Origin of the sequence: Thermanaerothrix daxensis, from assembly GCF_001306145.1 — a bacterium.
In the GTDB taxonomy this organism is placed as follows: Bacteria; Chloroflexota; Anaerolineae; order Anaerolineales; family Anaerolineaceae; genus Thermanaerothrix; species Thermanaerothrix daxensis.
The window spans coordinates 226,810-281,235 of record NZ_LGKO01000006.1 but is presented as its reverse complement, the minus strand read 5'-3'; the positions used below and the strand labels follow the sequence as shown (position 1 = coordinate 281,235).

Genomic DNA, 54,426 nt, shown 5'->3' with positions numbered 1-54,426 from the left:
GGGATGCCACCTCGGCAGCGCTGGCCTGGCGCCTCTCCCTGGGTGACCCCTGGCCGGAAGCGCTCAGGTGGGCCGCTGCCACCGGCGCCGCTACCGTGCTGACCGAAGGTACCGCCGATTGTCACTTCACAGATGTGCAAAACCTTTACCCCCTGGTCCAGATTCGTGAACTTTTGTAGCCCATGTGTTTTTCTAATTGGAGAAGAACAATGTTAACAGAAATTGACTTTCCTATCACTCTTACTCTTGATCCGGAAAATGGCATTTTGGATCCTTGCCCTCAGATTACCCCCCGTTATTTGAGCGATCTCAAAATGATGTTCAAAGATCAGCAGGTAGTGGATGAGATCCTAAAAGAAGAAAATCGGCTAATCTATGAAATTCGTTACTATCCTTTTCGCACGTCCAAATCTGACATGGCCCTAGCGGTTACGCGCATTTTTCCCGGCAGCATCGGTGGTGAATACCACATGACCAAAGGTCACAAACATGAACGCGACGATCAACCCGAGGTATACTATTGCGTAAAGGGTGAGGGTTTCCTCCTTTTAGATACCCTGGAAGGAGAATTTCAGGCCATTCCCTGGCGGGCTGGGACAATCACGCACATCCCCCCCATGTGGGCTCACCGGGTGATCAACACCGGCACCGATTTGCTGGTCTTTATCGGCGTCTTTCATCTAAGCGCTGGTCATGATTATGAAATTGTGGCTCAAAAAGGCTTTTCTTACCGAGTCTATGCAGTGGATGGCAAACCGGCTCTTATCAGGCAGACCTGATGAATGAAGGACCATAAGTTACAGAGACGAAGTTCAGGGAGAAATCCATGACCGTGAGGCCCGCTTATTGTATTGCGATAGATATTGGGGGGACCAAGATGGCGCTAGGGGTGTTTAACAGCGAAGGCCAATTGCAAGGCGATACCCAAATCATCCCGGTCTCCTTTGACGAACATAAAGTAGCCGATGCTCACCAAATGATTTTCGCAATTGCCCCTTATGTAGAAGAAGCGCGTCAACGATATTCTCCACTTATTGGAATTGGACTAAGTATTTGTGGCAACATCAACAAAGAGACAGGAGAGGCTGTCTTAATTCCCAACCTCCATTGGCGACATTTACCCTTTGGTAGCATGGTTAGAAATGCCTTTCAACTTCCAGTCTTTGCCGGAACAGATGTCCGAGCGGCAGCCCTGGCAGAACGTTTATGGGGAGTAGCACGAGAATCGCAATTTTTTGCCTGGTGTACAGTGGGCACAGGTTATGGCGGCTATCTCTTCCTGAATGGTAAGCTCTATGACGGCTACCATGGATTTGCCGGGCCTTTTGGGCACATAACGTGGGACGAAGAGGGTTATCCTTGTGGCTGTGGCCGCCGTGGATGTTTTGAAACCTTTGTCGCCGGACCAGCCATTGCACGTGCTGGTCAGGCCGCAGTTGACGCCGGTCATAGCCCTCTAATGGCAGAGCTAAGCCAGAGTGGAAGAGTTACAACTCAAACCGTGATTCAGGCTTACCAGCAGAATGATCCTGCGGCAGTGTCTATAATCGAGCAAGTGGCTCGCCTAATCGCCATCAATCTATCCGGATTAATTAATACCCTTGACCTGGAAATGATTGTAATGGGAGGTGGCGTGATTCAGGCTTGCCCGCAGCTGATAGAACGTATTAAGCATCACATCAGTAGGTACCTGATGTCTGATGAAGCGCGACGTGACTTGCGTCTGGAGCGAGAAACGTTTACCAATTCCGCACTCTACGGTGCAGCAGCCGATGTATTCCTTCGTAGTGGAGTGATCAAAGAAGCACTAGGGGCGTAAACAGAACCATCTTATGGAGAACAGAAAGGTGTTAGAACATCCTGAGTTGATGGCAACATTGGTTGAAGTGGCTCAGCTTTATTACGAAGAAAATCTTTCGCAACAAGAGATAGCCGATCGCCTTGGCGTTTCTCGTTCTCTAATCGCGCTTTACTTAAAGAAGGCTCGCGAACAAGGAATTGTTCAAATAAGTATCCGTGACCCTCAGAATGTATTTCAACACCTTGCTCTACAACTCCAGGAACGCTATCGTCTACGCTATGCCGAGGTTGTCTCAAGCGCTCATATTTCCACGGTTCTCACTCGACGAGCATTGGGTAATGCAGTCGCACAATATCTAGATCGTGTCCTTCAGGATGGAGACGTTTTAGGACTGGATTGGGGGCGAACGATAATGGAAGTGGTGAATCTTCTTGCGCCGAGTCGCCCTCGCCACATAGAAGTTGTACCGCTTCTTGGAGAAAGCAGTTCAACCGGCAGTTATACCCAACTCAACCAAATCGTTCTGCAGGCTGCTCGGAGTTTCAATGCAACCCCTTATTTCCTTCTAGTTCCCTTGCTCGTAGGAACAAAATCCTTGCGCGATGCACTGATGGCAGATATTACCACTCAGGAAGTTATCTCCCGATGGAACCACCTAACGTACGCGTGTGTGGGGATTGGACCGATTCCACTTATTGAGGGACAGGTGGTTTACATTGGGCAAGAAAATCTCTCAGAACTAATTCGTCAAAAAGCAGTTGGGAATATCTGTGCTCATTATTTCGACCAAAACGGACAAATATTATCGCAGGAATTCAAAGATCGGTTAATAGGCATCAGTGTTGAGCAAATGCGAAATATCAAAAATGTAATAGCCGCTGCTGGTGGTGTAGAAAAACACCAAGCCGTTGCTGCGGCTTTACGAACCGGCTTGATCACCCATCTTTTTGTGGACCAAGCCCTCGCTCAACTGCTGCTGGAGACTTGATAGATAAGTAAGGAGGTCATATGGATTTAGCCAATCGGGTGGCCATCATTACAGGTGCAAGTGGTGGAATCGGTGAATGTATTGCCATGGAATTAGCCAGAGCAGGTGTTCGCACTATGTTGGTTGGGCGATCGGTTCAAAAGCTGGAAAAAGTTGCCAATAAGATTCGAGAACAGGCGGGTGAAACGGCTTGGTATTCGGCCGATATTCGAGAAGCATCGGCCGTAAACCAAATGGTCGAAGCGACATTAACCCGCTTTGGTCGTATTGATATTCTTGTTAACGCTGCTTTTTGGGGCCCTCCTGCCAGCCTCGAGGACACCACAGAGGAATTTTGGGATCAGACCTTAGATACAACCCTAAAAGCACCCTTCCTATGCGCGAGGGCGGTGGTCCCACACTTTAAAAAGCAGGGGGAGGGGCGAATTGTGAACATAGGCTCTCTGGCAGGGAAAGTGGGTGAAGACAACCGAACCGCTTATTGCGCAGCCAAATGGGGGTTAGAGGGATTAACTGCAGCCCTATCTGAGGAACTCCGCCGCTATAACATTCATGTGCATCTCATTTCGCCCGCGGCGACAAATACCCCTTGGTGGCGCGAAGTTCCTGTCACTTTAACTCCCCAGGTCATCGAAAGAATGATACCACCAGAGGTCGTGGCCCAAGCAGTGCGGTGGGTTTTGAGTCTTCCTGACCAGGTACATGTCCCTGATCTACCCATTTACAACTTCCGAAATCCCTTTGAAGGAAAACTCTCGCCTTTTGAGGGTATGTGATCCTAATGAAACGGCGGGTATGTGACACCCGCCGTTTCATTAGGTGAGGGAACACATGTCACCTTGCCCTGACTAAGAACGTACCACCGGACTTTTCGCCCGTCCGGCCAACATATCCACACGAATTCGAGACTTCTGGACCTCTAACAGCAACGCAACCAAAATGATCAGCCCACGTACTCCCGTAATCCAGAAGGGATCTACTTCCATCATATTAAGCCCAGTGTCTACTACAGAGAGCAACAACACACCTGAGAAAGCCCCCATAATGCTCCCCGAGCCCCCCGAGAGAGCCACCCCACCTATGACCGCAGATGCTACAGTTTCCAGGGTCATGCCCTGCCCCAATGTCGGCACTGATACCTCCAAACGCCCGAGGAGCATCCAAGCGGCTAAAGCAGCCATAAAACCCCCGATCATATAAGCCTGGGTTACCGTCTTTTCAGGATTAAAGCCGGAGGCACGTGCCGCATCTCGATTAGCACCTACAGCATAGAGCTCACGACCAAACCGGGCATAACGTACAAAGAACTCAAAGACGAGAAACAGAATAAGGGTGAAAATGACCGAGACCGGAATGGCACCAATCCTACCACCCCCTAACCAATTAAAATCCTTAGGGGTACCCGGCATGATAGCCCCCAGGCTAATCACATAAGCGATTCCGCGCAGAAACAGCTGCATTGCAAGAGTAACGATAAAATTATTCATCCGCAGGCGAGTTATCAGAATACCATTGATCCAGCCTATGAACGTTCCTAAAACAAGCATTAGGGGGATCACAATATACGGTGATAGCTCCCATCCAATACCCCCCGCTTGCGCAAGTGTCATCTCGCGATAGGGTAACATTAACCAGGCCGCCAGGACAGTTAACAGGGAAACAATTCCCTCAGCAGAGAGATCAAAATTACCGCTCAAGAGGCAAATTGTCTGCCCAATGGTTAAGACCCCCAACACACTGGCATGAAGCAACACATTAATTAGTGTAGTTCCACTTAAGAATTTTCCACCAATCCTGATCGTAAAGAATATTACGACCAGGATCAGTATGAGCCAAATCATTCGATCAAGAATAAACTGCAGCCACTTGCCTTTGGTCATGAGCATTGCCTCCTTCAATTGCCAGCAATATGTTTTCAGGGGTAGTTTGAGGCTCACCGGATCGGAATTCAGCGCTGATACGCCCTTTATACATAACCAAGATGCGATCGCATACCCCCAGCAACTCGCGTACTTCCGAAGAGATGATCAAAACCCCAATCCCTTGCGAAGCCAATTCGTCTACAATTCGGTAAATATCCAGCTTAGCACGCACATCAATACCTTGCGTGGGCTCATGCAGGATAAGCACCGAGGGACGAGTCGCGGCTAGTTTCGCAAAAATTACCTTCTGCTGATTTCCACCACTTAACAGACCGACACGCTGTTCTGGCGAGGTACAAACAATTTCCAAAGCCTCGATATACTTTTGCACCACTTCATTCTCTTTGCGAAAACTGACAAAACGCAATGCATTCAGAAGTTGGTGAAGAATCGTATAGGTGATATTTTCGCGTACCGGGCGAATACCTACCAGGCCAAAACGATAACGATCCTGGGGTAAATAGGCCAACCCCTTATCCAGCGCCTCACGCGGACTTTTCGCAGTAAAAGGTTTCCCCTTCAACCAAACCTCACCAACACCGCGTCGCTCAAGCCCAAACAAGGCACGCCCTAATGCTGCTGCACCACTTCCCGCAAGACCTGAGAGACCTACTACTTCCCCTTTACGCACCGTAAAAGACACATCCTCATAATGCCCTCGTCGCGTGAGACCTCTCACTTCAAGAACGACTTCATCCTGGCACGTGGATTGGCGTTCATAGTCACGGATCTCCTCACCCACCATAAGGCGAATCAAATGCGGAATGTCCAGATCCTTAACCTCATAAGTACCCACCTGCTGACCATTTCGCAACACCGTCACGCGATCACAAATTTCAAACACTTCCTCAAGATGATGGGAAATGTAAATAAAGGCCACCCCCATATTCTTAAGGGAACGGATAAACCCGAATAAGCGCTCAATGTCCGCACGGGCTAATGCTGCAGTAGGTTCATCCAGGATGATCAGGCGTGCATTACTGAAAAGGGCCTTGGCAATAGCCAGCATCGTCTGCTCCACAACACCCAGACCCTCAACTCGTTGACGTACGTCTAATTCAAGTCCCAAGCGATGTAAACGCTCCTCAGCATCCTTGAAGGCCGCCTCCCAATCCACCAACCCAAAACGGTTCACTGGCAAATTACCTGCCAAGATATTTTCAGCCACCGTGAGGCTATCCATCATTCGCACCTGCTGAGGCACATAGGCAATCCCTGCTTCAAGGGCCTCACGTGGCGTTACATTAGTAATCAGCCGTCCATTGATTATTAACTCACCACTATCCAAGGAATGTAAACCCATTAGAATGGCCATTAAAGTAGATTTTCCAGCCCCATTTTTTCCAACTAAACCGTGAATTTCCCCCTCGAGGACGGTCAAATCCACATTATTCAGAGCCTGAACCCCCGGAAAGGCCTTTGAAATTCCCTTCATTTCTAGGATGACATTAGAGGATAAAGTTTCCATAGGCTCTACCCTGTCCATTAATTAAGAATCACTCCACCTGGAGAAGTGGATCTTTCAATCCAATCGTAGAAGCAGCCAACACCTTTCGTAACGCCATCCTACGGAGATAGCGAACCTTAAGGGCATCAATGAACATCGCAAAGAGTAGTAGAGCCCCTCGGCTGACTTCAATCCAGAAAGGCGAGACCTTAGCAATATTCAGACCAGTATCAAGAATGCCCCATAATAACACTCCCCCAAAGGCACCGATCAGGTTGCCGCGTCCGCCAAACAGGCTAATACCACCAATCACAGCCGCTGCCTGAACAGGGAAAATCAACCCTGCTCCCGTTCGAGGCGTAGCGCTATCCATGCGTCCTGCGTCTAATAAACCAGCTAATGCGGCACATAAACCACTGATAATGTATACGATTGTAACAATTCGTTTGGAGTCAATCCCGGCCGCCTCAGCAGCCTGACGATTTGATCCGACCGCGTACATATCCCGCCCAAAGCGCGTGTATTTCGTCACAATGTGAGCAACAATAAAAGCTACAATGACAAAGAACATAGAAACAGGTACCGCCAAGAATTTGCCATCGCCGGAAGGAATGCGAAACAAAGCCCCTCCCCCTAACCAATCGAATTCAGGAGGGAGAAAATTAACGCTTTTTCCGGGAGAAATTGCGTAAGTAGCACCTCTCAGGATCATCAGCATGGCTACTGTCATGATGAAATTGTTCATCCCAAATCGGGTAATGAAAATGCCATTAAATGCCCCGATTGCTCCTCCCACCAAAAGCATTATTAGAATCCCTAAAAAGGGGTTGATTTCTAGTCCAAGTCCGCCATTTTTTTGACTAGCCAGCAAGAGTGCTGCCACCATGGCGGTAAAGCCCATCGTGGACTCAGATGAGAGGTCAAAATTGGCAGTGATAAGCGTAAAGGATTGGCCGATTACCAGCAATGCCAGTGGAGCAACGCGCGAAAGAATGTTAACCAGGTTAAAAGGGGTAAAAAAGTTTTTAGAGATTAAAGAGAATACCAAAAGAGCAACGACCACGAAAACCCAAATTAAGTTGTCAACGATAAATAAGAAGATATCATATAACTTATCTTTTTTCATTGACCGAACCTCTTAACAATCGCTAGAAAATAGGGCGCCGGTTTACTCCTTGGGTGCTATGGGCGGCAATAACTGCCGCCCATAGCACAACCATTCTGTAGCCTTATTTGGCCTGGTTTCCCCACAAAGTAGGGTCAGCCGCATTGTCCTTGGTGACGCTTGTGGTTGCCAAATTCATCATGAAGCCAGTGTCAGTCTTCACGATACGTGCAGGGGACCACGGAGCGCCTTCCTTCACCACCTCTCCCTCGGTAATTGGCTCGCCCTTGAGCACCTTTTCAATGTAATCAGCAATGACCACACCAAAATCGGGAAGCGGCTGGCTTGAAGCCTGATCGGCATAACCATCACGAATGGCCTGGAGCATATCAGGGCATGCATCTACGCCGGTCAGGATGATGTGACCCTCCTCACCAGCCTTGAACTTCTTGCCCAGTTGCTCGAGTGCAGACAGTACAACTTTGACGCCTACGCAGTCGGAATGCATGTAGATGCCGTCAATCGCCTCACTTGATACCACATCCAGAGTGGCCTGTGAGAATTTTTCGGCTTTCCATTCAGTGGGTTTAGAGATTACCTTGATGTTCGGATAATTCTTAATCACATCATTAAAGCCAGCCCCACGCAACTGGGCAACATTCTGGCCCAAATCCCCTTGGAGCTCCAACACAGTACCCTTGGGTTCACCATATTTTTCAGTCAGCAATTTGACCATTGCTTCGCCTGACTGCTTGCCAGCCATGTAGTTGTCTGATTGAACAGTCATGTCGATCTCACAACCAATCGGCGCCCGGTCAATGGTGAAAAACGGAATACCCGCGTCTTTAGCTTTTTTGACCGAAGCACAGATAGCCTGACTATCAACAGGGACAACCACAATGGCATCTACCCCTAGCGAAATGAAGTAGTCAATTTGGTTGGCCTGGGCTGATGCGTCGAAGTTAGCATTCGTGGTCACAACTGCCCAATTTTTCATCTGGGCTCCTGTGACCATCCCATTCATGATTACGCCTTGGCCTCCGCTCAATTCAGGCGCCCCATAGCCAATTGTGATTTTCTTCTCCGCGGTCTCCTTGACCACTACCGTTTTCTCAACCACTACGGTTTTTTCCATAATCTGAGGCTCGCCAGGGGCCTGGGTGGCTGCCGGTGCACAGGCTGCCAACACCAGTGTCAGGAGTACAAGGAGTGACACAAAAGACATTAACTTTTTCATGATTCTCTTCTCCTACTTTCTAGAATGGGTTAATTGGAGATTCTGCAAGTGGGTTTAGAAATCTGAGATATCAAATTCTTATCAGGCAAATAACCTCACCTCCTTTCGATGCCCACTCTGGTTTTCTCTCATAAAACGCCAAATGCAAAGACGGGGAGTGATCGGCCACATACCAATCCGATAAGCCTTGCGGTAACCCCCTATTATTTCTAACAATGCTAAACAAGTACTGCCATTTGCCAATAACATAGTCTAATCCATCTAAAATTGCCACAAATCGGGTACACTAACCCCGTCACAAGATGCTTTGGGCCTAAACGATGGCCATGGCGATTGAAAGGAGGGAATTTCTACTCCATTTTCGGAAAGTAGAACCAGCTCCTCTACTTTTGCCCCTGTCACAGTGATGAACCAATCGTAGGCCTGATTGATCTGCGTCTGGGTAGAGGTCATACACCGCAAAGCATCTACCACCAAATACCCCGTTGGCCCTCCTTGAAAGTGGTTTTTCCATTCCTCTGGAAAACCCAACTCTGCATATTTTTGTTTCTGCCATTCAAATATTTCGCCAAACGACAACCCCGGCTTGAGTTGACTCAGCAAACAAGCCTCAAGAGTTGCAACTGCTTCATAAGCGCGCCGAATGTCTTCAGATGGGGTGCCAAAATACAGGCTTCGACTGATATTGGCATGTAACCCCCACCGCCGTGCAGCCGGATGCAGTAACACGTATCGGTCTATTCTTTTGGTTGTGGGCAAGGGATGGCGGTATCGAAAGACTCGCTCGTCGCTCCCCACAATCAAAACATCTAACTCAATACCAAGCTTCAGGCATTCCACCTGAAGACGGTATGCTACTTCCTCCTCACTTTCGCCAGGGCGAATTGATTGCGCAACATGGATCAGAATTTTTCCTACCTGTTCTCCCAGCCAACGGCAACGGGCCATCTCAAGGTCAGTTAAAGGATAGTGTAAAAGGCTTAAGGATTGATGGGCATCAAAGGCTGCTCCATCAAGAGGAGTATCGGATGCCCATCTCCCCCCAATCAGATCACGTGCAGCAACGCGAGGATCTCCTTGAAACCAGTAAAGACTTACCAATTCATACTCCTGCCCAGGTACTTGCTCTTCAAACAGTCGCAGGGCATCCATAGAGTGCGCCAATAAATAATGCCGGGTGGGTGTGATAACCACATGCCCAACGCCCATTTCACTGATGTTTAAGACACGGTTATCTCCTCCAGAGGTTATCCAGGCAAACTGATCTCGGCGAGAGATGATCACACCATCCAACCCATGCTCCTCTAGCCACATTCGAACTCGCTCCCGCTTAAGTGCGGCATCGGTTCTTACTCGCGCATCATCTTGAGAAAAAACCACTTCCCTCACGGGTTTCCTCCAGAGATTCGACTTAGCAAGGGAATCAGCGTAGGATAGAGCTCTTTATACAAAGCATAATGGCGAGCATGAGCAACATGTTGTTCGGGATTCGGTTCATAGCGGTTGGTAAACTCAAGGGTGGCTTCGGCCGCTTGCGTCAAATCTGTAAAGACGCCAGCCCCTTTTCCAGCCAATAAGGCAGCACCCCACGACGCAGCCTCCGTTACTTTCGGAACCAAAACCGGAATACCAGTGACGTTAGCCTTTAACTCAAGCCAGCGCTTTGAACGTGCTCCACCACCTATAGCTCGCAGTTCCTTGATAATCACACCCCCCTCACGCAGCAATTCCAAATTTAGGTTCAATTCATATGTCAACCCTTCCAGAATAGCCAGAGCAACATCTGCGCGAGTGGTCGAAAATGTGAGTCCCAGGATGGCCCCCTTCGAAGTGGTATCCATCCACGGTGTCCCGCTACCTGAGAAGTGAGGCAGCAACAAAAGTGGAGAGGGAGAATCCGGCAAATTGCCGAAAATCAGATCATATGCGTCTTCTCCACGCGCGATGGCTTCCGCCTTGATATCGGCACAAAACGCATCCCGAAACCAGCGAAGTAGCAAACCACCACTATGATTAAGTGTCATGGCCAAATATAAACCTGGTATGGGATGCACATAACAGGAGATGTTTGCTTTTTCTAGCACTTCCCCTAATGCTGGCTTCTCTAATGCCACTTCAACCACTTCGGCTGTGCCACTAGAGACCATAGATAAACCGGGCCTCACCAGGCCTACCCCAAGGGCTCCACAAGCCTGATCGTGCCCTCCCGTCACCACCAGAGGTTGGTTAGACAAACCCCACGCAGTTGCTAACTCCGAGCGTAGCGTGCTCACAGCAGTGCCAGAGTCATATAGGGGGGAGAGACGGACAGGTTCTAATTCAATCGCCGAAAGAATCTCCTCGGACCATTCGCCTTCTTGCAAATCGTAGAGCTGGGTACGAGAAGCAAGGCAGCGACTAAGCCCCCACCGTCCTGTCATTTTTTGAATGAGAAAATCCTCATAAAGGACAAACCGGTATGCCTGCTGCCAAGTTTGAGGCTCGTGAGTTTTCAACCACACCAACTTGGGCAGGGTATTAATGGTGTGAATTGGCATACCGGTGCGGGAGTATAACTCATGGCGCCCGAAACGCTCCTCAAGCCAGCGATTTTGCTCATTTGTACGGGTATCCATACCCAGAATGGCATTGCGAAGCGCATTCCCATTTACATCCACCGGTATAACTGCTTCGCCTTGCACTGATAGTCCTATAGCCGTTATTTCTCGGTATGCTTTAGATGTGTGGATCACCTCCACAATGCATTCTTGTGCAAGCCTCCAAACATTTTCAGCATCCTGTTCAGCCCAGCCGGGCGCCGGAAACAAAATCTCATACTCCCGACGGGAAACAGCCACAAGCTCGCCATTCTCGCGAAACAGGCTCGCCTTACAACCTGTAGTGCCTATGTCTAATCCCATCAAATACATACCGCGTTAACCCTGATGGTGATATACATCCCAGCCAAAATAGGTTTCAAACGCTTCGACAAGAACCGCGGCTACATGAGAACCATTCATGGCAACGTGATGCTCAAACCCATTCTTGCAAATGTATTGAAGCAGTTTTTGAAGGTTCGAGACATGCACTACTGCACGGCTTCCGAATGTGTCGAGAGGATCATCCGTTAACTCACCCTCACCCACATATGCACGGATCAACCCATTGAAGTCATCGGTTGTGATCCGGGCAAAGGTAACCGGACCTGCGGGAACTCGTCCCGCTACAGCACCATAGGTGTTCTCCTCTCCCAAAGTAGTTCCCAGTATTTCAGCAGTTTTTACAGCAATATCAGGCAAGAAAGATTTTGCCCAGTTTCCGCAGTGGAAGAAGACGCAGCGGTCAGGATCATCGCCGTAATTGTTATTCCAATCCACCAAGGCGCTTGGACGGCCTGATGCCAATTGCAAAGCATACATTGAAAGAACGCCCGTTATGTCAGCCTCACAAGCACTTGGCATTAGCTTCTCACTCATCATGCTCATCAATGTACATACATTGACGCCAAAGTTCCTTTGCACCGAATTCCAACACTGAATGGCCGTTGCCTGAAGATCGTTTTCACGCATCCAATCCGATATCACAATCCCAAGTTTTGCCATTCGAACAAGCGAACCCCCGGGCACTCCTTCGGTCTTCGCATAAGCATGAATTTCGTCAAGTTTGGCCAGAACCATAGGATCGTCATTTGCTAATTTGTTGGCTGCTGCAAAGATCTCTGAGAGATCAATAGTGGAGACGCTTATCCCAAACGCTTGGAGTAACTTCTCGCTAAAACGCACCGTGTTAAAAGCATTGGGCCGCGCCCCTATCATTCCCAGACGTGCATTGCGCAGACCTTTTACCACCCGGCAAACTCCAACAAAACGAAGCAAGTCTTCTTTGAAACTCTCACTTAGCGGATTAACAGTATGGAGGCGAGTTAAGGAAAACGGGAAACCATATTGACGTAGGTTGTTACAAACCGAAATCTTCCCGCAAAAAGCATCACGCCGCCGTTCCAGCGTAAACTGGGACAAATCGTCTGGGTATGCTTGAACAAGGATGGGCACCTCAAGTCCAGAGAGCTTAATCGTGTCAGCCACCCCTTTTTCATCACCAAAATTAGGTAAGGTAACCAACACCCCATCAATCCGATCACGGTGCTTGCGGAACAAGTCAGCGCATGCTTTCGCATGAGCGTATGTTTCCACTGAGCCAAATTTAGTCTCATTCTCATCTAAAATGACGGGTTCAATGTCTAGCTCATTGAACAAGGCCAGAATATCTCGGCGCGCTTCTGTAACAAGCCTATCGGGAAAGAAATCACGATTACCAACAATGACCGCAAGGGTTGCCTGACTCATTTTTTCCTCCTCCTGGGTTATTCAATCGGTTCACTAGCAAGTTGATCAACAGCCAGCAAAAGATCACCCTCAGAAATACGTTTCTCAAACCAGGCATCTTGCAATTGACGCAACTGGTAAATCATTGAGGGTTTTATTTCAACATCATGGCAAGAAATCGGTTGACCTTTGGCGATAGGACGAAGAACGCGAGCTCCTTTTGCCAATCCGATAGGCAACATGCACTCTGCCTTGGCCTGTTCATAGGTGTCAATAAGACTATAAAAGCTAGTCCCACCAATTCCATCCAGTACATCACCGGGAAAGAGATCACGTTTAGCGACTGCAAAAACTTCAGAAACCAGACGATCCATGGGCATCATGTTGGATTGACGTCGGATGGCAAGCAATGCGCAAGTTAGTGGAACCTCAATGCTACACAAGTGGTAAGGCCGGAACAGGGTGTAGTAAGGACCGGTTCCCATATCTCGTAAGATTAAAGCCTCACGTAAACGAGGGTGATCCGTGCGCACAATCACAAATACACCGGGGGCAATAGGGCCAATACCATAATCCACCACACCCATCTTATTGAGGACCCCACCATCTTCCTTCAAGGTAAAGACGCGGTTGAGAGTGTCTCGCGTTGCGTGGGGACCGTGCATTCCACGAACATCCGGTACCAAGCCGGTGGCGTTAGAGACCGCAGCCATCTCGATCATGGTCTTACTGCCATCTATGAATTCTATCAGCATATTAGGGCTCAACCCGCGTCGCGATGCTTCTTGAATAATTGCGGGATCGGTGGGAGTGGCGTAACGATCTAATGGATTATTCTTTCCCTTTCCTGCTGCCACAATGGTGAACCCCAACGCCCTGGCAAAATCATAAAGTTCCTTACACGCAGCCGGTTCATCGCCAGCAGCCAAGGCGTACAATACCCCTTTCTGAGAAGCGTACCAATTCAAAATTGGACCTACCGTGATATCGGTCTCCACATTCATCATCGCCAAGTCGTGCCCTTTGCGTGCTGCCCGCAACGCTGCAGAAGCGCCTACTTCGGGCACGCCTGTGGCTTCCAACACCACATCCACACTCTGCATGTCAGTAACCACACGATAATCACGGGTTACCACAAACTTACCTGCCTGAACTGCGGCATCTGCCTCTGCTGGAGTGCGGGCTTCAACCACTTCACCAATCACCTGTCCAATACGATAAGCCTCTTTGGCTCGCTGGAGGTCAATATCTGCTGCAATTACAACTTCAATTCCTTTCATCATGGTGGTTTGGGCTACCACATCCGTGCCCATCTGACCGGCGCCAATCAAACCAACTCGCACACTTTTACCTGCCTTGGCAATGTCTTCAAGATCTTTGTAGAGTCCAATCATGATGCTGCTCCAGTTTCAAAAGTAATGATCACCTTTAGTGCATCTCCACCAGCTGCTGTTTGAAAGGCTTCATTTATCTGGTCAAGTGAGAAAGTGTGGGTAATGAGTTTATCGGAAGGGATTACTCCTTGCTTAATCAGATCTAAAGCCCTCTGGTGAAAAATCGGGTGGTAAGAGAACGAACCCACAACTTGAATTTCGCCATAATGGATCAAGTTGGCGTTAAGTACCGTCATGGGATGATCCTTAGGCAAACCACCGAACAAAACAACCCGTCCCCTTTTACGTACCACCTCAACCGCTTGTGTTTGAGTTTCGGCAATTGGGTTAGCACAAATCACAATGTCCACACCACGCCCATCCGTCATCTCTCGGACCTGAGCCACCACATCTTGCTGCGAAGGATCTATGATTCCATCGGGCCCAAACACCTCACCTCGTTGTCGACGCCCAGCATGGGGTTCTGATAACAATACCCGTGCCCCTCTAGCCTTAGCAACTATGACGTGCAAGCACCCAATCGGGCCAGCCCCCATTACCAGCACAGTATCACCGAGGCTTGTACCAACACGCTCATGGGCTGCCAGTACTGAGCTGGCGGGTTCTGCGAGTGCTGCTTGCAGGTCGGAAAGCCCAGGCGGAACACGATGCACTATGCCATTTCTGAGAATCTCGCCAGTCAGTACCATGTACTCCGTAAATCCCCCATCATACCCTGGAGTTATGCCGATCAAACGCAGATTATCACATAGGTTATAAAGCCCTTGTTCACAGTAATAACAATTACCGCAATGTATATCGGGGGCCACAGCCAAGCGTTCGCCAATCGTATAGTCGGTGATGTTTTTTCCAATAGCAATCACTTCACCGGCTATCTCATGGCCTGGGATCGGAGGGATACTGCTTAGCATGGGGCCTTCACGCCAACGACGCAAATCCGAACCACAGACACCACAGGCTTTAACTTTCAAGATAATCCCGTCTTCGGGACAATCTGGTAAGGGAATATCCCGAATCTCGAACCGCATCACACTCGTAAGAAACGCTGCTTTCATAAGCTCATCTGCCCGTTATAGAATGCCTTGCTCGCTAAGTTTTTTACCGACGGCACCACCAGGGTGGGTTTTACCAAATTCCTCTTTGGTGTAACCTCGGAGGTTAAGAAGTACAGCACACAAAGCATCTCCCCAAGCCGCATTGACCAACGAACTCCCGGTGGCAATCATTCCATAAGGATCAACATCAGGGGGAGCACTTACACGCACGACATAATCGCTGAGTTGCGCCAAAGTTGAACCCAGATTCTCTGTGATTGCAACAACCGTTGCTCCGCGTTGTCGAGCAATATGTGCCAAATTGTTGATCTCTTGGGTTTCACCTCCTTTTGAAATTAGAAGGAGAACGTCCCGAGCCGTAACAGCCCCTCCTCCACCATGTTGGGCATCGCCCGGGTGAATAAAGAGAGCCGGTGTTCCACAGCACGAAAGCAGGTGCGCCAAACGATAAGCAACAGCATGTGAAGTACCAGCCCCAGCCACCAGTACATGCCCTTCACAGGCCAGAATTACCCGAACAACCTCTACGTAACTTTGGTCAAACTGAGAGGTCAATGAAGCCACTGCTTCTGCTTCACGCTGGATGACCTCTTTAGCTAAAGCAATAATTGTGTCTGGCGACAAAGTTTGCGCATCTGTCATTGAAACGCTACCTCACCAACTGATATGCAGTCACATGATCAGTGATTAGCACATTTATCAAACCACCCCGGAGAGCACCCCGGAGTACCTCAACCTTTTTCGGACCTCCAGCCACTCCGACGACGCGTTTTATTTGACGCAACTCCTCTAAAGAAATGCCAATAACCCGCTCGTCCAACTCAGACAAAACCGGGCGACCGAAGGCATCAAAAAAACGCAAAGCAATATCGCCAACTGCTCCTTTTTGTAGAAGAGCGTCCAACTCTTCTTGAGTAATAATCGAGCCGTCGCGCATTATGACTGAATCAGGGGTCGGGGCGCCTACACCGACATAGGCCACAGTAATGCGGGAAAAGAGTTCAAAACAATGACGAACATGGCTATCCGAGAGGATAATTTCCTTGACCTCTCCATGATCCACAATACCTGGGGCTGGTAGGAGCGTGAGCCGACATTGGAGAAGTTGAGCCAGCCGCCGGCACAAATCAGTGGCATGAACCTCAGACTCAGAAGGACCAAGACCGCCAATAATCTGCACCACATGGACTCCATTTGCTGGACGGGGTTCCAAGGCCGCCACCATATGACTAAGTGTCGTGCCCCAGGAAACACCAATTACGTCATTATCTTGTAATGTCCGTATAAGATAGTTGGCTGCCGCTATTCCCAGTTCACGAGAAACCAGAGGTTGAGATTGAGGATCACGGACCTCGACTACAACGGCTTCTTTTAGGTGGTACCGTTCTTCCAATTCCGCCTCAAGATCAGGGAAAAGACCCGGTGGGGGCACAACAGTGATCTTGACAATTCCCCTATCTCTCGCACGCTTAAGCAATCGCGAAACCTTAGAGCGCGAGAGCTGTAGCCGAGTCATGATTTCGTCTTGATTCAAGCCCTCTTCATAGTAGAGCTTGCTAACTTTTGTAAGCAGTCGCGGGTCTTCTTCTTGTTTAGGTCGCGCCATAGGGAACAAATTATTGAAAATTATTTCATTAATGAGAGAATTTTCACTATCGATTAATATTATAGCAAAAGAATTCCCAAAGTCAAGTATTAATTCTGAAGTTCAGGCATGAAATCGGACAAACGAAGAAGCCCCCATTGCTGGATAATAGGTTTGACAAAATAATCCCAGCAAAGGAGGTTTCCCATGCAGCTTGCAGCAGAGCAAGCCGCAAAGCCTGTTACGGTGGCTATTTCAGCCCGACGCCGAGTTTGTAATCGGGGATGCCACCGAAACGCCCATCCTCAGGCCGGGAAGATGGGCTACGTCGGCCCTTAAGCAAGTTCTGCCATTTCCTCGGTATTGTAGATCGGCTTCCAAATACTCACCTGTGCTTTCCATGGCGACGTATGTGATGCCATAACTCATTAGCCAATCCGACAACACCAGCAGATCATCTGTCATTTTTCTATTTGCATGCTTTCGGCAACATTGTTTTTTCCCCAGAGCAGATTGCTAAGAGACATGCAAGAGAATTCAAAGTACTAAAGGTATCCGATCAAAGAGAAATAAATTATTATTTCTTGAATTCGCTTGAGGAGGTATATCTTTTTGCTAAAAAATGGCTGGTATAAATGTCTATTTTTTGTAATATGAGGGAGTCTGTCGAGACCGTAGCAGCTGAACTTACCAGGTTGTGGCATCCCTATCCTGTTTTATCCCATCATGGCAATCTTTCTCGCAAGGCTCGAGAAGAAGTCGAAATGATCATGAAGGAAGCAGATGTGGCTGTTTGTGTCGCCACATCAACACTAGAGGTAGGAATTGATATTGAGGACATTGATCTAATCGTCCTCTATGAACTTCCTTGGAGTATTTCATCACTCCTTCAGCGCATTGATCGAGGAAATTGTAGACAAGGTGTCGTAAATGTAGTGGCCATTACAAAATCACAAGAAAAAATATGATGCGCCTTATGTTCAATGCTGCAATTTCTGGTGAATTGCCCAACGAAAATTATGAACCTGATATATCTGTAGTAGTGCAACAGATTTTTTCATTCCTGTATCAAAACCCCAATGGGGTAGATGAAGAATCGATCTTGGAACTTCTTTCTCTGTTGTGCTCTGAGAAATCTTCAAAACTTATCCTCTCCGAGCTGAAGAATAAAGGATGGATCGAATATCAGCATACTCAATTCTTTGCCTCTACAAAATTATCGGATTTAGGCCAAAAAGGACGTATCCATTCAAATATTCCGGACCCTCAAAGTTATAGGGTAATTGACATTGCTTCGGGTATAGGAATTGGGAAAATTTCTGGAACTCCCGATGAAGTATTTATGCTTGGGGGTAGAGTTTGGCATGTCATCATTGTTGAAAAGAATGTAATTAAGGCACAACTCATCAGAGGTAAGATTGCATCACCGAGCTTTCAAAGACATAAAGGTCAAGGTGCATGTCACTGATTGCTACCAATGGCATTAAGAGCAAGTTGAGGATAGGTTCAGGGTCTCCATACCGGAGAGCAACCTTTCGTTGCTAAAACCAAAATTGAAGATGAAAGAGCCCCTCAATGGACAGATTCCTCGAGTTGTTTTACAATGTCGATGACTTTTGCAAGAAATTTTTACCGATTTGGGAACGCCAGCAACTTGCCAGCGGTCAGAAGCGGCGTCGGCAAGTCCATTCTCTAAGAACTTCGGCCAGGTTGTGATTCGGGCACGATGAAATGATTTTCTTGAATTCATCCTAGCAAAAAATTATTCATCACGCAAATCAACGAAATCCGAACGAACTTGGCAAGATGAGTGGTCGGCATCTAAAAAAACCCATCCTGATGTTATTCGGATTTCTTGGGATTGCGGTGTCTTGCTGCCTGTTTTCCCTGGCGACAAGTTACCTTATACCCGACCCCACCCCGACCGTAACCCACACCGCAAAACCGACCTTCACCATTACATCAACACCATCACAGACCACCACACCAACGATTACTTTATCACCGACAATTACCGCCACCTTTACGGAAACCACAACCCCAACGATAACCTTCACATCCACGATCACGCCAAAACCTACCGTTACACCCACCCCCACGGTGACCTTACCACCGGTATCTTGTGTTCCAAAAAACACCAAACGCGAAGTCGGAACCGTCACTCGAATTATCGATGGGGACACGATTGACGTTCGCATTGGTAATCAAACTTTTCGTGTTCGCTATATCGGCGTAGATACGCCGGAGCGGGGTGATTATTTCTACTATCAGGCTACCGAAGCCAATCGGCGTTTGGTCGAGGGTAAAAAAGTTACCCTGGTCAAGGATGTGTCCGAAGTCGATCGTTACGATCGCTTGTTGAGGTATGTGTTTGTCGGTGATGTATTTGTCAACTATGAATTGGTCCGGCAAGGATATGCCTACGCTTACACCTATCCACCCGATGTCGCCTGTTCCGAGGTTTTTGTTTCTGCGCAGCAATCCGCACAGATTTCTGGAGCAGGTCTTTGGAGACCCACGCCGACTTACGCCCCTCTCCCATTGCTGCCTGCACCGGGCAGCGGTAGCGGCAATGGAAATTGTCACCCATCCTATCCGGATGTTTGTATTCCACCTCCACCCCCTGATTTAGATTGCCCAGATATTCCCTATCGTCGATTCCGGGTCTTACCACCCGACCCGCACCGGTTTGACGGTGATGGAGACGGTATCGGATGCGAGAGAAATTAGCCGTCATGTGAGCTTGAAACTTGTTGAGAAATAGATATACTTAATCGAGACAAACTCAGCCCCGCCGGTGGTTGTGGCGAGGCTGAGATGGCTACGCGGTGACGGCGCGTAGCGGCAAATATTATCGTAGTAAATTTTGTCGCCCGCGCAAATGACCGTTACCGCGGGCGAATTGTGTTGAAGATTTCTACCAATGGGCCTAATGGATGATTTTCAGGTGGGAGACGGTTGATTTGCGGCAAGCATAAAATTTCTGATATCTCTGCAGGAGGAGAAAATGCCGCTCTATCGCATCCTATCTGACGGAAGTGTCCGGCAAATCCCAACGGGGGTATTTGACAGAGAACGCCAATTGCAAAAATTGGTTGAGCAGAATAGTGAAACTCTGCTCGGTGTACGCTTTCTTGCCTCCGAGTTTGCAACCGGCGACCGCCAGCGCGGACGGATTGACACACTTGGCCTTGATGAAAACGGCACTCCCACCATCATTGAGTTCAAAAAGACCGGCAGGGAAAACATCATCAATCAAGGTTTGTTCTACCTGGATTGGTTGGTGGACCACAAAGGGGATTTCACGCTCAAAGCGCAGGAAATGTTGGGGACAGCGATCGAGATTGACTGGAGCAACCCACGCCTGATCCTGATCGCTGAGAATTTCAGCGAGTACGACAAATACGCGGTCAATCGCATCGGCGCAAACATCGAGTTATGGATTTATCGTCTGTATGGGCAAGACTTGCTGTATCTGGAACAAATCTATGCGGCTATTTCCCCGACGCCGCGCCGTCGAGAGGCGGCCGCGCCTGCTGATGAGGAAGAAGAACTGCTGGTGGAATATCACGTCGAGGACCATTTGCGCGATAAACCGCCTGAAATAGTTGCCCTGTTTGAACAGTTACGCGAACGGATTCTAGCCTTGGACGAAGAAGTGGCCGAAAAGGCTGTCAAACACTATGTCGTTTACAAGCATGGCAGGAATTTCTGCGAAGTGTGGGTACAATCCAGACAACTAAAAATCTGGTTGGACATTGCGCCGGAATCGTTGCAAGACCCCTTTCACCTGGCACGTGATGTGCGTCAGGTTGGGCATTGGGGCACCGGCGATGTTGAGGTGATGTTGAAATCCCCCGACCAACTGGAAGCCGTCTTTGCACTCATCACTCAGTCTTATCAACAAACCCTCTAACCGGAGATGCTATGACCCAAACCTATTCCAACGGTGCAACGCTGGGCTTTGAACGCAACTTGTGGGCCGCCGCCGATGCGCTGCGCGGCAGCATGGACGCTGCCGAGTATAAACACGTGGTGCTAGGGTTGATTTTCCTCAAGTACATCTCGGACGCCTTCGAGGAGTACCGCGCCCAGTTGGAGGCCGAGCGCGCCGAAGGTGCCGACCCCGAAGATCCGGATGAGTACCGCGCTCAAAACATCTTCTGGGTGCCGCCCGAAGCGCGCTGGTCGGCGATTCAGGCCATGGCGCGGCAGCCAGGAATCGGGCAGGTGATTGACGAGGCCATGACCGCCATCGAACGAGATAACCCGGCCCTCAAAGGCGTCCTGCCCAAAGAGTACGCCCGCCCGGCTCTCGACAAGCAGCGCCTGGGACAACTGGTTGACCTCATTACCAATATCCGCATCGGCAATCAGACCGCTCAGGAGAAGGACATTCTGGGGCGCGTTTATGAGTACTTCCTTTCGCAGTTTGCCAGCGCCGAGGGCAAGAAGGGCGGCGAGTTCTACACCCCGCAGTGCGTCGTCAAACTACTGGTCGAGATGATCGAACCCTACCGCGGGCGCGTCTATGACCCGTGCTGTGGCTCCGGCGGGATGTTCGTCCAGTCCATCAATTTCATCCGTGCCCACGCCACCGGCAACGGCAACGGCGGGCGCGCCCGGGCCGACATTTCCATCTACGGCCAGGAATCGAATTACAACACCTGGCGCCTGTGCAAGATGAACCTGGCAATTCGCGGCATTGATGGCCAGATTGCGCACGGCGATTCGTTCCACGACGACCGCTTCCCCGATCTGCGCGCCGACTACATCCTCGCCAATCCGCCCTTCAACGTCTCGGATTGGGGCGGCGAACGCCTGCGCGAGGACAAGCGCTGGAAGTACGGCATTCCCCCGGCGAGCAACGCCAACTTTGCCTGGGTGCAGCACATGATTTACCACCTGGCGCCGGGCGGCGTGGCGGGCTTTGTGCTGGCCAACGGTTCGATGTCCTCCAACCAGTCCAACGAAGGCGCAATCCGCCGTGCCATCCTCGAAGACGACCTGGTAGATTGCATGGTGGCGCTGCCGGACAAACTCTTCTATTCGACACAAATTCCGGCCTGCCTGTGGTTTCTGCGGCGGGGAAAGCCTGAGCAGCGCCGTGGTCAGGTACTGTTCATTGACGCACGCCAGATGGGCCGCATGGTGGACCGCACCCACCGCGAACTGACCGACGAGGAGATCCGCAAAATTGCCGATACGTATCATGCGTGGCGCGGCGAACCATGTAGGGGCGGGTTTCAACCCCGTCCTTACAAGGACATCCCCGGCTTTTGCAAATCCGCCACGCTGGAGGAGATTCGCAAGCACAATTACGTCCTCACGCCGGGGCGTTACGTGGGTGTGGCCGTGAAAGAAGAAGACGACGAACCCTTCGACCAGAAGATGCGCCGCCTGAGCGCCGAATGGCGCGCCCTGCAGGCCGAAGCCCGGCGCCTGGACGCGGCCATTGAAGCCAATTTGCGGGAGTTGGGGTATGGGGAGTGAGTGGAAACAAGTCCCAATATCCAACCTGGCTGATGTCGTTATTGGGGGTACACCCAGCAGGAATGTCCCAGAGTATTGGAATGGCACTATTCCCTGGGCTACGGCTCGTGATATTGCAACAACAAACGGTCGCTACCTATACTGTACCCAGGAATTTATTACAGAGAAAGGACTGCACGAAAGCGCTGCGAAATTATTTCCCAAGGGCACTATAGTCATCACAGCTCGCGGCACTGTCGGTAAGTTGGCCCAACTTGGTCAAGACATGGCTTTTAATCAAACTTGTTATGCCATCGTTCCAAAGGATGAACGGCTTGACCGCGATTTTCTATTCTATGCCCTAAGGGAAAGCATTGATTGGATGCGGTCACTAACGTACGGAACTGTTTTTGACACTATAACAACCCGGACTTTTGAGCAATGGACAATCCCGGTGCCTCCCCTCCCCGAACAACGCGCGATTGCGCACATCCTCGGCACGCTGGACGACAAAATCGAGTTGAACCGGCGCATGAGCGAGACGCTGGAGGCCATGGCGCGGGCACTCTTCAAAGCCTGGTTCGTGGACTTCGAGCCGGTGCGCGCCAAAATGGAAGGGCGATGGGTGCGTGGCCAGTCCCTGCCCGGCTTGCCCGGTACGGGCGGGTTCGGTACGGGCGGATTCGGTACGGGCGGGTTCGCAACCCGCCCCTACGCCGACCTCTTCCCCGACCGCCTCGTCCCCTCCGAACTCGGCGAGATCCCGGAGGGGTGGGAGGTGGTGACATTGGGCGAACTGTGCTACAAGCCAGAATATGGTTTCACTGCCTCTGCAAAGGATCAGCCTGTTGGTCCAAAATTTTTGCGCATAACTGATATAAACAAATTGCCTTGGATTGAGTGGGAATCTGTACCATATTGTGAAATATCAGATTCAGAGCTGCAACAATATAAATTGCATTTCGGTGATATCCTGATTGCAAGAATGGCTGATCCTGGTCACGGCATAATGGTTGAGGAAGAAGTAGATGCTGTGTTTGCATCTTATCTCATTCGATTTAGGCCTCGAAAATCATATTACTCTCGTTATATTCAGTATTGGTTACGATCAGACTTATATTGGGAAATGGTAACGGCCAGACAAGCGGGGACAACAAGAGCCAGTCTCAATGCTCAAGAAATGAGTCGCCTTTCTATTATACTTCCCCAAGAGCCTATACTTGAAATTTTTAGCCATTACATTGCTGGTTTCCGGGATAAGATAATTGCTACTGTTAGGGATTCAAGCGCACTTGCCGCCCTGCGCGATGCGCTGCTGCCCAAACTCATCCGTGGCGAGATACGGGTCAAGGACGCCGAACGGTTTTTGAAGGAACGCGGGCTATGAGATACGACCCGACCAAACACCATCGCCGTAGCATCCGCCTGAAGGGATACGATTATTCGCAGGCCGGGGCCTATTTCATCACCATTGTCACCCAGGACCGGGCGTGTTTGTTCGGTGAGGTCGTGGATGGGGCAATGCGGTTGAACGAATACGGCCGGATCGTCGAATTCACATGGCATGATTTGGTCAATCATGTGACGGGAATTGTATTGGATACGTTTGTCGTCATGCCAAACCACGTGCACGGCATCGTGATTATCACCGATGCCCCGGACGACGTGACCGTAGGGGCGGGTTCAGAACCCGCCCCTACCGCCACGAACCCCGCCCCTACCGCCACAAAACCCGCCCCTACCACCACGAACCTCGCCCCTACCATCACAAAACCCGCCCCTACCACCATGGAACCTGCCCCTACCGCCACAAAACCCGCCCCTGCCACCATGGAACCTGCCCCTACCACCACGGAACCCGCCCCCACCACCACGGACCGCGCCCCTACCATCACGACCACGGCGAAACCGAAACGACACGCATTGCCCGAAATCATTCGTCAATTCAAAACGTTTTCGGCGCGACGGATTAATCAATGCCGCCAAACCGCCAACGTTGCGGTCTGGCAACGCAACTACTACGAGCACATCGTCCGTGACGAACATGCGCTCAACCGCATTCGCCGCTACATCCTCGACAATCCTGCCCGCTGGGCCTTCGACCGCGAAAACCCGACGGCCACCACACCGGAGCCGGAGGACGCATGGGCACAATGACCGAATCCGAAGTCGAATCCGCCGCCCTGGCCTGGCTGGAAGCCCTCGGCTGGCAAATCCGGCACGGGGACGAAATCGCCCCCGATGGCCCCGCCGCCGAACGCCCCGATTTCTCCACCGTCGTCCTCGAATTCCGCCTGCGCGATGCCCTGGCGCGCCTCAATCCGCACCTGCCCGCCGAGGCCCTGCACGATGCCCGGCGCCGCCTCACCCACCCCGAAGGCGCCGACCTGCTCACGCGCAACCGCGCCTTCCACAAAATGCTGGTCGAGGGGGTGAACGTCGAATACCGCGCCGCCGAGGGCGGCATTCGCGGCGCTCAGGCGCGGGTGATCGACTTCGACAACCCGCACCAAAACGATTATCTGGCGGTCAATCAATTGGCCGTTCTCGAAAACTGCCATTCGCGCCGCCCCGATATCGTCCTGTTTGTCAACGGCCTGCCACTGGCGATCATCGAACTCAAGAACCCCACCGATGCGCAGGCTACCATCTGGACCGCCTGGCAGCAACTCCAGACCTACCGCGCCGAACTGCCCACCCTGTTCACCTTCAACGAACTGCTGGTGATTTCCGATGGGCTGGAAGCGCGCCTGGGCGTGCTGGATGCCGGGCGGGAATGGTTCAAACCCTGGCGCACCATCACCGGCCAAGACTTCTACCCGCCGGTCGGCGACCCCGCCGCCGGGCCGCGCGTGCCGGAACTACAGGTCTTGCTGGAGGGCGTCTTCGCGCCGGAACGGCTGCTCTCTCTGCTGCGCGATTTCATCGTCTTTGAGAGTGACCGCTCGCGCCTGGTCAAGAAGGTGGCGGGCTACCACCAATTCCACGCCGTGCAGGTTGCCGTTGCCGAGACGCTGCGCGCTGCCAACCTGCAACGCGCCGTTCAGGAAGACCGGCCGGGCTACCTGACGCGCTCCCAACCCGGCGGACAGCCCGGCGACAAACGCGTGGGCGTCGTCTGGCACACCCAGGGCAGCGGCAAGAGCCTGACCATGGTCTTCTACGCCGGGCGGGTCATTCGTGAACCGGCCATGCAAAACCCCACCATCGTGGTCCTGACCGACCGCAACGACCTGGATGACCAGCTGTTCGGCACGTTTACTCGCTGTCAGGACCTGCTGCGTCAGGCGCCGGTGCAAGCCGAGAGCCGCGCCCACTTACGGCAATTGCTCGGCGTCCAATCGGGCGGCGTGGTCTTCACCACCATCCAGAAGTTCCTGCCCGAAGAAGCAGGCGACCGCAACCCCGTCCTCTCCGAACGCCGCAACATCATCGTCATTGCCGATGAAGCCCACCGCAGCCAGTACGACTTCATAGACGGCTACGCCCGGCACATGCGCGATGCCCTGCCCAACGCCTCCTTCATCGCCTTCACCGGCACCCCGCTCGAACTCAACGACCGCAACACCCGCGCCGTCTTTGGCGATTACATCAGCATCTACGACATCCAGCGCGCCGTCGAAGACCGGGCCACCGTGCCGATTTACTACGAAAGTCGCCTGGCGAAACTTGCCCTGCCCGAAGAACTCAAGCCGAAAATTGACGAGCAGTTCGAGGAAGTTACCGAAGGCGAGGAGGTTGAACGCAAGGAGTACCTCAAGACCAAATGGGCGCAGTTGGAAGCGATTGTCGGCGCGCCGCGCCGCCTCGAACTCCTGGCCAAGGACATCGTCGAACACTTCGAGCAGCGCCTGGCTGCCCTGGAAGGCAAGGGCATGATCGTCTGCATGAGCCGCCGCATTGCCGTCGAACTCTACCGCGAGATCGTGCGCCTGCGTCCGGAGTGGGAAGACCCCAACGATGAACTCGGTCAGATCAAGGTGGTGATGACCGGTTCGGCCGCCGACCCCGCCGACTGGCAGCCGCACATCCGCGACAAGCGCCGCCGCGAAGCCCTCGCCAACCGCTTCCGCGACCCGAATGATCCCTTCAAACTGGTTATCGTGCGCGACATGTGGCTGACCGGCTTCGACGCCCCCAGCCTGCACACCCTGTACCTGGATAAGCCCATGCGCGGCCATGCCCTGATGCAAGCCATCGCCCGCGTCAACCGCGTCTTCCGCGACAAACCCGGCGGCCTGGTGGTGGACTACCTCGGCCTGGCGCAGGAACTCAAGGAAGCCCTGGCGGTCTATACCGAGAGCGGCGGCCAGGGACAAACCGCCCTGCCGCAAGAAGAAGCCGTGCGCCTGATGCTGGAGAAATACGAGATCTGCCGCGACTTGTTCCACGGCTTCGACTACACCCCCTGGCTGACCGGCACGCCTCAGGAACGTCTGAACTTGCTCCCTTCTGCCCTGGAACACATCCTCGCCCAGGAAAACGGCAAAGAGCGTCTGATTCAGGCCGCCCGTGACCTTTCCAAAGCCTTTGCCCTGGCCGTGCCCCATGACGAAGCGCTGCGCATCCGCGATGAAGTCGCCTTCTTCCAGAGCGTGCAAGCCGCCCTTTCCAAGCGCACGCCGCCCGAAGGCCGCCCATCCGAAGAACTGGATATCGCCGTGCGCCAGATTCTAGCCCAGGCGATTGCCCCCCAGGGCGTGCTGGATATCTTCGCCGCCGCGGGCCTGAGCAAACCCGACATCTCCCTCCTCTCCGAAGACTTTCTGGCCGAACTGCGCGGTCTGCCGCAGAAAAACCTGGCCGTGGAACTGCTCCAGCGGTTACTGCAAGGTGAAATCAGCCGCCTGCGCCGCAAGAACCTGGTCCAGAGCCGCACCTTCTCCGAAATGCTCGAACAAACCCTGCGCCGCTACCAGAACCGCGCCATCGAGGCCGCTCAGGTCATCGAAGAGATGATCGCTCTGGCAAAGGAAATGCGCGCTGCCAACGCCCGCGGTGAACAACTCGGCTTGAGCGAAGAAGAACTGGCCTTTTATGACGCCCTAGAGACCAACGACAGCGCCGTCAAAGTCCTGGGTGACGAGACCCTGCGTGCCATTGCGCGCGAACTGGTGCGTACGGTGCGCAACAATGTCAGCATCGATTGGACCCTGCGCGAGAACGTCCGCGCCCAGTTGCGCGTCCGCATCAAACGCATCCTGCGCAAGCACAATTACCCGCCCGACAAGCAAGAAAAAGCCACCCAAACCGTCCTGGAACAAGCCGCCCTCCTCACCGAGGAATGGGTGATGGCGTAAATTCGTCCTTTTTATGAGACTGGTGTTCACCCCCAACCCCGCCTGACTCTTTGCTTGCTCCTGTTCAGCAATGCCTGAACAAAGACGCGCTTAAACCGCCCAAAAGGGCCTCCGGCAAAGAAAGACTCCGATAAATTTCAGCACAGTAAGCCACATCAGCTTCATCAATCAACAAACGCTTAGCTTCTCTCCCAAGGGTATTAATTATCCCAGCCCGTAACCACTTTATGATTGTAGGATGCGGAATTTGGTAATCCCGGGCTGCTTTTGCGATCCAAATAGGTCTCCCCTTTAGATGGGCACGCTTCTAATACTTCGGCAAATCCTCTTTGCGGAGACCTTTTTGTTCGATGGCTTCAACCCTAACTTCATCTTCGCTTACGACCATTTCACCTGCTACCACTCCAGCCCTAATTTTACCCCGCTCGATCAGTCGGCGCAAATGCGCCTCATCCAACCCGTACTTGCGGGCGGCTTCGGAAACCGGAAGAAATGTGGGAAGTGCAGCCACACCCGTCCTCTCAAAACCGCACAACGCACCCAGGAATCCATCGGGTGCGTTGCCGTTCTACAGGGATGGCATCCCTGTTTAAGGGAAGCCGGGGGCTGGTAAGGTGCTTCACGAGGAGGCGACGGCGGGATTCGAACCCGCGGTCAGGGTTTTGCAGACCCTTGCCTTGCCACTTGGCCACGTCGCCTTGCGGATGACATTTTAGCAAACAAAAGGATTATGGTCAAGGCTGCATGTTGATAAAAAACACCCCGGCCATCTGACCGGGGTGTCCCTCTTCATACCCATCAGGCGCGCCAGTAGCCCCGCCGCACCGGGCGTATCTCCTCGGCCGTCACAAAAGCCTCGGGGTCGGCTTCCAGCACCAGCGTCTCCACCTCACTGAGGTTTTTACGCATCACCCCAACGTGTAAAATGGTGACCGTGCCGCTCAATCCCCGCCCAGCCACCTCGGTGACGGCATACCCATGCGAGCGCAACAACTCGGCAATGGCTGCTCCCCGTAACGGGCTGATGATGGTCAGTTGCAAATGCCCAATCGCCAGGCGCTCTTCAATCGTCATGCCCACCACGTTTCCGGTCGCAAAACCGGCCGCATACCCCACGATGTTAAGCGGATTGTCCAGGTTGGCCAGCACCGAACTGATGGCAATAACGAAGATTAGGGACTGCATGAAGCCCAGTGCCCAGGCCAACCCCTTGCGCCCGCGTACGACGAAGAGCACCCGGATGGTATCAAGCGACATATCGCACACACGCAGGGCAAAAATGCCCAGCGCCACCAGCAAACTTTGCCAGGTCAGCGTCAGGTGCATGGCTCAACTCGCTTTCGTCGAAGTCACCGAAGCCGCGGTCTCGCTCTCGGAGGCGAGCCCCTCCTCCGCCTCCAGGCAGGGAAGGTACATCTCGCTCAGGTATTCCTTGAGCATGCGGCGGGTGCTGAACTGCGGCGCCAGGGTGCGAATGGATTCCTTGATCCGCGCAATCCACCCGGAGGGGATGTTATCTGCCGAGCGATTCTGGTAGTAAAGCGGGATGATCTCCTTCTCCAGCGTGTCGTAAAGGCTGAGAGCATCCAGTTCATCCTGATGCGCCGGGTCTACCGGGTCGGCATCCTCGCCAATTGCCCAGCCGTTGGCGCCGTTGTAGGCCTCGCGCCACCAGCCATCCAGCACCGAGAAGTTGAGCACACCGTTTAGGGCCGCTTTCATGCCCGAAGTACCCGAGGCCTCATTCGGGCGACGCGGATTGTTCAGCCACACATCCACTCCCTGCACCAACAGACGCGCCAGGTTAATATCGTAATCTTCCAGGAACACCAACCGCCCCGCCGCCCGCGGATCTTTGACCGCCCGATATACCTGCTGAATGAGCAACTTGCCCGGCTCATCCGCCGGATGGGCCTTGCCGGCAAATATGATCTGCACCGGCATATCCGCATTGGTGATGATGCGCAGCAGGCGCTCGTAATCGCGCAGGATGAGGGTGGCACGCTTGTAGGTGGCAAAGCGCCGCGCAAAACCAATGGTCAGCGAATAAGGCTCCAGGAAAACCCCGCTGGCGAGAACCTGCGAGGGGTGCACGTTGCCGCGCATCCACAACTGGCGCGCCCTTTCATTGACATAAAGCGCCAGTTTTCGCTTGAGGTGCTGACGCACCGCCCACAATTCATGATCCGGGATGCTGGCAATGCGATCCCACAATTCAGGTTCATCCAGATGTTCCAGCCAATCCGGCCCCAGATAACGTTCGTACAGCAGGCGCAGCCGCCGCGCCAGCCATGAGGGCGTGTGGACCCCGTTGGTCACGTGAATGATCGGCACATCCTCCGGACGACGGTCAGGCCACAAGAAGTTCCACATGCGCCGCGAGACTTCTCCATGCAGTTCGGAGACCGCATTTGCATGGTCTGATAGGCGCAATGCCAGCACCGGCATGCAGAACGACTCCCCCCATGGCGTGGTCTGATGCCCCAACGCAATCAGTTCTTCGCGCGTCAGGCCCAGTTGCGGCCACAGCGCCGAGAGGTACTTATCCACCAGCCACAGCGGGAATTGATCCACCCCCGCCGGCACGGGCGTGTGGGTGGTGAAGACATTGCCCTTACGCACCTGAGCCGCCGCCTGCTCAAAGGTCAGGCCGCTCTGCACCAGTTCGCGCGCCCGTTCCAGCACCAGGAAAGCCGAATGGCCTTCGTTCATGTGCCACACCTTGGGGTAAATTCCCAGGCGGCGCAAGGCACGCACCCCACCAATCCCCAGCAGGATCTCCTGCGAGATGCGCACCTCAGGATCACTGCTGTAAAGCCGTGCCGTGAGCTGGCGGTCGTTCTCCTGATTCTGCTCCAGGTTGGTATCCAGAAGGTAAAGCGCCACCCGCCCCACTTGCACCTGCCACAGGCGCGCATACACCAACCGCCCCGGAAGTTCCACGCTGATCAGCACCGGCTGACCCTGGGCATCGCTCAGCGGGATGAGGGGCACTTCGTCATAGTCCAGGTAGTACGTACTGGTCTCCTGCCAGCCATCCTCCGTGATGCGCTGCACAAAGTACCCCTGGTTGTAAATGAACCCCACCCCCACCACCGGCATACCCAGGTCGCTGGCTTCTTTGAGGTGATCGCCGGCCAGAATACCCAGCCCGCCTGCGTAAACCGGTAGGCACTCGTGCAGGCCGAACTCAAACGAGAAGTAGGCAATCACCTCGTTCACGTGCTGGGGATAGGTGCGTGCAAACCAGGTATCGGCATCCTGCAGATAGGCATCAAAGCGCTGTATGGTGCGGTCATACAGGTCCAGGTAGTGGCGGTCATTGGTCACCGCATTTAACTGACTGCGCTCCACCCTTTTCAGGAAGGTCACCGGGTTGTGGTTGACCTGATCCCACAAGCGCTGGCTGATCAGGCGGTAGAGCATTTGAGCATCGGGATTCCAGGTCCACCACAGGTTGTAAGCCAGTTGTCCCAGGCGATTGATGCGCCGGGGCAGGCTGAAGTGGTTAGGAATGACCCGCTTAATGGTCTCGTCCATCGGAATCATCTAGGCATCAACCTCTTTCTTCTAAGATTAAACACAAAGACGGTCAGGCCGTTTTAGGCAGTAGGCTGGCCAGAACCGGGTGATGAAAAATCTCTGGACACCACATCCAGATTGTATGATCACCGTGATTTATTATACCATTCTCCCCACCTGGCGCATTCACGCGGGGGGTTGTGCCACCCGGCGCAGTAACGCCACCAGCACCGCGACGGCTTTTTCCATGGAGGGAATGGGAATGTACTCATAGCGCCCGTGATAATTATGACCGCCGGTGAAGAGGTTGGGGGTCGGCAGGCCCATGTGCGAAAGGCGCGCCCCATCTGTGCCACCCCGCACGGGCACAATCCTGGGAGTCACCCCACACGCGCGCATGGCCTCCTCGGCCAGTTCGACAATGTGCCACACCGGCTCAATCTTCTCACGCATGTTGTAGTACGAATCGCGCACCTCCACCTGCACCAGCGGCTGCCCGTAACGGGCCGCAATGAAATCCGCCGCACGCTGTAGCCAGGCCTTGCGCGCCTCGAAGCGGGCACGGTCGTGGTCGCGGAGGATGTAATGCAGGCGCGCCTCTTCCACCGTCCCCTGCAGGTGAGTGAGATGATAGAACCCCTCGCGCTCTGCGGTATACTGCGGGCGCTCTGCCTCCGGAAGTAAGGCGTGGAACTGCATGCCCACTTCAAGCGCATTGATCATCTTGCCTTTGGCCGCACCCGGATGCACACTGCGCCCGCGCACCGTTACCGTGGCACTGGCAGCATTGAAAGTCTCGTACGAAAGTTCCCCCAATTCGCCGCCATCCACCGTGTAGGCAAAATCCGCCCCAAACCGCGCCACATCAAAGCGATCCGCCCCACGCCCAATCTCTTCATCGGGGGTGAAGGCCACCCGAATCCGCCCATGCGGGATCTCCGGATGAGATATCAAATGGGCCAGCGCCGTAATAATCTCCGCAATGCCCGCCTTGTCGTCCGCGCCCAGCAGCGTACGCCCATCGGTGGTGATAAGCCACTGCCCGACATACCGGCTTAGTTCGGGGAACTCGCGCGGTGAGAGCACAATTCCCTGCTCCGGGTCAAGTACCAGGTCACCCCCCTGGTAGAAGCGAACCTGAGGGTTGACGTTGGTACCGGTGAAGTCAGGGCTGGTGTCCATGTGGGCAATCAGCCCCACCGTCGGCACGGAGTGACTCACATTGGAGGGCAAGGTAGCCATCACATAACCGTTCTCATCCAGCGTGATCTCCTGCAACCCCAGCGCTTCCAGTTCCTGCACCAGCAAGCGCGCCAGGTCAAGTTGTTTGGCGGTACTGGGGCAAGTGTTCGAATGCGGATCGGATTGCGTATCTATGCGTGCATAGCGAATGAAACGGGACGCCACTTCGGGCAGCGAAAACTCGCTCATGAATCAAACGCCTCCTCAATGAAATCAGGCACAGAATGCGCCCGTCTCCGGGCGCGCGCCACCCTCGACCTGCAAACCCACAGAGTCCTTGACGAAGGATGACCCTTCCGATTATACTCTGAAGCAGCGGGGTGTGGCGCAGATGGAAGCGCACCGCGTTTGGGACGCGGGGGTCGGCGGTTCAAGTCCGCCCACCCCGACTGGGACGCTTACCGCCGAGGATGCTCGGCGGTTGTTCCTGCAAGCGGGCAGCGCAAGCCGGGTACAAACTTCAAAGGGTGATGGTCACCGATGGCACTACCCATTTTGAAAAAGAAATCGAATGCTGTATCGCTCCCCAAAAAATTTGATGGGGTGGTCGAGGCCGTGCGCTACGATGCGGATGGGCGGCTGGCACTGGCACGTGTGCACGAGCGCCGTGGGCTGGTCTTTTCGGATCATGTGTTGCTCACACGAGACGAATTGATCCGTCGCCTCAAAGCGGGCCAGGTCTTCGTCACCGGCCGCCGCAAGCCCTACCTGGGCAACGCCTTCGAGGTGTATGAGGTGGTCCGCCTGGCAGGTGCACCGGGGCAAGAAGTGGTGATCAGCGGGCAGGCCGACGGCAGCGAGCGCGATCACCTCAACGTTCCGCTTTTCTAGACCTTCACGCGCCGCGGTACCCCTCGTGGGCAGGTGACCTTTGACCGAACCCCTGCTTTCCATCATCATCCCCGCTTACAACGAAGAGCACCGCCTGCCGAGCACTCTGCAGGCCATCCATGATTTTCTGGCCGGCCAGCCTTACACTGCCGAAGTACTGGTGATAGAAAATGGTTCAACCGACGCCACCCTGGCCGTGGCACAGGGGTTTGCGGCGCGTCTGCCTTACCTGCGTGTCTTTCACGAGGATGTGCGCGGCAAGGGCTGGGCTGTGCGGCGCGGCATGCTGGCCGCGGTGGGCGCATACCGCTTCATTTGCGATGCCGATCTCTCCATGCCCATCACCGAGGTCAATCGCTTCCTCCCGCCCCAGTTACCCGGCGACGTAGATATTGCCATTGCCTCGCGCGAAGCCCCCGGCGCCCGTCGCTACGGCGAGCCGGAATTCCGCCATCTGGCTGGCCGCGCCTTCAACCTGCTGGTACGCCTGCTGGCCCTGCCGGGCCTGCAAGATACCCAGTGCGGTTTCAAAATGTTCCGCGCCGCAGTTGCTGAGGACCTCTTCCGCCACCAAACCATTTACGGTTGGACCTTTGATGTGGAAATCCTCTTCATCGCCCGACGGCAGGGCTACAAGATTGTCGAAATTCCCATTCCCTGGTACTTCAACCCCGAGAGTAAAGTGCGCATGTGGCGCGATGCGCGCCAGATGTTCCTGGATGTGCTGAAAATCCGCCGCAACGCGCGGCGAGGGCTGTACGATGCGCCGCCTCGCCCCCTTTGAAGTCCCCGCTTCTCCCAACCTGACCTTTGAACGGCGCCTGTGGGCACAGGGCGCCCGCCTTGTAGCCGGTCTGGATGAAGCCGGGCGTGGCGCCTGGGCGGGACCGGTAGCGGCGGGCTGCGTGATTCTGCCCCCCGAGGAGAAGGTCCTGGCTCATCTGAGCGGCCTGCGCGATTCCAAGCAACACACCCCCGCGCAGCGTGAACGCTGGGCCGAACGCATCCGCGGCATTGCGCTGGCCTGGGGGGTGGGAATGGCCTCGGTGGAAGAGATTGACCGTCTGGGCATCCTGCCCGCCACACGCCTGGCCATGATGCGGGCACTGGAGGCGGCCGCTTGGCGCGCCGATTATCTCCTGATTGACGCCCTGCGCCTGCCCGAGCTCGACTTACCCCAACTGGCACTGATCAAAGGCGACCAGCGCGCCCTGAGCATTGCCGCCGCCGCCGTGCTGGCCAAAACGGCGCGCGACGCACGAATGCGTGAGTACGACGCACAGTACCCCGGCTACGGGTTCGCTCACCACAAGGGCTACGGCGTACCCGCCCATCGGGCCGCCCTGGCGCGCCTGGGCCCCTGCCCCTTGCATCGGCACAGTTTTGCACCGGTGCGTCAGGCGCTGGCGGCTACCCCACCGCCGTGAAGGTGACCGGCGTGATCTCCGCCAGGCCACACAGGCGCAGGCTGATCTCCCACAGGCGCTGAGCCGCCGCCCGATCATACGAAACCGGCGATGAAGGCACAGCGCGGCAGTTGACGAAGTAGCGCCCGCTGACGCCGGCCACCTCCTCCGCCGTAGCCAGGTAGATGGACGTTTGCGCCCCCTGCTCCGGGGAGATGGCAAAAAAGCGCTGCAGCAGGCGGAAGCCCCATGCAATCGGGTCGTGATTATTGTGGGCAAAGCGCGAAGCCACAAAACCGGGGTGCAGCGCATTGACCGTCACCCCCGATCCTTCCAGCCGCCGCGCCAGTTCGTAGGTGAAGTACAAATTGGCCAACTTCGATTGCGAATAAGCCCGCCAGCCGTTGTAACGGCGCTCGTTTTGCAGATCCTCAAAGTTCAGTCGCGCACCCGCATGCGCCATGGATGAGACGTTAATGATCCGAGCCGGCGCACTGGCCTTGAGCACCTGCAGGAGCAGCAGGGTGGTCAGGAAGTAGCCCAGATGATTGAGGGCAAAGGTCATCTCCAGGCCCTCAGGGCTGAGCTGGCGGCGGGTAAAGTAGGCCCCCGCGTTGTTAATCAACACATGCAGATGCGCATAGCGCTGGCGAAAAGCGGCCACCATCTGATGAATGGCCGCCTGTGAGGCCAGATCGGCAATCAGAAAATCCACCTGGGGATTGCGGGTCTCTTCACGCAGCGCCTCGGCCACCTGGGCCGTCTTTTCGGGGTTGCGGCCCACAATGACCACCTGCGCGCCCTGTTTTGCCAGTTCGCGCGCCGTGACCCTACCAATGCCATCCGTCGCCACGGTAATCAAGACCGTTTTACCCTTAATCCACGTCATTCCGCTCTACCTCATAAGTTTCCCAAAAGATCGTCCCCAATTTTACCCCGCCCGCAGGCGGGGCGAGAGCAGAATGGAGCCCTTAAAGGCTATACAAAACGTGACTTCTCAGGCCGGCAACAGCACGGCCCCGCTCAGCGGGCCCAGACTGAGGCCGTGCAGATGGCCCTGTGTGACCTGGGCCGTCCCTGCCCCCAGCGCATCGCGCCAGCGCGAGGCTTCCGGCAGGCCTGCTCCCACCTCTACATCCAGGTGCAGGGTCTGCGACGAGCGATTCAGGATGATCACAGCCGCATCTGCCCCTGACTGACGTGCGTAGATGAGCACATCTCCCTGAGCGTGGAGCACCGTAAACGTCCCGGTGCGCAGAGCCGGGTGCGCCCGGCGCAGGCCGATGCAGGTACGATACCAGGCGCGCAGATCCTGATCCCAGCGCCGCTCGTCCCAGGGGAAAGCCCGCCGGCAATCGGGGTCTTGCCCTCCTTCCAGCCCAATCTCATCCCCGTAGTAAACGCAGGGTGCGCCGGGGTAGGTCATCAGGAAAAGCACGGCCAAGCGCAGTCGAGCACGCTCCCCACCCACCAGCGAAAGGAAGCGAGCCGTATCATGGCTATCCAGTAAATTCAACTGCGCCAGCACTGCCGGGCGCGGGTAGCGCTCCAGCAGATGGGTGATCTTCTCCGCAAAACCGGCTGCGTCATTCACAAAGAACTCCGGGCCGTGCTGGTACCAGTGTCCAACCAGGTCGCGCCGCAGATGTTCTCCGCCGAAAAAGCCCCAGCAGGCGTAAGTCAGCAGGTAATTCATCACCCCGTCGAATTGATCCCCCTGCAGCCAGGGATCGGCAGCCTCCGGGATTTCGCCCGTGATATAGGCCTCCGGGTTGGCAGCCTTGACCACCTCGCGAAACCGTGCCCAGAAGCCCGGCTCTGTAACGCAGAAAGGCACATCCAGCCGCCAGCCATCAATCCCCTGCTCCAGCCAGTAGCGTGCCACATCAAAAATAAAGCGCTGTACCTGGGGGTTGGCATGGTTGAATTCGGGCAGGGCGGGCAAATTCCACCAACACTTGTAATTGGGCGTGCCCTCGTAGGCATTGAGGGGGAACCCCTTGATCACAAACCAATCCAGATAGGGAGATTGTGCCCCCACCTCCAGAATGTGGTGGAACTGGAAGAAGCCCCGACTGGCATGATTGAAGACGCCATCCAGGATGATGCGCATGCCCCGGCGGTGCGCCTCGTCCAGCAAACGGCGAAAGGCCGCATCCCCGCCGAGCAGCGGATCCACGCGAAAGTAATCGTGGGTGTGATAGCGGTGATTGGAAGCCGATTGGAAAATGGGGTTGAGGTAAATGGCAGTAATGCCCAGATCCTGGAGGTAATCCAGGTGCTCCACAATTCCCAGCAAGTCCCCCCCTTTGAAGCCATAGGGGGTAGGAGCGGCTTCCCAGGCTTCCAAATTACCCGGCTTCTCCACCGCCGGACTGCTGGCGAAACGATCGGGGAAAATCTGATAAAAGACCGCCTCATGCACCCAGGCAGGAGTTTGAAAATCCATTCCCATAGCGTTCTCCCATCTAAAGATCACATTTTAAAAAAACCGGCTCAATTGTACCCGTATTTCCGCCCCTGGTGCACCTCCGGATAAAAAACAGCCTGAGGAAGGCTTCTCACCTCCCTCAGGCTCGTTTTCCTCAGCGATAGCGTGTGTTTAGCGCGGCAGGCGGTAGCCGTAGTCAGCCAGCACGGCCTTGGGGAACTCGAAGCGCATTGTCTTGAGCGGGTCCACCACCTGGCACACTTTCAGTTCGCCCACCAGGCTCATCAGCAGCCCCGCGTCGTTGATGCTCAGCCCCACCTTATCGGTGAGGAATTTGGCCATAGCCTCGATGGCGCCTTGGGCGGCCTCATCCAGGGTGGGAGCCGAGTACAGGGTTGCCACCCGGTCAGCGGTCTCCACGAACGGGGTGGACAGACCCACGAGGTCTGGAACGGGCTGGAGTTTAAGGCGCACCTCGCCCGGCGTTTCGGCGCCGCAGATCACGATCTCGCCATCCCCCATGGCGGCGTGGAAGTCGCCACACCCGAAGAGCGCGCCATCCACCTGAGCGGTGAAGTACACGCTGGCTCCCTCGCCGATGAGGGTACAATCCAGGTTGCCCCCATGGGGACCGGGGGTTCCGCAGGGGACACTGCCCTCACGCGGGGCTACACCGATCACACCGATCATCGGGCGCACCGGCACGCGCACACGGTTGCGGAAAACCACGGTATTGCCTTCGCGCGGCAGCAGGACCGTTTCCACGTGGGTGAGGTGCTGGCCCAGCGCACCCTCCCCGGGGACCGTGACCATGGTTGAACGCTCGCCGATCTTCAGTTCGAGGATGTCCACGCGCACCACCTGCCCGGCAGAGACCCCCTGGATGTACAGTGGGCCGGTCGCCGGATTGACGTGGCTCCAATCCAGGCTATCAATCAAATCGTTCTCACTCTTCAGTTGCCCCTCAAAGCAATCGTGGGTCTCCAGCCAGACTTCCTCACCCGGCTGAACTTCCAATGCCGGCTTCAGATCGGGTGCAAATGCAAAGAACACATGATCCCGAGTCAACCGTTTCATCATCCACCTCCTAAAATGACATTATACCTATACCTGCAAGGCCGGCGGCACTTTGCGGAAGCCGCGCGAGACGATCAGCAACAGCACAAACCCAATCCCCAGCCAGATGAAGCCCAGGGTCTTCGCATGGACGTTGAGGTTGGCCCACACAAAGCCAATAATCAGCAACCCGATCAGGGGCAGGATGAGGTAATTCAAGATACCCTGGGGCGAACGCTCCTTCTTCTGGAAGAAGTAGTAGCCGATCACCGTGATATGCAGAACCATGAAAGCGGTCAGTGCGCCGAAGTTGACCAGCGAAGAGAGGACTTCCAGGTCAAGCAAAGTGGCAATGGGCAGGGTGATCAGCGCGACCAAGAAGATGGCGATCCAGGGGGTCTTGTACTTGGGGTGCACCCACGCCAGGGCCTTGGGCAGTTGCTCATCGCGGGCCATGCCGTAGAGGACGCGTGAGACGGCAGCCTGCGCGGCAATACCATCCCCGATCCCCCAGGCCAGCACCGTGCCGATCAGGGCCAGCAGACGCACCACCGTACCGCCCGCCTCCTGGGCAATGTAGAAGAACGCCACGTCGGTATTGGGGAAAGTGGTGTAATCCGGCCAGACCAGCGCCGCCAGCCAGGTCTGGGTCATAAAGAAGAAAGCCAGCATGGCTAGGGCAACGATCATCGAGCGGCCAATCATCACACGAGGATTGCGGGTTTCTTCGGCCAGGGTGCTAATGGCATCAAACCCCAGATACGAAAGCACCGAGACCGAGGTGGCTGTAAGCACAAATTGCCAGTTGAACTTTTCAGGATCGAAGAACGGCGCCAGGCTGAACGCACCCACGCCGCCGCCCTTGGCAACATAAATGATCGCGGCCACCACAAAGGCAAAGAACGCCAGCAGTTCGATCCCCAGCATCACCCACATACTGCGTGCCATCACATCAATGCCCAGCAGGTTGAGCACACTGTTGAGCACCAGGAACATCAGAATCCAGCCCCAAACCGGGATGGTGGGGATTTCCGCCGCGAGCCACAACCCGGCCACCAGGTACACCAGTGCCGGCACTGGGATGTAGTCAACCAAAATGGCCCACCCGGCCATAAAGCCCACGTGCGGACTGAGGCCACGCTGGGCGTAAGAATACACCGACCCCGCAATGGGGAAGGCCTGCGCCATGCGCCAGTACATAACATAAACTCATCGTAATGACATATCAACTGGGCGGGATTTTTTCCTGGAAACTGCCCGGGGAAATCTTTCTCAAACCAACAAAACGCCCCCCGGCGCGGGCTACTGCATAAGCGTCGCCAACACGGCCACACCGACCAGACAGGCCGTCATCAACGCCACGGTCAGAAAGATAATGCCAACAATCAGCGTTGCCCGGCTGGGAACCCCAGGCTCTAAGAGGGCTTCAGCCGGGTTCTGAGGGTTGTAGTACACACGCACCTCACCCCCCACTGGGTAGCGCGCCAGTTCCTGCTCCACCTTGCGCCGGCTGCTGACAAAGGTTTGCGCGCCCACCCGGATGCGCTCACCGTGGTAGGATACCCCGTCCACTGCGTAGGTGTACACCACACGAGGCGTGTAAACCTTACCCTGGATCATCGAGTCTTCGGGGTCGGTGGAAACCTGCGTGCTCTCCGCCACCGCAGCCTCCACCACACTGCCCACCACCGAAGGCCAGGCTTGGGCCTCAGCGGTTTTCTTGCGCTCCCGCGCATAACGGTAGAACATGTAGATGCCCAAACCCGTAAAGACCAGTAAAAACAGCCCAAAGCACATAAATCCCAGGATACCGACGCCCATCGTGCCCTCCTCCCTCGAAAATCATTACCTTCCAGTATAGCCCTGGACAAAGGCAATCACAAGCGCCGGAGGCCCCCCATATGCGCTTGCCCGTGCGCACCTCCTATGGTTTGCGCCGTGCCTGCCATCGCTTCCAGAACGCCACCCCCAGCCCCAGCACCCATATCACCACCAGCGACTGCATGGGCACCAAAAAACGCGGGTTATCACCGTGATCGGGCAGGGTCTGCACCACCGAAGTGACCCACACTGTGGCCGCCAGCAGGGCCTGGTAGGGGTGCAGGGGCAACCCCCGCCGTACCCGTGGCAGCAGGAACCACCCCGCCGATCCGACAAGAAAGAGCAGGTTGGTGGCAAATAATATGCCGCGCTCCACCCAGATCAGTCCCGTCACCCAGGGCAACAGCGCCGGCAGCCTGAAGTTTTCCGCCACCCAGACGATGGGCGCGCGCCAGAAAAGCCACCACCCCTTCAAGACGTAATGCAGGTAAAGCGTGGGGGGCTCGCGAATGAGTTGCCATGAGAGCCGGGCCAGAGTGCGCGAGAGATCGTAGAAGCCCAGGCCCGAGGCCTGCATCATCTCCGGAATGGCCTGCCAGATAGCATTGGTCTGGGTGCCGTATTGCGCCATTCGGGCATCACGGTAACGTAAGTACACATCGCGCAGGGCTGCATACTCATCCGGCACATACTCGAAGTAATATCCGGTATGCTGAATCAGGTTGTAGCCGGTCATGGTGGTTACGTTCCACATGCCGAAGCGGGCATGAATGAAGGCCATCCAGGCACCGATGAGCACGGCCGCCGGAAGCACGACTGCCAACAGGGTGCGCCATTCCAGGGAGCACAAGCGCTGTCGCAGCCCGCCATGGGCACTTAGCACCGGCATCAGCGCCAGCGCCAGCCCCAGCCAGAAAGGGAGAAAGACGAACAGCGGGCGCGTCAGCCCGGCCAGCGCCGCGCTGATCCCCACCCCCAGGCCCAGCCAGGGTCGCCAGCGCGGAGCCACCTCAAACCAAGCCCAGGCCAATCCCAAACTGACCACCACCCAAAAGGTGGCCAGAGTCTCGCTGAGCAAATGCGCCTCGAAGAAGAGCTGCCCCAAGTTAAGGGTATGCGCCAGCGCTGCGGCCAGCCCCAGGACCGGGGAGCGCCACAACCGCCAGCCCAGGAAAAAGAAAATCAGAGTGATGGTCACCCCCAGACCTAACTGCGCCAGGTACACCCGTGCATCCCCGCCCCACAGGGCCAGGAAGGCCGGATACCCCGGCGTGCGCACACCATCATAGTGGCTCCAACCGCTGGCAATACTTTGCGCCGCGCGACGATAGGCCCCCGTATCGCTGAAAGCACGCACCGGGTACAGCCACGCCAGAGCCAGCCGTTCCACCAAAGCCACCCCCACAATCATGGCCAGAGCAGGTTGCCAGGAGCGCGCCGGATGAGAGGGGAGAATCAAAGCACCATCCCGAAACCCGAGGTAAAGACTTCTTGATTCTATCCCAAGTTGGGGCTGTGAGCCGTTGCGCTTTCTACCAGGCATTAAAAAATCCTGCCCGCCAGGGGGCAGGCAGGGCTGGTTTTACAGGGTTAATTCGAGCAATGCTTCCAGGCGATCAAAGTGCTCCGACACGGGATTCTCCACCTTCGGGTCAAGGACCTTCAGGCTGCGCGCCATAATCAGCAGCAGCGCACCTGCCAGGTCGGGCAGCATGGCTTCCACCTCCGCTGAGAGGGTGCGGTCCAGAGGCGGGTAGGTGGCCATGCGTTCGAGCACAGGGCGCAGTTCAATCTCCTCATTGAGATCGCGAAAGGCCTGCAAACTGCGCTGAAAGCCCGCCGTGAGCGGTAAATCGGCTTCGGTAATCACATCGCGCCCGTTAGCGGCGGCAGCACGTTCGGCCATGATCAGCAAATCATGCAGTTTGTCGCTGATGAGGTCCGAAATGCGTTTCAGATCGCTTTTGTCCACGTTAATGCCGGCAGTACGGCGAAACAGATGCTGCATGCGGCTGGCTCCAATGATCATGGGATTCCTCCTGAAAGAATTTAACGGGGGTGGCGTGCCACCCCCGCTTCGGCTCTTGCTCAGGCCGTCTTGATCGGAATGACCTTGCGCGCCCGCTGGGCTTCGGGGGTCTTGGGCAAGGTAATGGTCAGCACGCCCTTCTTGAAGGTGGCTTCAGCCTTCTCCACTTCCACCTCGCAGGGCAACGGGATGACACGGCGGAACGAGCCGTAGCGGCGCTCCATGCGGTAGTAATCCTCACCCTGCTCTTCTTCCTCCTGACGCTTCTCGCCGCTGAGGATCAAGGAGTCGCCGACCACCGAGATTTCAATGTCCTTCTCATCCATGCCGGGCAGTTCGGCGGTGATGACCACGTCTTTGGCCCGCTCCTTCACATCTACGCGCGGCGTGAAGGTCTCCCAGGTCTCCTCCAACCACTCCCACGGCGCCAGCGACCAGGGACGCTCAAAGAAGGACTCAAACCAGCGATCGAAGTCGCGCATGAGCGCCAGTGGCGAGCGTTCTGCCTCGCGACGAACGGCCAGCGAGCGCTTTGGACGCCAGGGAATCAAATCGGTGATGGGCATACGCGCTCACCTCCTTTCTTCTCATCTTGGGGTGTTTACACCGCCTTCACCGGAATGCGACGCACGCGCGCCGGACCGGCTTTAGGCAAGCGCAAATGCAAGACACCCTGCTTCATCGTGGCTTCGATTTTCTCCCGGTCAATGTCCTCGGTCAGCGTAAAGGTGCGCTCATAATCCCCACCCTCATATTCCGCGTAATCCAGGGTGTAACCTTCCAGCGTGGGGCCCTGGACGCGGCCGCGGATGGTGAGAACATTCTTCTCCAGCGTTACCTCCACGTTGTCCTGATTGACACCGGGCATATCGGCGAGCACCCAGATATCCTCATGGGTTTCCACAATATCCACAGCCGGCGCAAAAACTCGACGCGCTCGTTCGACATGGGCCGGCCGGGTCTCTTCACGCACTTGTAGGGCACGGGTTTCCTCGGCCATGGCTCTTCCCTCCTTTCTGGCTGAGATCCGGGCGTGCCTCAGGCCGCCTGCACGGTGATGCGCTTGGGCTTATCGGCCTCGGCACGCGGCAGCGTAATGGTCAGAATGCCGTTTTCGTACTGGGCTTCGACGCGCTCAGCATCAATGGTAAAGGGCAATTGCAGAGAGCGGGCAAATTCACCCTGGAAGCGCTCACGACGCTGGTAGCGTGCCCCTTCGGGCAGATCATCGGCAAGGCGCTTCCCGCGCAGAGTCAAAGTATCCCCAACCACGGCGATTTCCAGTTGCTCCGGATTCACACCCGGCACTTCAACCGTGACCACAGCGCCCTCTTCATTTGTCCACACGTTCATGGGCGGGAATTCCACCTCCATGAAGCGACGACGGCGCGGGAAGAACGATTCGAAGAGGCGATCCATTTCGCGCTCCATGCGCTCCATTTCGCGTTCCATGCGCCGAATTTCACGCCAGGGCACGAAGGGCTCGATCATAGGCTCATCCCTCCTTTCCCTTGGGATTGAATGACCATGGGGCTATCCATATGCGCCCCGATGCATTTTTATAATTAGCCCCCTAACATATGAAAAACATTAGAGATTTGCAAGAGGCAGATAAACGCCTCTTTCTGCATGCCCCTCCCCTGAACGCAACAGCCTGCTTTTGGCTAGACCGCTGGCACGATTTTTAGAAAGGCGGCCTTGATTCGCGCGTCCTCCTTGATCAGCCCGCAGATGCGCTCCGCCATCTCAAACGGGTGAGTTGGCCCCAGCGTCAGGAAGCCGGATTGAAATTCCCGATCAACAGGCCGAAACAGGGACGCTCATGATACAAAGATGGGCCCCATTTTCACGGGAGTGATCGGCCCTGAGAGCCCCCTGAAGGCGCATTAAATCCACCGATGCCCCACGCACTTTCCACCGGCCCCCGGGGTTGGTCCCCGGCGCCGGGAGCCTGGAGCCGTGCCGGTGCAATCCCCTGAAACCCAAGCAGCGCCAGGTTTTTCGCCCCGGCTCAGGTGGCAATCAGGCGGCGGATGTGGGCGCAGTGGTCGCGCTCGTGCCAGAGGGCGCGGCGCAGGAGTTTGCGCGGGCTCCACCATTCGCCGCGTTTGCCCACCACCCGCTCCACTCCTTCGAGTTGGGGCAGCACCGCTTCCAAGCGCTGGCGCACCACTGCCAGACGCGCCAAAGGGTCCTCCGGTAGGGCCGCCCGCGGCATCCCGGCCAGTTCAAGCCGATCCAGGTACCACCATTCGGTCCCGGCTACGTGCTCCAAAATGCCGCGAATGCTCCAGCGTTCACCGGGGTAGGTGCGCTCCAACGCAACCGCATCCAGCCCCTGAATGCACTCAAGCAGGTCGGCGCGGCTCCAGGCCAGCAGTTGCAGCCCCCGGCGCACCTCCAGGCGCGTCAGGGGCTTCCAATCGTGCTGGAACCAGGCGTTGACTTCATACCCTCCATCGGCCACCCGCTCGTACTGCTCATCCAGGTGGTAAACTTCCCAGACTTCCACCAGGCGCACGTCCACATCCCCCCGTTCGGGGAGCCAGCCGGGTTGCCCGCGGCGGTTGACCCAGGCCGCATAGGCCACAAAAACCGGCACAATGGCCACCAGCGCCTCAGTGGCATCGCACCCGTAGGCAAAGCACCCCGGATGCTCCAGCGCCCAGGCCAGCGAACGCCCTTCTATGCCGTTTTCTAAACCCACGTAGAGGATCATCGGCGCTTCTCCCGTTTAAGGCCGTTCCAGGCGGTAAAGCGTGCCACTGCGGTGGTCCAGCAGGTAAAGTTCACCCTGGCGATCTTGCCCAAAGGCACTAATATTTGCGCTTGTGCGTGCCAGTTCGAGGGCCTGCCAGGTGCCCGCAGGCGTGCGCCACAGCCCCCACACCACCCCACTGCAATAATCACCGAAAAGATAGACCCCCTGCAATTCCGGGAGCGCCTGCCCGCGATACACAAATCCGCCCGTAATCGAGCACCCGCCCTGATTATGCCCGTACTCCCAAACCGGGTCAATCAGCACCAGGTCGGTGGGCGGAGTGCCCTTGTAGGGGTGTGCGCCTTCGCGGTAATTCCAGCCAAAGTTGGCCCCGCCCGGCGACCCGGCAGGCAGGTAATCCACTTCTTCCCAACGGTTTTGCCCCACATCGGCAATGTACAGATCGCCGGTGACGGGATCAAAGGCGTAGCGCCAGGGATTGCGCAGGCCCAGCGCCCAAATTTCCTGCCGTCCACCCTGCCCATCGGCAAACGGGTTATCGGCAGGGATGGCATAAGGCCGGGCGCCGTGCACATCCAGACGCAGCATTTTTCCCAACAGCGTGTTGGGGTCTTGAGCGCGCCCCTGGGGATCGCCTGCCGAGCCCCCATCCCCCAGGCCAATGTAGAGATAACCATCCGGGCCAAACACCAGCCCCCCGCCGTTGTGGTTGGCGTAGGGCTGCTCCACGTAGAGCAGGCGTTCCTCCGAGCCGGGATCGCCAAACTGCCCATCTGGGGTGAGCATGTAGCGTGCCACCACGGTATTGCCCTGACGATCAGTGTAGTTGAGGTAAAAGAGGCCGTTCTGATCAAACTCGGGATCCAGGGCAATGCCCAGCAGCCCCTGCTCGGAACCCTGACTGCCCACTCGATCACGCAGATCCAGGAACGGAGCGGGCTGCACCTGCCCGTTGATGACCAGGCGCACCCGACCCGCCTGTTCCAGCACCAGCAAGCGTCCGTTGCCCAGATCCGCGAGGTCCACCGGCCGCTCCAGCCCGCTGGCAAAAGGCCGCCAGATCAGGCGTGCCGGGTCGGGGGCCGACGCGGCCGGTGCGGCAGAGGGGGAAACCGTTGGGCTCGGGAGTGCGGTGGTGGTCGGCTGTGGGGGCAGTGGGGTGGGGGAAACCTGAGCCGGGGGTTGCGGCTGAATCGAGGTCGGGCGCAGGGGCGGAGGGGTAGGGGTGGGGGGAGCCGCCACACATGCGCTCAAAAGCACCAGCAAAGTGAAAGCCAGAAACAAGGTACGCATCACCATCTCTCCTTGGAGGGGATTATAGCACGCCGGCCGTGAAGAACGAGCGCGCCCGTACACGCCTCACCCCGCGCACGCAAGGGTAAGGGCCGGCGGCGCAGGCCGGGTTTAAGCCGGACTTTAACCGCATCGCGTATAATCGAGGCGGTGAGAGGGAATTTCGTGCCGTGGTATCGCCTTTGCTGAGAACCTTGGCGCAGGTGGGCCGCCATGCCCTGCGGGCCGCCGTGTGGCTGTTGCTGATTCTGAGCCTGCGTGCCGGCGATCTGGCCATCGAAGATACGGCCTCGCGGGTGCGGCAGTACACCCGCCCCTGGGAATTCGACTATGTTTCCTGGACGCTGGGCGCGCTGTTCAATAAGGAGCGCCAGGCCGTCCTCGATCTGCCGCGCTACCTCGCCCCCGCTCAGCAGCGCCAGGTGGTGCTCGATTACCTGGACCTGGTGCGGCAACTTGACCGGGTCGAAGCGGATATTGCCGATTTCTACGCCCACCCCGAAGTCAAGAACCCCGAAGTGCTGACCGCTCCGCTGGTGGCACGGCGCGCGCGCCTGCTGGCAGAGTGGCAGCGCCAACGCCTGGCGGCCGAAGCCGTGCTGGAACACCAGATCAGCACGGTGATCGGAGACATGGGGCTGAGCCTGGGCGGGCAGCCACTGCCGCCGGTGCTGTACCACGTCACGCCGCTGCCCATGGCGCTCATTGTCTCTCCGCGCACCGTGATCCGCCAGGAGGCCGATATCTCGCTTCAGCCCGACCTGCCCCTTGAAACCATCACCCACCTGGAGCAGAACGTGGAGCGCGGGCTGAACGTCTCGGCGCTGGTAGTGCCGGTGGGCGGGATCGGCGTTTACCCCAGCATGGTCATGCGCTCAGATGACCTGGCCTGGCTGGTGGAGACGGTGGCCCACGAGTGGATCCACAACTACCTCACCCTGCGCCCCTTGGGAATGCTCTACTTCGCTTCGCCCCAAATGCGCACCATCAACGAGACCACTGCCAACCTGGCCGGCAAGGAAATTGCCCGGGCCGTACTGGCGCGCTACTACCCGGAGTTCCTGCCGCCGGAGCAGGAAAACGAAGCCCACCCGCCCGCACCGGGCAGTTCGCCTCCGGCCCGCACCTTCGACTTCCGCGCCGAGATGCACACCACGCGGGTCACCGTGGATGCCCTGCTGGCGGCGGGCAAGGTCGAGGAAGCCGAAGCCTACATGGAAGCGCGCCGGCGCTTCTTTTGGGAGCACGGCTATCACATCCGCCGCCTCAACCAGGCCTATTTTGCGTTCTACGGCGCCTACGCCGATACGCCGGTCGGCCCCCAGGGACGTGATCCGGTGGGCGAGGCAGTGCGCACCCTGCGCGCCCGCTCCCCCAACCTGGCCGCCTTCCTGCGCCGCATCGCCTGGGTCACGTCCTACGCAGACTTGCAGCGCCTGGTGGAGGAAACGGCCCCTGAGCCGGGCGGCTAGAATTCATCCTCACCGCCCAGGTCGCCGCCCTCCTCACTGCCCAGTTCGGGAATCTCGCGCTCAATATCTTCAGGGCTCTGACCGGCTTCCAGGCGGCTGACCACCTCGTCGAAGACATCCCCCAGGTCTTCCCCGACTTCCTTGCTCATCTGGCGCATCATCCGCCCCAGGGCCTTGGGGTCATCCTCCAGCCCGGCCAGTTTATCCGGGTCGGCCAGGTCTTCCAGCCGGCTCTCTTCTGAACGCGCCACTCGAACCCGTCCAATGCGCCGCTGGACGTTGCCGCTCCCGCAATGGGGGCAGGCCACCGGGCGCGTTCCGTACTCGGCATAGGTCATAAACACCTCAAACCGTTTACGGCAGTCCAGACAGCGGTATTCGTAAGTGGGCACGGGTTGTTCTCCTTTACAAGCAGATCGGAATCAAATCAATTATAATCAGAGATGTATCAGAAAAGCGTAAACGCCACCCACCCCCGGAGAGGTCGTCACCCATGGTTGCGCCGCTGGACGAACCGCTGTTCTTTGAACTCACCCGCCCCCAACCCCTGCTGATCGTGCTCTCAGGACCTTCCGGGGTGGGCAAAGACACGGTCTTACAGGCCCTCAAAAAGCGCAACCTGCCCCTGCACTTCGTGGTCACCGCCACGGACCGCCCTCCACGCCCGGGCGAGGTGGACGGCGTGGACTACATCTTCGTCTCGCGCGAGGAATTTGAGCGCATGATCGCCGCCGACGAGATGTTGGAATATGCCGTGGTGTATGGCGACTACAAGGGGGTGCCCAAGGCCCAAATCCGCCAGGCGCTGGCCAGCGGCAAAGACGTCATCTTGCGCGTGGATGTGCAGGGGGCCGCCCGCCTGCGCGCGCTCTGCCCGGAGGCAGTGCTCATCTTCCTCGCCCCGGCGAATGTGCAAGAATGGTATCAGCGCCTGATCAACCGCCACAGCGAGACCCCCGAGACACTCCAACGACGCATCGAGGCGGTGCGGCGTGAATTGACCTACCTGGATATGTTTGATTATGTGGTAATCAACCGACAGGACCATCTGGAGCAGGCGGTGGACCAAATCGTCGCGATCATCCAGGTGGAGCACCTGCGCGTCCATCCCCGACGGATCACCCTATGAACGCCACCCCTCCCGAATCTTCACAAGGCATGCCCGGCGCAGTGCGCATCCACTGGCACCTGCCGGCGCGCCGCCCCTATGTTACCTATTTTATGATGGTCACCTGCATCCTGGTGTACCTGGGCCAGTGGCTCAGCCAGGGCCTGCTCGGCGGTGATCTGCTGATCGCGCTGGGGGCCAAGGTCAACAGTGCCATCCTGCAGGGGCAGTACTGGCGCCTGCTCACCCCCATGTGGCTGCACGGCTCCATCCTGCACCTGGCATTCAACATGTATGCCCTGTACGTCATCGGCACCGGCCTGGAACGCTACTACGGGCACGGGCGCTACCTGGCGCTGTACCTGCTCAGCGGCTACGCGGGCAATGTGATCTCTTTTCTGATGTCCCCCGAACCTTCGGTCGGCTCGTCCACCGCCATCTTCGGCCTGATTGCCGCCGAAGCGGTCTTCATCTACCAGAACCGCCATTTGTTTCAGAATGCGCGGAGTATGCTGTTCAACATTAGTAGCATTATCCTGATCAACCTGATCCTGGGGCTCTCGCCGCAAATAGATAACTGGGGGCATCTGGGCGGGCTGATCGGCGGGCTGGCGTTTGCCTGGTCGGCCGGGCCGCTTTGGGAGGCCGCCTACCAGGCCGATGGCTACCACCTGAGCAACCAGCGCCGGGGCACGCAGGCGGTGTGGATCGGGCTGGGAGTGGCTCTGGTGTTCACCCTGCTGGTAGTCCTGCGCATCGGGTGGCGTTAATCTTACTTACTGGCATTGCCTATGCACGGGGAAGCCCGGGCCGATACCCCCACAGACTCCTCTCCCCTGGGGTGGATCGCCGCCCTGGTGGTCGGGCTGGGGCTGCGCCTCTACCATCTGACCAGTCAGACCTTTTGGGTGGATGAAATCGGGGTGTGGCTGGCCGCACGTCAGCCCACCCTGGAGGGGGCGCTGAGCGTGGCCAGGGGACACATCATGGCCATGCCCCTGCACTACCTTCAGACCTGGGTAGCCTTCCACCTGGGCCTAAACGGGGAATGGCTGCGCCTGCCGGATGCCCTGTGGAGCACGGCCAGCCTCTACCTGGCCTACCGCGTGGCAGGCCACCTCGTCAACCGCCGTGTGGCCACGCTAACGGTCTGGCTGCTGGCGCTTTCACCCACCCTGGTGCAATATGCCCAGGAACTGCGCTTTTACAGCGGGATGGTCTTTTTTCACCTGGCACTGGTCGCGGCCGGTTTGAACGCCCTGCGCCGGGGGCGCCGCCGCGACTGGCTGAGCATGATCCTGGTGGGCGCGGTGGGCAGTCTGTTTCACGTGTATGTCATCCTGGGGTTGGCTTTCGTCTATGCGGCGGCACTGCTGAATCCGCAGTGGCGTAACGACCAGCAGCGCTGGCGGGGGTTGCTGGCAAGCAGCATCGGGTTATTGACCATCTTCGCTCTGATCGTATGGTGTTTCGGCGCCGTGCCGGGCTACACCGTGCCCCTCTTTGCTTACCAAACCCTGCTGCAATTCGTGCTGGGTGGGCTCGGCGCGTGGCCGCTTTACCCCCTGCAGGGAGCCGGTTGGATTTTTTACGGCCAGTGGCTGGCACTGGGCCTGCTCGGGATCGGGCTGGCGCTGTACCGCCGCGCGTGGCGGGTCATTGTGTGGGTGCTTCTCGTCGCCGGGATCGCAAGTGGGGTGGTGCTCATGAATGCCTACCGTCACTACTTCCTGCACAGCCGGCAAATTCTCTTTTTGACCTTCTGGTTCGCCCTGCTCGCCGGGATGGGGCTGGCGGCAGTGCTGGAGTGGATCGAACGGCGCTGGCTGCATCTGCCGGCGCCGGGCAATCGCCTGGTCTTCGTGCTGGCGGTGGTGGGGCTTGGGATATGTGCTCTGCCTGCGCTGGCGCCGTACTACGCCAGCCACAAAACCGAGGTGGTGGATACCCGGGCGGCCCTGCTGGCGCACTGGCGGCCGGGGGAGACGATTTGCGTCCTGCCGGATTTTGACATTGCGGTCTACCGCTACTACTGGTGGCAGATGCCGGTGCAGGACCTGCGGGCATGCGAGGAGGAACAGGTGCGCCGCGACCCCGGGGTGCGCTTTGTGCTGACCCCGCCGTCTTACGACTTTCGCGAGCAGTATGAGGTGATCTACCGCCCGCCCTGGAATGTCATCTACCCCAAAGTCCTGTGGATGCGGCGGTGAGTCATTCGGCCAGAGAGGCACCCCGGTTCATCTGACCGACCGGGGTGGGGTGGAAAAGGCTCCAAAATTCCGCCGACAAAATTGTTGCTGACCCGAATGCGGCGCGCCAACGCCTCAAAGTGAATGACGTTGCCCCGCCTCTGCACAGGCGGGGCACGGGGTGATTTCAGTATCCACTAACGGATCGAGGGGGTTGCAACTTTGTCGCAAAAGCGAAGCCCGCCGTCATAACCAGAGTTTCAGTATCCACTAACGGATCGAGGGGGTTGCAACTGTCCGGCTTCTTCTCGGCCATGAGTTTGAGGATAAGTTTCAGTATCCACTAACGGATCGAGGGGGTTGCAACTTGCCGAAAACTGGACGTTCGCCGGAGAAGCCAACAGGTTTCAGTATCCACTAACGGATCGAGGGGGTTGCAACTCCTCCCCGGTGTCGCGATGCCAAAACTCGCCCTTGGTTTCAGTATCCACTAACGGATCGAGGGGGTTGCAACTTGATGTACTAAGGGAAGGTACTGAAGTTAGTGTAGGTTTCAGTATCCACTAACGGATCGAGGGGGTTGCAACCTGGCGTTTTACTGGGATCCTATACCTGATGTTGAGGTTTCAGTATCCACTAACGGATCGAGGGGGTTGCAACCGGGAACGGGTTGCGGCGTCCAATCCCCCCAGCGCAGTTTCAGTATCCACTAACGGATCGAGGGGGTTGCAACGGAGTTGACAGTGGGGGAAAACACAGCCGTTTTGACGTTTCAGTATCCACTAACGGATCGAGGGGGTTGCAACCAGGATCAACCTGCCGTAACTGCTCGAGCCGCTCACGTTTCAGTATCCACTAACGGATCGAGGGGGTTGCAACTTATTGACTACATGATGTACTCCGATCCAAATCTCGGTTTCAGTATCCACTAACGGATCGAGGGGGTTGCAACTACTGGTGGCAGCGCTCCCCCAGTTCCCGCCAGGGTTTCAGTATCCACTAACGGATCGAGGGGGTTGCAACCTTGCCGACCTCCACCTGCACGTTCAGCCCCTCTGCCGTTTCAGTATCCACTAACGGATCGAGGGGGTTGCAACCCTGTTTATGATGCGCCCCAAGTAGCCTGCCTGAAAGTTTCAGTATCCACTAACGGATCGAGGGGGTTGCAACTGAGCAAGGCAAGGAAGCCCTACGTGATTACCTGGAGTTTCAGTATCCACTAACGGATCGAGGGGGTTGCAACTCGTCAACCAGTTTTTGGTGCCTCAGATGCTTGATGGTTTCAGTATCCACTAACGGATCGAGGGGGTTGCAACCACGAGAGAGAACAAGCGCCCTGCTGAAAATTTGCAGTTTCAGTATCCACTAACGGATCGAGGGGGTTGCAACTCCGCCGATGAATATCGTGAAATGCTCGCAGATCTGTTTCAGTATCCACTAACGGATCGAGGGGGTTGCAACCACCTGGGCCTTCGCCCTCGAATGCTACAATCCATTGTTTCAGTATCCACTAACGGATCGAGGGGGTTGCAACATTGCAGGGATTGAGACGAATTAGCCAGCGAATTGTGTTTCAGTATCCACTAACGGATCGAGGGGGTTGCAACTTGGGCGGCGCACTGGGATTTGCCCAGCCCTACAATGTTTCAGTATCCACTAACGGATCGAGGGGGTTGCAACTTGGGCGCGCTGTGGGGATGCTTTGTACTGCAAACTGTTTCAGTATCCACTAACGGATCGAGGGGGTTGCAACCGAAAGGGCGTCAGGTGTTCGTGCGCGGCGTCCCGAGTTTCAGTATCCACTAACGGATCGAGGGGGTTGCAACGCTCTTGCGCCGGGTTCAGCCATCGAACCGTCGAGGGTTTCAGTATCCACTAACGGATCGAGGGGGTTGCAACCATTTTCCCTGCTTACTATATAATCTGAACAACACGTTTCAGTATCCACTAACGGATCGAGGGGGTTGCAACCTCTCCCGGCTGTCACGGCCCGCGGCAGGCTTCCTTGTTTCAGTATCCACTAACGGATCGAGGGGGTTGCAACCTGAACATTAAAAGTCTCACCTTCACCGCCCTGAAGTTTCAGTATCCACTAACGGATCGAGGGGGTTGCAACTGGTGCTGGACGCGGGCTTGAGCATTGTCGCAATGGTTTCAGTATCCACTAACGGATCGAGGGGGTTGCAACCAAGCCCTCATTCCGAAACTGCGAGAGCAAATACGGAGTTTCAGTATCCACTAACGGATCGAGGGGGTTGCAACAATTGGTATTAGCCCTCAGGTACGCGCGATACCTGAGTTTCAGTATCCACTAACGGATCGAGGGGGTTGCAACAGACATGCAGGCGCGTCACTAAAAACGCCTCTTCGCGTTTCAGTATCCACTAACGGATCGAGGGGGTTGCAACCCATTGCCGTTCGAGCCGCCCCACCCGTCCCTCTGCGGTTTCAGTATCCACTAACGGATCGAGGGGGTTGCAACTGCCAGCGTCACGGTATATGCCCTGCCTGCCTGCAGGTTTCAGTATCCACTAACGGATCGAGGGGGTTGCAACACGTTAGCATTCAGCCGCTCACTGTAACCAGTTTCGCGTTTCAGTATCCACTAACGGATCGAGGGGGTTGCAACGCACACCAGCGGCGGCTGGTGTCGGTTGATGAATACGTTTCAGTATCCACTAACGGATCGAGGGGGTTGCAACCGCTGGATCGTGAAGGTCTCACCCTCACCGCCTTGAAGTTTCAGTATCCACTAACGGATCGAGGGGGTTGCAACTCAGCAATACACTGCGTAACGTCATCAATAACCTAAGGTTTCAGTATCCACTAACGGATCGAGGGGGTTGCAACAGGTTTAGCCATTGCTCACGCTCCTAATCTCAGGGAGGTTTCAGTATCCACTAACGGATCGAGGGGGTTGCAACCGTGATGACGGTCGGGACAAATGCGACGCTGTTAATGTTTCAGTATCCACTAACGGATCGAGGGGGTTGCAACTCGTGTCCTGGTAGGACAGCAATTTAGATGCAAACTGTTTCAGTATCCACTAACGGATCGAGGGGGTTGCAACCCCCCGCCAAACGACACCTGCAGGCGACCATATTCATGTTTCAGTATCCACTAACGGATCGAGGGGGTTGCAACCGTTGATGAGTTTGTACCAATCTGCTTCGGCCACCTGTTTCAGTATCCACTAACGGATCGAGGGGGTTGCAACCACTATCAACGACCGAAGAAGTCGTAGTGGCTCTTGAGTTTCAGTATCCACTAACGGATCGAGGGGGTTGCAACTCATCATGGATGTACTGGTTAACGGCGATTATGCCTGTTTCAGTATCCACTAACGGATCGAGGGGGTTGCAACCTTGGCGTCGGGGTTAAGAGCAAGGTTGTCCTAGTGTTTCAGTATCCACTAACGGATCGAGGGGGTTGCAACCCAGTGAGGCGGATTTAGTCCAGTCGCTGAGACTGGGTTTCAGTATCCACTAACGGATCGAGGGGGTTGCAACCTATGTTTCAACCGATACGCCATACTTTGGACTATTTGTTTCAGTATCCACTAACGGATCGAGGGGGTTGCAACATCAGTTTATACAAGTCACCTTCAGCAACTTCCGAATGTTTCAGTATCCACTAACGGATCGAGGGGGTTGCAACAAGCATACAACGGTGACTATTGGGGCGCGTTTGTAAG

General features: G+C 55.9%; 48 protein-coding genes, 2 tRNA genes and 1 CRISPR repeat array (1 of these 51 only partly in view). Of the genes, 21 read left to right on the top strand and 29 right to left on the bottom strand.

From position 1 onward, the window contains the following. Positions 1-209 precede the first annotated feature (209 nt). Genes SE15_RS13915 through SE15_RS13900 form a run of 4 tightly spaced genes read left to right on the top strand, consistent with a single transcriptional unit; the run spans position 210 to position 3,565 of the window. Entirely contained in the window at positions 210-779 is a 570-nt protein-coding gene (locus SE15_RS13915) for a glucose-6-phosphate isomerase family protein (RefSeq protein ID WP_054522725.1), read from the top strand. 47 nt (positions 780-826) lie between these two features. Further along, positions 827-1,819 carry an ROK family protein gene (locus SE15_RS13910; protein WP_054522724.1) on the top strand — a complete coding sequence of 331 codons (993 nt, stop codon included), beginning with the start codon at positions 827-829 and terminating at the stop codon, positions 1,817-1,819. Positions 1,820-1,847: 28 nt separating this feature from the next. Continuing rightward, positions 1,848-2,789, top strand: a complete 942-nt coding sequence (locus tag SE15_RS13905; RefSeq protein ID WP_054522723.1) for a sugar-binding transcriptional regulator — start codon at positions 1,848-1,850, stop codon at positions 2,787-2,789. Positions 2,790-2,809: 20 nt separating this feature from the next. Then, positions 2,810-3,565 carry an SDR family oxidoreductase gene (locus SE15_RS13900; protein ID WP_054522722.1) on the top strand — a complete coding sequence of 252 codons (756 nt, stop codon included), beginning with the start codon at positions 2,810-2,812 and terminating at the stop codon, positions 3,563-3,565. Between the two features lie 72 nt (positions 3,566-3,637). Here SE15_RS13900 and SE15_RS13895 read toward each other — a convergent pair whose 3' ends face one another. The 11 genes from SE15_RS13895 to SE15_RS13845 all read right to left on the bottom strand — a co-directional run bounded on the left by SE15_RS13895 (position 3,638) and on the right by SE15_RS13845 (position 16,859). Next, entirely contained in the window at positions 3,638-4,669 is a 1,032-nt protein-coding gene (locus SE15_RS13895; RefSeq protein WP_054522721.1) for an ABC transporter permease, read from the bottom strand. Next, positions 4,635-6,179, bottom strand: a complete 1,545-nt coding sequence (locus tag SE15_RS13890) for a sugar ABC transporter ATP-binding protein (protein ID WP_054522720.1) — start codon at positions 6,177-6,179, stop codon at positions 4,635-4,637. The genes SE15_RS13895 and SE15_RS13890 overlap by 35 nt, the downstream gene beginning before the upstream one ends. A 28-nt stretch (positions 6,180-6,207) precedes the next feature. Then, positions 6,208-7,284, bottom strand: a complete 1,077-nt coding sequence (locus SE15_RS13885) for an ABC transporter permease (RefSeq protein WP_054522719.1) — start codon at positions 7,282-7,284, stop codon at positions 6,208-6,210. A gap of 103 nt (positions 7,285-7,387) precedes the next feature. Then, entirely contained in the window at positions 7,388-8,500 is a 1,113-nt protein-coding gene (locus tag SE15_RS13880; protein WP_054522718.1) for a sugar ABC transporter substrate-binding protein, read from the bottom strand. Positions 8,501-8,761: 261 nt separating this feature from the next. Continuing rightward, on the bottom strand, positions 8,762-9,889 hold the full coding sequence (locus SE15_RS13875) for a M24 family metallopeptidase (RefSeq protein ID WP_152965648.1): 1,128 nt from the start codon (positions 9,887-9,889) through the stop codon (positions 8,762-8,764). After that, on the bottom strand, positions 9,886-11,409 hold the full coding sequence (locus SE15_RS13870) for an FGGY-family carbohydrate kinase (protein ID WP_054522716.1): 1,524 nt from the start codon (positions 11,407-11,409) through the stop codon (positions 9,886-9,888). Before SE15_RS13870 ends, SE15_RS13875 begins: the two co-directional genes overlap by 4 nt. Before the next feature lie 6 nt (positions 11,410-11,415). Beyond that, positions 11,416-12,825 carry an L-fucose/L-arabinose isomerase family protein gene (locus tag SE15_RS13865; protein WP_054522715.1) on the bottom strand — a complete coding sequence of 470 codons (1,410 nt, stop codon included), beginning with the start codon at positions 12,823-12,825 and terminating at the stop codon, positions 11,416-11,418. A 17-nt stretch (positions 12,826-12,842) separates the two neighbouring features. Further along, a complete protein-coding gene (locus SE15_RS13860) occupies positions 12,843-14,198 on the bottom strand; it encodes an NAD(P)H-dependent oxidoreductase (RefSeq protein WP_152965647.1) in 1,356 nt (451 codons plus the stop codon). Continuing rightward, positions 14,195-15,253, bottom strand: coding sequence for an alcohol dehydrogenase catalytic domain-containing protein (locus tag SE15_RS13855; RefSeq protein WP_054522714.1), 1,059 nt, complete (start codon positions 15,251-15,253; stop codon positions 14,195-14,197). Before SE15_RS13855 ends, SE15_RS13860 begins: the two co-directional genes overlap by 4 nt. Before the next feature lie 15 nt (positions 15,254-15,268). Then, positions 15,269-15,895 (bottom strand): KpsF/GutQ family sugar-phosphate isomerase, encoded by a 627-nt coding sequence (locus SE15_RS13850; RefSeq protein ID WP_054522713.1) that lies wholly within the window; start codon positions 15,893-15,895, stop codon positions 15,269-15,271. Positions 15,896-15,902: 7 nt separating this feature from the next. Further along, the gene (locus SE15_RS13845; RefSeq protein ID WP_054522712.1) at positions 15,903-16,859 is read right to left on the bottom strand and encodes a sugar-binding transcriptional regulator; all 957 of its coding nucleotides are present in this window, start codon (positions 16,857-16,859) and stop codon (positions 15,903-15,905) included. 186 nt (positions 16,860-17,045) lie between these two features. Between SE15_RS13845 and SE15_RS14840 the strand changes: the two genes are divergently transcribed. The 9 genes from SE15_RS14840 to SE15_RS13800 all read left to right on the top strand — a co-directional run bounded on the left by SE15_RS14840 (position 17,046) and on the right by SE15_RS13800 (position 27,610). Beyond that, positions 17,046-17,177: a hypothetical protein gene (locus SE15_RS14840; RefSeq protein WP_269082282.1), complete on the top strand. Its 132-nt coding sequence runs from the start codon at positions 17,046-17,048 to the stop codon at positions 17,175-17,177. A gap of 296 nt (positions 17,178-17,473) precedes the next feature. Then, positions 17,474-17,806, top strand: coding sequence for a helicase-related protein (locus SE15_RS13840; protein ID WP_054522711.1), 333 nt, complete (start codon positions 17,474-17,476; stop codon positions 17,804-17,806). Between the two features lie 8 nt (positions 17,807-17,814). After that, positions 17,815-18,306, top strand: a complete 492-nt coding sequence (locus tag SE15_RS13835) for a hypothetical protein (protein WP_054522710.1) — start codon at positions 17,815-17,817, stop codon at positions 18,304-18,306. Positions 18,307-18,644: 338 nt separating this feature from the next. After that, positions 18,645-19,568 carry a thermonuclease family protein gene (locus SE15_RS14400; RefSeq protein ID WP_201778119.1) on the top strand — a complete coding sequence of 308 codons (924 nt, stop codon included), beginning with the start codon at positions 18,645-18,647 and terminating at the stop codon, positions 19,566-19,568. Between the two features lie 277 nt (positions 19,569-19,845). Next, positions 19,846-20,754, top strand: a complete 909-nt coding sequence (locus SE15_RS13820) for a DUF5655 domain-containing protein (RefSeq protein WP_054522707.1) — start codon at positions 19,846-19,848, stop codon at positions 20,752-20,754. An 11-nt stretch (positions 20,755-20,765) separates the two neighbouring features. Continuing rightward, entirely contained in the window at positions 20,766-22,331 is a 1,566-nt protein-coding gene (locus SE15_RS13815) for a class I SAM-dependent DNA methyltransferase (RefSeq protein ID WP_054522706.1), read from the top strand. Beyond that, positions 22,321-23,697 (top strand): restriction endonuclease subunit S, encoded by a 1,377-nt coding sequence (locus tag SE15_RS13810; RefSeq protein ID WP_054522705.1) that lies wholly within the window; start codon positions 22,321-22,323, stop codon positions 23,695-23,697. The genes SE15_RS13815 and SE15_RS13810 overlap by 11 nt, the downstream gene beginning before the upstream one ends. Continuing rightward, positions 23,694-24,467, top strand: coding sequence for a transposase (locus SE15_RS13805; RefSeq protein ID WP_054522704.1), 774 nt, complete (start codon positions 23,694-23,696; stop codon positions 24,465-24,467). Before SE15_RS13810 ends, SE15_RS13805 begins: the two co-directional genes overlap by 4 nt. Beyond that, on the top strand, positions 24,455-27,610 hold the full coding sequence (locus SE15_RS13800) for a type I restriction endonuclease subunit R (RefSeq protein WP_054522703.1): 3,156 nt from the start codon (positions 24,455-24,457) through the stop codon (positions 27,608-27,610). Before SE15_RS13805 ends, SE15_RS13800 begins: the two co-directional genes overlap by 13 nt. Before the next feature lie 307 nt (positions 27,611-27,917). Here the strand turns inward: SE15_RS13800 and SE15_RS13795 are convergent, their stop codons facing one another. The 5 genes from SE15_RS13795 to pepT form a co-directional block, all read right to left on the bottom strand. Then, on the bottom strand, positions 27,918-28,121 hold the full coding sequence (locus SE15_RS13795) for a MerR family transcriptional regulator (protein ID WP_054522702.1): 204 nt from the start codon (positions 28,119-28,121) through the stop codon (positions 27,918-27,920). A gap of 116 nt (positions 28,122-28,237) precedes the next feature. Further along, positions 28,238-28,308, bottom strand: a tRNA-Cys gene (locus tag SE15_RS13790). Positions 28,309-28,408: 100 nt separating this feature from the next. Beyond that, positions 28,409-28,936 carry a DUF2179 domain-containing protein gene (locus SE15_RS13785; protein WP_054522701.1) on the bottom strand — a complete coding sequence of 176 codons (528 nt, stop codon included), beginning with the start codon at positions 28,934-28,936 and terminating at the stop codon, positions 28,409-28,411. A 3-nt stretch (positions 28,937-28,939) separates the two neighbouring features. Continuing rightward, entirely contained in the window at positions 28,940-31,159 is a 2,220-nt protein-coding gene (gene glgP / locus SE15_RS13780) for an alpha-glucan family phosphorylase (RefSeq protein ID WP_236690046.1), read from the bottom strand. Positions 31,160-31,318: 159 nt separating this feature from the next. Continuing rightward, positions 31,319-32,563: a peptidase T gene (pepT, locus tag SE15_RS13775; RefSeq protein ID WP_054522700.1), complete on the bottom strand. Its 1,245-nt coding sequence runs from the start codon at positions 32,561-32,563 to the stop codon at positions 31,319-31,321. Positions 32,564-32,690: 127 nt separating this feature from the next. Between pepT and SE15_RS13770 the strand changes: the two genes are divergently transcribed. The 4 genes from SE15_RS13770 (at position 32,691) to SE15_RS13755 (ending at position 34,632) form a co-directional block, all read left to right on the top strand. After that, positions 32,691-32,763, top strand: a tRNA-Pro gene (locus SE15_RS13770). Positions 32,764-32,854: 91 nt separating this feature from the next. Then, positions 32,855-33,205, top strand: a complete 351-nt coding sequence (locus tag SE15_RS13765; protein ID WP_054522699.1) for a hypothetical protein — start codon at positions 32,855-32,857, stop codon at positions 33,203-33,205. A 40-nt stretch (positions 33,206-33,245) separates the two neighbouring features. Further along, positions 33,246-33,989, top strand: coding sequence for a dolichyl-phosphate beta-glucosyltransferase (locus SE15_RS13760; protein WP_054522698.1), 744 nt, complete (start codon positions 33,246-33,248; stop codon positions 33,987-33,989). After that, positions 33,967-34,632 (top strand): ribonuclease HII, encoded by a 666-nt coding sequence (locus tag SE15_RS13755; RefSeq protein ID WP_054522697.1) that lies wholly within the window; start codon positions 33,967-33,969, stop codon positions 34,630-34,632. Before SE15_RS13760 ends, SE15_RS13755 begins: the two co-directional genes overlap by 23 nt. Here the strand turns inward: SE15_RS13755 and SE15_RS13750 are convergent. The 12 genes from SE15_RS13750 to SE15_RS13695 all read right to left on the bottom strand — a co-directional run bounded on the left by SE15_RS13750 (position 34,616) and on the right by SE15_RS13695 (position 45,963). Then, complete coding sequence (locus tag SE15_RS13750) at positions 34,616-35,500, bottom strand: SDR family oxidoreductase (RefSeq protein WP_054522696.1); 885 nt, start codon at positions 35,498-35,500, stop codon at positions 34,616-34,618. The two genes, SE15_RS13755 and SE15_RS13750, sit on opposite strands and share 17 nt — an antisense overlap. Before the next feature lie 108 nt (positions 35,501-35,608). Continuing rightward, complete coding sequence (locus SE15_RS13745; RefSeq protein ID WP_083461965.1) at positions 35,609-37,066, bottom strand: glycoside hydrolase family 13 protein; 1,458 nt, start codon at positions 37,064-37,066, stop codon at positions 35,609-35,611. A 147-nt stretch (positions 37,067-37,213) separates the two neighbouring features. Next, complete coding sequence (locus SE15_RS13740; protein WP_083461964.1) at positions 37,214-38,122, bottom strand: acetamidase/formamidase family protein; 909 nt, start codon at positions 38,120-38,122, stop codon at positions 37,214-37,216. Between the two features lie 24 nt (positions 38,123-38,146). Next, complete coding sequence (locus SE15_RS13735) at positions 38,147-39,298, bottom strand: APC family permease (RefSeq protein WP_054522694.1); 1,152 nt, start codon at positions 39,296-39,298, stop codon at positions 38,147-38,149. Positions 39,299-39,400: 102 nt separating this feature from the next. Further along, on the bottom strand, positions 39,401-39,919 hold the full coding sequence (locus SE15_RS13730) for a DUF3592 domain-containing protein (protein WP_054522693.1): 519 nt from the start codon (positions 39,917-39,919) through the stop codon (positions 39,401-39,403). A 103-nt stretch (positions 39,920-40,022) separates the two neighbouring features. Beyond that, on the bottom strand, positions 40,023-41,378 hold the full coding sequence (locus SE15_RS13725) for a hypothetical protein (RefSeq protein WP_054522692.1): 1,356 nt from the start codon (positions 41,376-41,378) through the stop codon (positions 40,023-40,025). A 123-nt stretch (positions 41,379-41,501) separates the two neighbouring features. Further along, entirely contained in the window at positions 41,502-41,948 is a 447-nt protein-coding gene (locus SE15_RS13720; protein WP_054522691.1) for a DUF1931 family protein, read from the bottom strand. A 59-nt stretch (positions 41,949-42,007) separates the two neighbouring features. Then, entirely contained in the window at positions 42,008-42,514 is a 507-nt protein-coding gene (locus SE15_RS13715) for an Hsp20/alpha crystallin family protein (RefSeq protein WP_054522690.1), read from the bottom strand. A gap of 35 nt (positions 42,515-42,549) precedes the next feature. Then, positions 42,550-42,948 carry an Hsp20/alpha crystallin family protein gene (locus tag SE15_RS13710; protein WP_054522689.1) on the bottom strand — a complete coding sequence of 133 codons (399 nt, stop codon included), beginning with the start codon at positions 42,946-42,948 and terminating at the stop codon, positions 42,550-42,552. A gap of 38 nt (positions 42,949-42,986) precedes the next feature. Continuing rightward, entirely contained in the window at positions 42,987-43,439 is a 453-nt protein-coding gene (locus SE15_RS13705) for an Hsp20/alpha crystallin family protein (RefSeq protein ID WP_236690045.1), read from the bottom strand. Positions 43,440-43,959: 520 nt separating this feature from the next. After that, complete coding sequence (locus tag SE15_RS13700; RefSeq protein WP_054522688.1) at positions 43,960-44,667, bottom strand: DinB family protein; 708 nt, start codon at positions 44,665-44,667, stop codon at positions 43,960-43,962. A gap of 15 nt (positions 44,668-44,682) precedes the next feature. Beyond that, positions 44,683-45,963 carry a PQQ-dependent sugar dehydrogenase gene (locus SE15_RS13695; protein ID WP_083461963.1) on the bottom strand — a complete coding sequence of 427 codons (1,281 nt, stop codon included), beginning with the start codon at positions 45,961-45,963 and terminating at the stop codon, positions 44,683-44,685. A 182-nt stretch (positions 45,964-46,145) separates the two neighbouring features. Between SE15_RS13695 and SE15_RS13690 the strand changes: the two genes are divergently transcribed. Next, the gene (locus SE15_RS13690; RefSeq protein WP_152965644.1) at positions 46,146-47,435 is read left to right on the top strand and encodes a hypothetical protein; all 1,290 of its coding nucleotides are present in this window, start codon (positions 46,146-46,148) and stop codon (positions 47,433-47,435) included. Here SE15_RS13690 and SE15_RS13685 read toward each other — a convergent pair. After that, positions 47,432-47,827, bottom strand: coding sequence for an FmdB family zinc ribbon protein (locus SE15_RS13685; protein WP_054522686.1), 396 nt, complete (start codon positions 47,825-47,827; stop codon positions 47,432-47,434). The two genes, SE15_RS13690 and SE15_RS13685, sit on opposite strands and share 4 nt — an antisense overlap. Before the next feature lie 101 nt (positions 47,828-47,928). On the opposite strand from SE15_RS13685, the gene SE15_RS13680 reads away from it, so the two are divergent. From SE15_RS13680 to SE15_RS13670, 3 genes are read left to right on the top strand one after another with little or no spacing between them, the layout of a single operon-like run. Further along, positions 47,929-48,564, top strand: a complete 636-nt coding sequence (locus tag SE15_RS13680; protein ID WP_054522685.1) for a guanylate kinase — start codon at positions 47,929-47,931, stop codon at positions 48,562-48,564. Continuing rightward, positions 48,561-49,313, top strand: a complete 753-nt coding sequence (locus SE15_RS13675; RefSeq protein ID WP_054522684.1) for a rhomboid family intramembrane serine protease — start codon at positions 48,561-48,563, stop codon at positions 49,311-49,313. The genes SE15_RS13680 and SE15_RS13675 overlap by 4 nt, the downstream gene beginning before the upstream one ends. 21 nt (positions 49,314-49,334) lie before the next feature. After that, entirely contained in the window at positions 49,335-50,753 is a 1,419-nt protein-coding gene (locus SE15_RS13670; RefSeq protein ID WP_054522683.1) for a glycosyltransferase family 39 protein, read from the top strand. Between the two features lie 163 nt (positions 50,754-50,916). Further along, positions 50,917-54,426: direct repeats of the CRISPR family, unit length 37 nt; unit sequence GTTTCAGTATCCACTAACGGATCGAGGGGGTTGCAAC; it runs 36 nt beyond the window's last position.

What these genes read in the sequence shown, in the direction of transcription:
- SE15_RS13915 (WP_054522725.1), top strand. Translation starts at nt 210, where the DNA reads ATGTTAACAGAAATTGACTTTCCTATCACTCTTACTCTTGATCCGGAA.
- SE15_RS13910 (WP_054522724.1), top strand. Translation starts at nt 827, where the DNA reads ATGACCGTGAGGCCCGCTTATTGTATTGCGATAGATATTGGGGGGACC.
- SE15_RS13900 (WP_054522722.1), top strand. Translation starts at nt 2,810, where the DNA reads ATGGATTTAGCCAATCGGGTGGCCATCATTACAGGTGCAAGTGGTGGA.
- SE15_RS13895 (WP_054522721.1), bottom strand. Translation starts at nt 4,669, where the DNA reads ATGACCAAAGGCAAGTGGCTGCAGTTTATTCTTGATCGAATGATTTGG.
- SE15_RS13890 (WP_054522720.1), bottom strand. Translation starts at nt 6,179, where the DNA reads ATGGAAACTTTATCCTCTAATGTCATCCTAGAAATGAAGGGAATTTCA.
- SE15_RS13885 (WP_054522719.1), bottom strand. Translation starts at nt 7,284, where the DNA reads ATGAAAAAAGATAAGTTATATGATATCTTCTTATTTATCGTTGACAAC.
- SE15_RS13880 (WP_054522718.1), bottom strand. Translation starts at nt 8,500, where the DNA reads ATGAAAAAGTTAATGTCTTTTGTGTCACTCCTTGTACTCCTGACACTG.
- SE15_RS13870 (WP_054522716.1), bottom strand. Translation starts at nt 11,409, where the DNA reads ATGTATTTGATGGGATTAGACATAGGCACTACAGGTTGTAAGGCGAGC.
- SE15_RS13865 (WP_054522715.1), bottom strand. Translation starts at nt 12,825, where the DNA reads ATGAGTCAGGCAACCCTTGCGGTCATTGTTGGTAATCGTGATTTCTTT.
- SE15_RS13860 (WP_152965647.1), bottom strand. Translation starts at nt 14,198, where the DNA reads ATGATTGGACTCTACAAAGATCTTGAAGACATTGCCAAGGCAGGTAAA.
- SE15_RS13855 (WP_054522714.1), bottom strand. Translation starts at nt 15,253, where the DNA reads ATGAAAGCAGCGTTTCTTACGAGTGTGATGCGGTTCGAGATTCGGGAT.
- SE15_RS13850 (WP_054522713.1), bottom strand. Translation starts at nt 15,895, where the DNA reads ATGACAGATGCGCAAACTTTGTCGCCAGACACAATTATTGCTTTAGCT.
- SE15_RS13845 (WP_054522712.1), bottom strand. Translation starts at nt 16,859, where the DNA reads ATGGCGCGACCTAAACAAGAAGAAGACCCGCGACTGCTTACAAAAGTT.
- SE15_RS14840 (WP_269082282.1), top strand. Translation starts at nt 17,046, where the DNA reads ATGCAGCTTGCAGCAGAGCAAGCCGCAAAGCCTGTTACGGTGGCTATT.
- SE15_RS13840 (WP_054522711.1), top strand. Translation starts at nt 17,474, where the DNA reads ATGTCTATTTTTTGTAATATGAGGGAGTCTGTCGAGACCGTAGCAGCT.
- SE15_RS13835 (WP_054522710.1), top strand. Translation starts at nt 17,815, where the DNA reads ATGTTCAATGCTGCAATTTCTGGTGAATTGCCCAACGAAAATTATGAA.
- SE15_RS14400 (WP_201778119.1), top strand. Translation starts at nt 18,645, where the DNA reads ATGAGTGGTCGGCATCTAAAAAAACCCATCCTGATGTTATTCGGATTT.
- SE15_RS13820 (WP_054522707.1), top strand. Translation starts at nt 19,846, where the DNA reads ATGCCGCTCTATCGCATCCTATCTGACGGAAGTGTCCGGCAAATCCCA.
- SE15_RS13815 (WP_054522706.1), top strand. Translation starts at nt 20,766, where the DNA reads ATGACCCAAACCTATTCCAACGGTGCAACGCTGGGCTTTGAACGCAAC.
- SE15_RS13810 (WP_054522705.1), top strand. Translation starts at nt 22,321, where the DNA reads ATGGGGAGTGAGTGGAAACAAGTCCCAATATCCAACCTGGCTGATGTC.
- SE15_RS13805 (WP_054522704.1), top strand. Translation starts at nt 23,694, where the DNA reads ATGAGATACGACCCGACCAAACACCATCGCCGTAGCATCCGCCTGAAG.
- SE15_RS13800 (WP_054522703.1), top strand. Translation starts at nt 24,455, where the DNA reads ATGGGCACAATGACCGAATCCGAAGTCGAATCCGCCGCCCTGGCCTGG.
- SE15_RS13785 (WP_054522701.1), bottom strand. Translation starts at nt 28,936, where the DNA reads ATGCACCTGACGCTGACCTGGCAAAGTTTGCTGGTGGCGCTGGGCATT.
- glgP (WP_236690046.1), bottom strand. Translation starts at nt 31,159, where the DNA reads ATGATTCCGATGGACGAGACCATTAAGCGGGTCATTCCTAACCACTTC.
- pepT (WP_054522700.1), bottom strand. Translation starts at nt 32,563, where the DNA reads ATGAGCGAGTTTTCGCTGCCCGAAGTGGCGTCCCGTTTCATTCGCTAT.
- SE15_RS13765 (WP_054522699.1), top strand. Translation starts at nt 32,855, where the DNA reads ATGGCACTACCCATTTTGAAAAAGAAATCGAATGCTGTATCGCTCCCC.
- SE15_RS13755 (WP_054522697.1), top strand. Translation starts at nt 33,967, where the DNA reads ATGCGCCGCCTCGCCCCCTTTGAAGTCCCCGCTTCTCCCAACCTGACC.
- SE15_RS13750 (WP_054522696.1), bottom strand. Translation starts at nt 35,500, where the DNA reads ATGACGTGGATTAAGGGTAAAACGGTCTTGATTACCGTGGCGACGGAT.
- SE15_RS13745 (WP_083461965.1), bottom strand. Translation starts at nt 37,066, where the DNA reads ATGGGAATGGATTTTCAAACTCCTGCCTGGGTGCATGAGGCGGTCTTT.
- SE15_RS13740 (WP_083461964.1), bottom strand. Translation starts at nt 38,122, where the DNA reads ATGATGAAACGGTTGACTCGGGATCATGTGTTCTTTGCATTTGCACCC.
- SE15_RS13735 (WP_054522694.1), bottom strand. Translation starts at nt 39,298, where the DNA reads ATGTACTGGCGCATGGCGCAGGCCTTCCCCATTGCGGGGTCGGTGTAT.
- SE15_RS13730 (WP_054522693.1), bottom strand. Translation starts at nt 39,919, where the DNA reads ATGGGCGTCGGTATCCTGGGATTTATGTGCTTTGGGCTGTTTTTACTG.
- SE15_RS13720 (WP_054522691.1), bottom strand. Translation starts at nt 41,948, where the DNA reads ATGATCATTGGAGCCAGCCGCATGCAGCATCTGTTTCGCCGTACTGCC.
- SE15_RS13715 (WP_054522690.1), bottom strand. Translation starts at nt 42,514, where the DNA reads ATGCCCATCACCGATTTGATTCCCTGGCGTCCAAAGCGCTCGCTGGCC.
- SE15_RS13710 (WP_054522689.1), bottom strand. Translation starts at nt 42,948, where the DNA reads ATGGCCGAGGAAACCCGTGCCCTACAAGTGCGTGAAGAGACCCGGCCG.
- SE15_RS13705 (WP_236690045.1), bottom strand. Translation starts at nt 43,439, where the DNA reads ATGATCGAGCCCTTCGTGCCCTGGCGTGAAATTCGGCGCATGGAACGC.
- SE15_RS13700 (WP_054522688.1), bottom strand. Translation starts at nt 44,667, where the DNA reads ATGATCCTCTACGTGGGTTTAGAAAACGGCATAGAAGGGCGTTCGCTG.
- SE15_RS13695 (WP_083461963.1), bottom strand. Translation starts at nt 45,963, where the DNA reads ATGCGTACCTTGTTTCTGGCTTTCACTTTGCTGGTGCTTTTGAGCGCA.
- SE15_RS13680 (WP_054522685.1), top strand. Translation starts at nt 47,929, where the DNA reads ATGGTTGCGCCGCTGGACGAACCGCTGTTCTTTGAACTCACCCGCCCC.
- SE15_RS13675 (WP_054522684.1), top strand. Translation starts at nt 48,561, where the DNA reads ATGAACGCCACCCCTCCCGAATCTTCACAAGGCATGCCCGGCGCAGTG.
- SE15_RS13670 (WP_054522683.1), top strand. Translation starts at nt 49,335, where the DNA reads ATGCACGGGGAAGCCCGGGCCGATACCCCCACAGACTCCTCTCCCCTG.